General features: G+C 63.6%; 52 protein-coding genes and 1 tRNA gene (2 of these 53 running past the window's edge). 32 read left to right on the top strand and 21 right to left on the bottom strand.

The genetic code is table 11. The features are described 5' to 3' along the window. Window positions 1-13: the final stretch of a quinone oxidoreductase family protein gene (locus DBIPINDM_RS34510; RefSeq protein WP_258583402.1), read on the top strand. The gene continues 956 nt to the left of window position 1, outside the view; only the last 13 of its 969 coding nucleotides appear in the window; its start codon lies off the left edge, out of view; its stop codon occupies window positions 11-13. A 62-nt stretch (window positions 14-75) separates the two neighbouring features. On the opposite strand, the gene map is transcribed toward DBIPINDM_RS34510, so the two are convergent. Further along, a complete protein-coding gene (gene map, locus DBIPINDM_RS34515) occupies window positions 76-903 on the bottom strand; it encodes a type I methionyl aminopeptidase (protein ID WP_258589417.1) in 828 nt (275 codons plus the stop codon). Window positions 904-1,104: 201 nt separating this feature from the next. Here map and DBIPINDM_RS34520 point away from each other — a divergent pair, with 201 nt between their 5' ends. The 5 genes from DBIPINDM_RS34520 (at window position 1,105) to DBIPINDM_RS34540 (ending at window position 14,104) form a co-directional block, all read left to right on the top strand. Then, window positions 1,105-1,521: a hypothetical protein gene (locus DBIPINDM_RS34520; RefSeq protein ID WP_258583403.1), complete on the top strand. Its 417-nt coding sequence runs from the start codon at window positions 1,105-1,107 to the stop codon at window positions 1,519-1,521. 75 nt (window positions 1,522-1,596) lie between these two features. Further along, entirely contained in the window at window positions 1,597-1,872 is a 276-nt protein-coding gene (locus tag DBIPINDM_RS34525) for a hypothetical protein (RefSeq protein WP_258583404.1), read from the top strand. 181 nt (window positions 1,873-2,053) lie between these two features. Continuing rightward, complete coding sequence (locus DBIPINDM_RS34530; RefSeq protein WP_258583405.1) at window positions 2,054-2,350, top strand: DUF982 domain-containing protein; 297 nt, start codon at window positions 2,054-2,056, stop codon at window positions 2,348-2,350. Window positions 2,351-2,561: 211 nt separating this feature from the next. Next, window positions 2,562-2,825 carry a DUF6074 family protein gene (locus DBIPINDM_RS34535; protein WP_258589418.1) on the top strand — a complete coding sequence of 88 codons (264 nt, stop codon included), beginning with the start codon at window positions 2,562-2,564 and terminating at the stop codon, window positions 2,823-2,825. A 206-nt stretch (window positions 2,826-3,031) separates the two neighbouring features. Continuing rightward, window positions 3,032-14,104, top strand: coding sequence for an autotransporter outer membrane beta-barrel domain-containing protein (locus DBIPINDM_RS34540; protein WP_258583406.1), 11,073 nt, complete (start codon window positions 3,032-3,034; stop codon window positions 14,102-14,104). Between the two features lie 85 nt (window positions 14,105-14,189). Here the strand turns inward: DBIPINDM_RS34540 and DBIPINDM_RS34545 are convergent, their stop codons facing one another. From DBIPINDM_RS34545 to DBIPINDM_RS34560, 4 genes are all read right to left on the bottom strand, one after another. After that, complete coding sequence (locus DBIPINDM_RS34545; protein WP_258583407.1) at window positions 14,190-15,275, bottom strand: extracellular solute-binding protein; 1,086 nt, start codon at window positions 15,273-15,275, stop codon at window positions 14,190-14,192. A gap of 38 nt (window positions 15,276-15,313) precedes the next feature. Next, on the bottom strand, window positions 15,314-16,204 hold the full coding sequence (gene aguB / locus DBIPINDM_RS34550) for an N-carbamoylputrescine amidase (protein ID WP_258583408.1): 891 nt from the start codon (window positions 16,202-16,204) through the stop codon (window positions 15,314-15,316). Between the two features lie 8 nt (window positions 16,205-16,212). Further along, window positions 16,213-17,247, bottom strand: a complete 1,035-nt coding sequence (locus DBIPINDM_RS34555; protein ID WP_258583409.1) for an agmatine deiminase family protein — start codon at window positions 17,245-17,247, stop codon at window positions 16,213-16,215. 68 nt (window positions 17,248-17,315) lie between these two features. Continuing rightward, window positions 17,316-18,338 (bottom strand): agmatine deiminase family protein, encoded by a 1,023-nt coding sequence (locus tag DBIPINDM_RS34560; RefSeq protein WP_258583410.1) that lies wholly within the window; start codon window positions 18,336-18,338, stop codon window positions 17,316-17,318. A 95-nt stretch (window positions 18,339-18,433) separates the two neighbouring features. On the opposite strand from DBIPINDM_RS34560, the gene DBIPINDM_RS34565 reads away from it, so the two are divergent. Further along, complete coding sequence (locus DBIPINDM_RS34565; RefSeq protein ID WP_258583411.1) at window positions 18,434-19,336, top strand: LysR family transcriptional regulator; 903 nt, start codon at window positions 18,434-18,436, stop codon at window positions 19,334-19,336. 172 nt (window positions 19,337-19,508) lie between these two features. Next, window positions 19,509-19,802: a hypothetical protein gene (locus tag DBIPINDM_RS34570; protein ID WP_258583412.1), complete on the top strand. Its 294-nt coding sequence runs from the start codon at window positions 19,509-19,511 to the stop codon at window positions 19,800-19,802. 52 nt (window positions 19,803-19,854) lie between these two features. On the opposite strand, the gene DBIPINDM_RS34575 is transcribed toward DBIPINDM_RS34570, so the two are convergent. The 4 genes from DBIPINDM_RS34575 to phaC all read right to left on the bottom strand — a co-directional run bounded on the left by DBIPINDM_RS34575 (window position 19,855) and on the right by phaC (window position 24,069). Further along, window positions 19,855-20,106: a hypothetical protein gene (locus DBIPINDM_RS34575; protein ID WP_258583413.1), complete on the bottom strand. Its 252-nt coding sequence runs from the start codon at window positions 20,104-20,106 to the stop codon at window positions 19,855-19,857. Between the two features lie 150 nt (window positions 20,107-20,256). Beyond that, window positions 20,257-20,331, bottom strand: a tRNA-Glu gene (locus tag DBIPINDM_RS34580). A 432-nt stretch (window positions 20,332-20,763) separates the two neighbouring features. Then, a complete protein-coding gene (locus DBIPINDM_RS34585; RefSeq protein ID WP_258583414.1) occupies window positions 20,764-22,017 on the bottom strand; it encodes a YcbK family protein in 1,254 nt (417 codons plus the stop codon). Window positions 22,018-22,233: 216 nt separating this feature from the next. Further along, window positions 22,234-24,069 (bottom strand): class I poly(R)-hydroxyalkanoic acid synthase, encoded by a 1,836-nt coding sequence (gene phaC, locus DBIPINDM_RS34590; protein ID WP_258583415.1) that lies wholly within the window; start codon window positions 24,067-24,069, stop codon window positions 22,234-22,236. 98 nt (window positions 24,070-24,167) lie between these two features. On the opposite strand from phaC, the gene DBIPINDM_RS34595 reads away from it, so the two are divergent. From DBIPINDM_RS34595 to recJ, 8 genes are all read left to right on the top strand, one after another. After that, window positions 24,168-24,560, top strand: coding sequence for a hypothetical protein (locus DBIPINDM_RS34595; protein ID WP_258583416.1), 393 nt, complete (start codon window positions 24,168-24,170; stop codon window positions 24,558-24,560). Between the two features lie 45 nt (window positions 24,561-24,605). Further along, the gene (locus DBIPINDM_RS34600) at window positions 24,606-25,823 is read left to right on the top strand and encodes an LL-diaminopimelate aminotransferase (RefSeq protein WP_258583417.1); all 1,218 of its coding nucleotides are present in this window, start codon (window positions 24,606-24,608) and stop codon (window positions 25,821-25,823) included. Between the two features lie 37 nt (window positions 25,824-25,860). Further along, entirely contained in the window at window positions 25,861-27,174 is a 1,314-nt protein-coding gene (locus tag DBIPINDM_RS34605) for a homoserine dehydrogenase (protein WP_258583418.1), read from the top strand. 126 nt (window positions 27,175-27,300) lie between these two features. Beyond that, the gene (locus DBIPINDM_RS34610) at window positions 27,301-27,660 is read left to right on the top strand and encodes a hypothetical protein (RefSeq protein WP_258583419.1); all 360 of its coding nucleotides are present in this window, start codon (window positions 27,301-27,303) and stop codon (window positions 27,658-27,660) included. Window positions 27,661-27,724: 64 nt separating this feature from the next. Further along, window positions 27,725-27,892, top strand: a complete 168-nt coding sequence (locus DBIPINDM_RS34615; protein WP_095199965.1) for a Thivi_2564 family membrane protein — start codon at window positions 27,725-27,727, stop codon at window positions 27,890-27,892. A 204-nt stretch (window positions 27,893-28,096) separates the two neighbouring features. Beyond that, entirely contained in the window at window positions 28,097-29,080 is a 984-nt protein-coding gene (gene glpX, locus DBIPINDM_RS34620; RefSeq protein ID WP_258583420.1) for a class II fructose-bisphosphatase, read from the top strand. A gap of 73 nt (window positions 29,081-29,153) precedes the next feature. Further along, window positions 29,154-29,378: a DUF6434 domain-containing protein gene (locus DBIPINDM_RS34625; RefSeq protein WP_258583421.1), complete on the top strand. Its 225-nt coding sequence runs from the start codon at window positions 29,154-29,156 to the stop codon at window positions 29,376-29,378. A 190-nt stretch (window positions 29,379-29,568) separates the two neighbouring features. Further along, window positions 29,569-31,350 (top strand): single-stranded-DNA-specific exonuclease RecJ, encoded by a 1,782-nt coding sequence (gene recJ, locus DBIPINDM_RS34630; protein WP_258583422.1) that lies wholly within the window; start codon window positions 29,569-29,571, stop codon window positions 31,348-31,350. 10 nt (window positions 31,351-31,360) lie between these two features. Here the strand turns inward: recJ and DBIPINDM_RS34635 are convergent, their stop codons facing one another. Beyond that, window positions 31,361-31,927, bottom strand: a complete 567-nt coding sequence (locus DBIPINDM_RS34635) for a dihydrofolate reductase family protein (RefSeq protein ID WP_258583424.1) — start codon at window positions 31,925-31,927, stop codon at window positions 31,361-31,363. A 104-nt stretch (window positions 31,928-32,031) separates the two neighbouring features. Then, window positions 32,032-32,979, bottom strand: a complete 948-nt coding sequence (locus tag DBIPINDM_RS34640; protein ID WP_258583425.1) for a GlxA family transcriptional regulator — start codon at window positions 32,977-32,979, stop codon at window positions 32,032-32,034. Window positions 32,980-32,982: 3 nt separating this feature from the next. Here DBIPINDM_RS34640 and DBIPINDM_RS34645 point away from each other — a divergent pair, with 3 nt between their 5' ends. Further along, window positions 32,983-34,644, top strand: a complete 1,662-nt coding sequence (locus tag DBIPINDM_RS34645; RefSeq protein ID WP_258583427.1) for an MFS transporter — start codon at window positions 32,983-32,985, stop codon at window positions 34,642-34,644. Between the two features lie 83 nt (window positions 34,645-34,727). On the opposite strand, the gene DBIPINDM_RS34650 is transcribed toward DBIPINDM_RS34645, so the two are convergent. The 3 genes from DBIPINDM_RS34650 to folE form a co-directional block, all read right to left on the bottom strand. Beyond that, window positions 34,728-35,702, bottom strand: a complete 975-nt coding sequence (locus DBIPINDM_RS34650) for a patatin family protein (RefSeq protein ID WP_416361732.1) — start codon at window positions 35,700-35,702, stop codon at window positions 34,728-34,730. Between the two features lie 81 nt (window positions 35,703-35,783). Further along, window positions 35,784-36,245 carry a phosphoribosyl-AMP cyclohydrolase gene (gene hisI / locus DBIPINDM_RS34655; protein WP_258589419.1) on the bottom strand — a complete coding sequence of 154 codons (462 nt, stop codon included), beginning with the start codon at window positions 36,243-36,245 and terminating at the stop codon, window positions 35,784-35,786. Window positions 36,246-36,335: 90 nt separating this feature from the next. Beyond that, window positions 36,336-36,968, bottom strand: coding sequence for a GTP cyclohydrolase I FolE (gene folE / locus DBIPINDM_RS34660; RefSeq protein WP_258583429.1), 633 nt, complete (start codon window positions 36,966-36,968; stop codon window positions 36,336-36,338). A 240-nt stretch (window positions 36,969-37,208) separates the two neighbouring features. Here folE and DBIPINDM_RS34665 point away from each other — a divergent pair, with 240 nt between their 5' ends. After that, window positions 37,209-37,655, top strand: a complete 447-nt coding sequence (locus DBIPINDM_RS34665; protein WP_258583430.1) for an iron-sulfur cluster assembly scaffold protein — start codon at window positions 37,209-37,211, stop codon at window positions 37,653-37,655. Window positions 37,656-38,118: 463 nt separating this feature from the next. Here DBIPINDM_RS34665 and DBIPINDM_RS34670 read toward each other — a convergent pair whose 3' ends face one another. Next, window positions 38,119-39,036 carry a LysR substrate-binding domain-containing protein gene (locus DBIPINDM_RS34670; protein WP_258583431.1) on the bottom strand — a complete coding sequence of 306 codons (918 nt, stop codon included), beginning with the start codon at window positions 39,034-39,036 and terminating at the stop codon, window positions 38,119-38,121. Between the two features lie 91 nt (window positions 39,037-39,127). Here DBIPINDM_RS34670 and DBIPINDM_RS34675 point away from each other — a divergent pair, with 91 nt between their 5' ends. The 4 genes from DBIPINDM_RS34675 to blaOXA all read left to right on the top strand — a co-directional run bounded on the left by DBIPINDM_RS34675 (window position 39,128) and on the right by blaOXA (window position 40,976). Beyond that, window positions 39,128-39,286 (top strand): hypothetical protein, encoded by a 159-nt coding sequence (locus DBIPINDM_RS34675; protein ID WP_258583432.1) that lies wholly within the window; start codon window positions 39,128-39,130, stop codon window positions 39,284-39,286. Window positions 39,287-39,371: 85 nt separating this feature from the next. Continuing rightward, a complete protein-coding gene (gene yidD / locus DBIPINDM_RS34680; protein WP_258589420.1) occupies window positions 39,372-39,746 on the top strand; it encodes a membrane protein insertion efficiency factor YidD in 375 nt (124 codons plus the stop codon). Window positions 39,747-39,819: 73 nt separating this feature from the next. Further along, a complete protein-coding gene (locus DBIPINDM_RS34685; RefSeq protein WP_258583433.1) occupies window positions 39,820-40,026 on the top strand; it encodes a hypothetical protein in 207 nt (68 codons plus the stop codon). Window positions 40,027-40,148: 122 nt separating this feature from the next. Continuing rightward, window positions 40,149-40,976, top strand: a complete 828-nt coding sequence (gene blaOXA, locus DBIPINDM_RS34690; RefSeq protein WP_258583434.1) for a class D beta-lactamase — start codon at window positions 40,149-40,151, stop codon at window positions 40,974-40,976. A 6-nt stretch (window positions 40,977-40,982) separates the two neighbouring features. On the opposite strand, the gene DBIPINDM_RS34695 is transcribed toward blaOXA, so the two are convergent. Next, entirely contained in the window at window positions 40,983-41,819 is an 837-nt protein-coding gene (locus DBIPINDM_RS34695) for an SAM-dependent methyltransferase (RefSeq protein ID WP_258583435.1), read from the bottom strand. Between the two features lie 269 nt (window positions 41,820-42,088). Between DBIPINDM_RS34695 and thrS the strand changes: the two genes are divergently transcribed. Next, window positions 42,089-44,065: a threonine--tRNA ligase gene (thrS, locus tag DBIPINDM_RS34700; protein ID WP_258583436.1), complete on the top strand. Its 1,977-nt coding sequence runs from the start codon at window positions 42,089-42,091 to the stop codon at window positions 44,063-44,065. Between the two features lie 80 nt (window positions 44,066-44,145). Next, a complete protein-coding gene (locus DBIPINDM_RS34705; RefSeq protein WP_258583437.1) occupies window positions 44,146-45,084 on the top strand; it encodes a lysophospholipid acyltransferase family protein in 939 nt (312 codons plus the stop codon). 3 nt (window positions 45,085-45,087) lie between these two features. Here the strand turns inward: DBIPINDM_RS34705 and DBIPINDM_RS34710 are convergent, their stop codons facing one another. After that, window positions 45,088-46,050, bottom strand: a complete 963-nt coding sequence (locus DBIPINDM_RS34710; RefSeq protein ID WP_258583438.1) for a hypothetical protein — start codon at window positions 46,048-46,050, stop codon at window positions 45,088-45,090. A gap of 155 nt (window positions 46,051-46,205) precedes the next feature. Here DBIPINDM_RS34710 and DBIPINDM_RS34715 point away from each other — a divergent pair, with 155 nt between their 5' ends. Both DBIPINDM_RS34715 and DBIPINDM_RS34720 read left to right on the top strand, forming a co-directional pair. Further along, window positions 46,206-46,790, top strand: a complete 585-nt coding sequence (locus DBIPINDM_RS34715; RefSeq protein WP_258583439.1) for a nitroreductase — start codon at window positions 46,206-46,208, stop codon at window positions 46,788-46,790. After that, complete coding sequence (locus DBIPINDM_RS34720) at window positions 46,791-47,399, top strand: flavin reductase family protein (protein WP_258583440.1); 609 nt, start codon at window positions 46,791-46,793, stop codon at window positions 47,397-47,399. Between the two features lie 17 nt (window positions 47,400-47,416). Here DBIPINDM_RS34720 and DBIPINDM_RS34725 read toward each other — a convergent pair whose 3' ends face one another. Continuing rightward, entirely contained in the window at window positions 47,417-48,127 is a 711-nt protein-coding gene (locus tag DBIPINDM_RS34725; RefSeq protein WP_258583441.1) for a TetR/AcrR family transcriptional regulator, read from the bottom strand. 144 nt (window positions 48,128-48,271) lie between these two features. Between DBIPINDM_RS34725 and DBIPINDM_RS34730 the strand changes: the two genes are divergently transcribed. The 3 genes from DBIPINDM_RS34730 to DBIPINDM_RS34740 all read left to right on the top strand — a co-directional run bounded on the left by DBIPINDM_RS34730 (window position 48,272) and on the right by DBIPINDM_RS34740 (window position 50,754). Further along, window positions 48,272-48,946, top strand: a complete 675-nt coding sequence (locus DBIPINDM_RS34730) for a methyltransferase family protein (RefSeq protein ID WP_258583442.1) — start codon at window positions 48,272-48,274, stop codon at window positions 48,944-48,946. 91 nt (window positions 48,947-49,037) lie between these two features. Further along, window positions 49,038-49,715 carry a hypothetical protein gene (locus DBIPINDM_RS34735; protein WP_258583443.1) on the top strand — a complete coding sequence of 226 codons (678 nt, stop codon included), beginning with the start codon at window positions 49,038-49,040 and terminating at the stop codon, window positions 49,713-49,715. Then, window positions 49,687-50,754 carry a CASTOR/POLLUX-related putative ion channel gene (locus DBIPINDM_RS34740; protein ID WP_258583444.1) on the top strand — a complete coding sequence of 356 codons (1,068 nt, stop codon included), beginning with the start codon at window positions 49,687-49,689 and terminating at the stop codon, window positions 50,752-50,754. Before DBIPINDM_RS34735 ends, DBIPINDM_RS34740 begins: the two co-directional genes overlap by 29 nt. 2 nt (window positions 50,755-50,756) lie before the next feature. Here DBIPINDM_RS34740 and DBIPINDM_RS34745 read toward each other — a convergent pair whose 3' ends face one another. Further along, window positions 50,757-51,638 (bottom strand): HpcH/HpaI aldolase/citrate lyase family protein, encoded by an 882-nt coding sequence (locus tag DBIPINDM_RS34745; RefSeq protein WP_258583445.1) that lies wholly within the window; start codon window positions 51,636-51,638, stop codon window positions 50,757-50,759. Continuing rightward, on the bottom strand, window positions 51,638-52,090 hold the full coding sequence (locus DBIPINDM_RS34750) for a MaoC family dehydratase (RefSeq protein WP_027045910.1): 453 nt from the start codon (window positions 52,088-52,090) through the stop codon (window positions 51,638-51,640). The genes DBIPINDM_RS34745 and DBIPINDM_RS34750 overlap by 1 nt, the downstream gene beginning before the upstream one ends. Window positions 52,091-52,243: 153 nt before the next feature. Between DBIPINDM_RS34750 and DBIPINDM_RS34755 the strand changes: the two genes are divergently transcribed. From DBIPINDM_RS34755 to DBIPINDM_RS34765, 3 genes are all read left to right on the top strand, one after another. Next, window positions 52,244-53,368 (top strand): DUF2336 domain-containing protein, encoded by a 1,125-nt coding sequence (locus DBIPINDM_RS34755; RefSeq protein ID WP_258583446.1) that lies wholly within the window; start codon window positions 52,244-52,246, stop codon window positions 53,366-53,368. Between the two features lie 78 nt (window positions 53,369-53,446). Then, on the top strand, window positions 53,447-53,785 hold the full coding sequence (locus DBIPINDM_RS34760) for a nucleotidyltransferase family protein (protein WP_258583447.1): 339 nt from the start codon (window positions 53,447-53,449) through the stop codon (window positions 53,783-53,785). Then, a complete protein-coding gene (locus DBIPINDM_RS34765; RefSeq protein WP_258583448.1) occupies window positions 53,778-54,236 on the top strand; it encodes a HEPN domain-containing protein in 459 nt (152 codons plus the stop codon). The genes DBIPINDM_RS34760 and DBIPINDM_RS34765 overlap by 8 nt, the downstream gene beginning before the upstream one ends. A gap of 7 nt (window positions 54,237-54,243) precedes the next feature. Here DBIPINDM_RS34765 and DBIPINDM_RS34770 read toward each other — a convergent pair whose 3' ends face one another. Then, window positions 54,244-56,160: the 3' portion of an FUSC family protein gene (locus tag DBIPINDM_RS34770; protein ID WP_258583449.1), read on the bottom strand. 150 nt of this gene lie beyond the right edge of the window; the window shows 1,917 of its 2,067 coding nt (coding positions 151-2,067); its start codon lies beyond the right edge, outside the window — the gene reads right to left on this strand; the stop codon is at window positions 54,244-54,246.

The following is a 56,160-nucleotide window of genomic DNA, read 5'->3' on the forward strand; positions in this document are numbered from 1 at the left end:
TCTGATTCCATAAGGTTGGCATCCGCGCGCCAGCTGATGATCTTGCGGGTCCCGGTGGGCGCGCGGGCGTGCTGGCTAGGCCGGCAGGCCGGGACGGTCGAGGTTGTTGGGCGAGAGCGTGAAAATCTCGCAGCCCGTGTCGGTCACGCCGATCGTGTGCTCGTACTGCGCCGACAGCGAGCGGTCGCGCGTCACCGCCGTCCAGCCATCCGACAGCACCTTCACATGCGGCCGGCCGAGATTGATCATCGGCTCGATGGTGAAGATCATGCCGGGCCGCATCTCGACGCCTTCATTGGCGCTGCCATAGTGCAGGATGTTCGGGGCGTCGTGGAAGAGCTGGCCGACGCCGTGGCCGCAGAAGTCGCGCACCACCGAGCAACGCTCCGCCTCGGCATAGGTCTGGATGGCGGCACCGATGGCGCCGGTGCGCGCACCCGGCCTGACCGCGGCGATGCCGCGCATCAGGCATTCATGGGTGACCTCGAGCAGGCGTTCCGCCGCGCGCTTGATGGTACCGACCGGATACATGCGCGAGGAATCGCCGTGCCAGCCATCAAGGATGTAGGTGACGTCGATGTTGACGATGTCGCCATCCTTCAGCGGCTTGTTGTCGGGAATGCCGTGACAGACGACATGGTTGATCGAGGTGCAGGACGATTTCGTGTAGCCACGATAGTTGAGCGTCGCCGGCAGCGCGCCGTGATCCATGCCGAACTCGAAGACGAAACGGTCGATGGTGTCGGTGGTGACGCCGGGCGCGACCATCGGCACCAGCTCGTCCAGGCAACGCGCGGTGAGGTCGCATGCCTTGCGCATGCCGGCAAAACCGTCCTCGCCATAGAGGCGGATCTGGCCGGTGTTTCTGAGGGGGGCCGTGGCGGCGTCGAGATAGGTGACCATTTTGTCCGTGTAGAAGGGTGGGCGCTGGAGGAGTGCTGGCATGAAAATCTCACCAGATTTGGCACTTAGGGGCAAAAGGTTCAAGGAAGAACTGCCCGATGCAGCCAGAGCCGGCCGGATATTCGTCGCGTCGGGGCGATCTCTTGCCGGGTTTCGCACGGTTTGCTTTCCTTTCCAGCCATCGTGCGCTAGGGCGGGACGATGTTTTGGAGATCGCGTCCAGCCCTGAAGCGCGCCAGATCGCTTGAAGCGCCGTTGACGGCAGCCTGCTCATGTCTGATGGGCCTGGTGCTGCTGGCGATGCTGTGCCTCGGCCGGCCTGATGTGCCTGCCTTCGCGGACCCTGCCCAGGGCGGTGCCAGCGTTGGCCTCGAACGGTCTGGCGAAGTGGCGGCGCTGCTGCGCGTCACCAACAAGGCACAGGCACTGGAGATTCGCAGCGCCCGGCCGGTGCTGGCCAAGTTCGCCGGCTTCCTTCCGGCCTTGCCGGCTCCGCAAGCTGTTTTCCTTTGGCTCGCACCAACGTTGCCGGCGGCGGTTGTTGCCGGATCTGGCGCGGTCTCCGCCCCTGGCGCGAGCACCAACCAGCCGCGTGCGCCGCCGTTCACGCAGGCCTGAGCGGTCAAGGACCGCACCTTCCCCCTCATTCCTAGCCATTCGCGTCGCGACCCGTGCGGCGGCCATGAGTCGCGCATGGGTGGCGCGTCGCGTCATTTTCGGATGATTGCAATGCAACAACGTATCAAGACATTCAAAAGCCTGTCGCGCGCGGCCTCGGCTGCTTCCTTTCTGTCCGTCCAGACGTTCATCTGCATCGGAACCGTTTATTGGGCAATCGCCGAGACGCTCTATCTGTCGGGAAGCGGAGCGCTCGTCCTTGGCGCCCTGTTCGCCTTGCCGTCGGCCTATGTTCTGCTGATGGTGGTGCGCATGGCCTTCGATGCGGAGACCGACCCGGCCAATCAATAATCGCGCTGCCAACTTGGAAAGTGCTGCCGGACTAGCTGGTGCCGGCAGAACTTCCCTTGGCCCGTTTGCAGCAAAAATGGCCGTTCCGCAGTGACGACACATTTGCGTGCCACAAGCCGGTCAAAGCAACTTTTGACGACGAACGGCGTTGCTTGGGCGACGCCAGTTCGGGAGATGTCTGATGGACAGATTGCAATTCGAGGTGCCGGTGCGCATCGCACAAGGCCCCGGCTTGCCCGTCGAGGAGATTTACAGCGTCGAGCAGGCGCTGGACTTTCTCCAGGATTGGCCGGCGCGCCGGCAGGGACCGGTGTACCAAAAAGCTTTCAATGCCTGCTTTGGCGCTACGGTGGACGTGGTCAAGACCGAGGATGCCTGCCGGGCATTCATGGTGTTCTGCCGCGTCACCGGACTGATGGCCAGCGACATGATGGCGCCGCGCAAGCGTGGCGGCGAGGCAAGGGCGCTGCAGGCCTGAGGGCTGCTTTGCCTGTTCCGGTCGACCAACTCCGCCTTCTCAACCAACCTGGCTTGAATGTGCGTGATGATCCCGTGCCTGGATCGTCATCCGCATTTCCTCGCACGGCGACGCGTCGGCAGCGGCATTAAGCTTCCGTTTCCACCTTGGCGGCTACGCCATTGCTTGTTCAGCAATGGTTGATTCGTTGCGTCAGTTCATGGTTTGGAAGATGTCCCCAGAAAAAGTCCGTGCATTCCCGATCGACCGTCAGCTATTCCTAGTTAGAGAAGTTGCAGCCAAGCTCGACCATCTGCATGGCGAGCCTGCAGCCTCGTTCTGGAGGGCTAAAGCAGCCGAGTTGCTTGACCTGATTGTCGGGTCGGGCAGGGACAGAGCAACCGCCAGTGACGAAGTACGCAGGTTTTTCCTGGCCGTACAGAGAGAGCTTTCGGCTGGACTGGCGGCCGAGCCGAGTCCAATTCTTCCCGCCTGAAGCAAATATTTCTCTATTGCGTCACGCTGTTTGCTCCAATAGCGCGTAAACACTACGTTTTGCTGTGGATTTGTGTGCTTGAACGGCAACACTGCGCCCAATTTACATCACCTCTATTCTTAGGAGCGCCCATAGCCATTGCAATCTGCTAGGTTGCATTAGCAAGGGCAGATTCGCGCCGGGGGCGGTGCGGGTCAGGGGGGGTGATGATGACTCGTGTTGGTGGGGGCGCAGCCGAGTCTCGCTTTGTTTCAGACTGGTTGAAGCAGGGATTTCTTGGCCTTTCAGGGTTTGCGGCGATAGCGGCCATTCTGACGGCGTTGACGCTGTTCGTCGGCTCGACGGGTCCTGCCGAAGCGACTTGCACGGGGCCGAGCGGTGGTGTCGAGAATTGCGCGGGCGCCGGAACACAGTCTGACATCAGCTACAGCCCACCCGTTACGACGCTCAACGTCAACACACTGACGATCGACCCCAGCCGGATATCCCTGACCGGTACAGGCGCGGCGCCGCCGCCACCGGGCGCCGGGGTCCAGCACTACACCTGCAGCAGCAATGATCCAGCACGGTGCACGATCACTCCCGCAACGCCCGCCAGTAACGGGCATCCCGCCACTGCCGAGTCATGCGCTGGCCCGGATTGCGTCGCACCACCGGTCAAGGCCGACGGTGGGCCTTCGGGCACGTCAGGCCCGACACTTGTGGTCAACTACAATCAACCCGCGGCCAACACCAATACGCCCAACAGCGGCGCGGTGATCGCGACCGGCACCATTGGTGTTCTCGGCGCCTCGAATGGCAGCCGCGGCGGCAATGGCAGCAACGGCTACGTCTTCTCCGATGGCGGTGACGGCCATGACGGTGCCGATGGCGGCACTGTAACGGTCAATGTCGATGGCGCCGTCAAGACGAGCAACAATTGCGTCCTGCCCACAGCTTGTCCCAACGCGGGCATCGTCGCGAGCAGTGTCGGCGGCGACGGTGGCGATGGTGGCGACGCAAAGGGCATTTCGGGTGACGCCGGCAACGGCGGGCTGGGTGGCAGCGGCGGCAACGCCACCGTCAATTTCAACAGCGGAAGTGTCGAAACGCTGGGCAATTATTCGGCGGGCATTGCCGCCATCAGCCAGGGCGGCCATGGCGGTAATGGCGGCGGCGGCGGCGGCCTGGTCTTCAATCCGGGCGGCGGCAGCCCGGCGGGCGCTGGCGGCAACGCCAATGTCTTCACTGGCGTCGGTACGACAATCACCACCTATGGCATTTATTCGCACGGCATAGCCGCCCAGTCGATCGGCGGCGGCGGCGGCGGCAGCGCCGGTGGTTTCGGCCTGTTTTCGTCCTCCGGCGGCGGCGGCGGCAATGGCGGCAATGGCGGCATCGTCCAGGTCACCAACAATGCTGATATCACCACCTGGGGCAACAACTCACAGGGTATCCTGGCCCAGACGATCGGCGGCGGCGGTGGCGACGGCGGTTCGAACTTCGGTCTGTTCGCTTCGGGCGGCAGCGGCAGTCTCGGCGGCAATGGCGGCCCCGCCAATGTCGTGACGGTTGGCGTCACCAATTCCGGCGCGATCGTCACCCATGGCCAGGAATCCAACGGCATCTTGGCGCAGTCGATTGGCGGCGGCGGCGGCAATGGCGGCAATTCCGGCGGTCTCGTGTCGCTTGGCGGCGACGGCGCCTCGACCACCAATGGCGGCATCGTCGAGGTGACGAACACATCAGCCGGTTCGATCAGCACCGACGGCAAGCAGTCCGCCGGCATCTTCGCACAGTCGGTCGGCGGCGGCGGCGGCAATGGCGGCACCTCGGGCGGCCTGTTCTCGGCCGGCGGCAAGGGCGGCGCCGGCGGCAACGGCGCGCGGGTGACGGTGACCAATGCGGGTGACATCGAGACCGGAAAAAATGGCGCCGCTTCAGTCAATTCCGCCGGCATCTTCGCGCAATCGGTCGGCGGCGGCGGCGGCAATGGCGGCGGCGCGTTCTCCGGCGGCATCGGCTTCAGCGTGGCGATTGGCGGCGCCGGCGGCAGCGGCGGCACGTCCGGCGCGGTGGAGGTTCTGCGCGACGCCAGCGATACAGCCTATTCGATCATTACCCATGGCGACCAGTCGGATGCCGTTTTCGCGCAATCGATCGGCGGCGGTGGCGGCAATGGCGGATTTTCGGTTTCGGGTGCGGTCGGCGTGCTTGCGCTCGCCATGGGCGGGGCTGCCGGCAATGCCAGCGACGGCAACATCGTGACGGTGGAGACCGCCGGCTCGCTGACCACTTATGGCCAGGGATCGCGTGGCATCTTCGCGCAGTCGATCGGCGGCACAGGCGGCAATGGCGGCGCCGCGATCGCGGTGGCGGTCAACGCCACCGGAACATTCGCGGCGGCGATCGGCATTGGCGGCGACGGCGGCGCCGGCGGTGCATCGAAACTCGTGACCGTGTCGAGCCTCAGCGACATCTCGACGGCCGGCAACAATGCCGGCGGCATCGTTGCCCAATCGGTCGGCGGTGGTGGCGGCAATGGCGGCTATTCGATCGGCGGTGCCATCGGCGGCGCGGTCGGTATTGCCGTCAATATCGGCGGCAAGGGTGCCGGCGGTGGTTATGGTGCCGACGTCATTGTCGGCAGTTCCGGTTCGATCCACACAAAAGGCAACAATTCGACCGGCATCTTGGCGCAATCGGTCGGCGGCGGCGGCGGCAATGGCGGCTTCACCATCTCGGCAGCCCTTGGCGGCGGCGCGGCGAGCGTCGGTCTTGGCGGTGCCGGCGCTGAGGGCAGCAATGCCGGCAACGTCACCGTCAATGCAGACGGCGCCGGCCATGCGATCGCTACTGGCTATGCCGGCACATGGAACCTTGTCACCGAAGGCAAGAACGCGGTCGGCATCCAGGCCGAAAGCATTGGCGGCGGCGGCGGCAATGGCGGCTTCTCCGGCAGCCTCGCGGCAGGCGGCCTTGTCGGCGTCGGTGTCAGCCTCGGCGGCACTGGCGGGGGCGGCGGCGACGCGGGTACGGCGACCGTCAACAATGGCAAGAAGGTCGGCAACACTGTCACCCAGAACAATATCCTGACGATAGACGACAACTCGACCGGCATCCTGGCGCAGTCGATCGGCGGCGGTGGCGGCAATGGCGGCTTTGCCGTGACGCTCAGCGTCTCCGGTTCCTATGAAGGCGCCGGCGGCGCGGCCGCTGTCTCGGTCGGCGGCAGCGGTGCCACCGGTGGCGTCGGCAAGGACGTTTTCGTCACCAGCTACGGCAACATTGCCACTTACGGCAAACAGTCCGACGGCATCTTGGCGCAGTCGATCGGCGGCGGTGGCGGCAATGGCGGCTTCAGCGTCGCCGGCACGTTCACGACCGGAGCGCTCGGCGCTTCGGTCGCCGTCGGCGGCAGTGGCGGCAGCGGGCAGAGTGCAGGCGAGGTGACGGTGACCTCGACCGGTAACATCCAGACCCATGGCGACCAGTCGATCGGCATCATGGCGCAGTCGGTCGGCGGCGGTGGCGGCAATGGCGGCTTCGCCGGTGCCGGCGCGATCACGCTGCAGGGCGTCAGCGCCGCGGTCGGGCTTGGCGGCAATGGCGCCGGCGGCGGCAGTGCCAAAACGGTCCGCGTCACCTCGACCGGCGACATCACCACCTATGGGGACCAGGCGATCGGTATTCTGGCGCAATCGGTCGGCGGCGGCGGCGGCAATGGCGGTTCGACCGTTTCGCTGGCGCTTGCCAAGGATGCCGGTATCGGCGTGGCGCTTGGCGGCAAGGGCGGCGCGGCCGGCAACGGCCTTGATGTCACTGTCATCTCGACAGGCAACATCTCGACGGGCGCCGGCTTCACATCAGGCGGTGTTCGCGGCACGGGTGCGGCCGGCATCCTGGCGCAATCGGTCGGCGGCGGTGGCGGCAATGGCGGCTTCGCCGGCACGCTCGGCGGCGGCAAGTCGATCGCTGTCGGCGTGGCGTTTGGCGGCAGCGGCGCCGGCGGCGGCAGCGCCGACATCGTCAAAGTCACCTCGACCGGCAACATCTCGACCAATTTCGACAATTCGTCCGGTATCATCGCCCAGTCGATCGGCGGCGGCGGCGGCAATGGCGGCTTCAGCGTTGCCGTCACCGGTGCGCTCGGCGACCCTGATGCGGCGACGGCGTCGGTGGCGATCGGCGGCAAGGGCGGTGTCGGCGGCGTCGGCAAGGACGTGACCGTGACGAGCACCGGCACGATCACGACAACAGGCAAATTCTCCAATGGCATCCTGGCGCAGTCGATCGGCGGTGGCGGTGGCAATGGCGGCTTCGCGGTCGCCGGCTCGGCCACAACAGGCAATGCCGGCATCGGCGTTGGCGTTGGCGGCACCGGCGCCACCGGTTCGACATCAGGCAAGGTGATCATCAACAGCTACAGCCTTGTCGACGCGAATGGACAGCCGGTGCTGCAGGCGCCTGCCTCGAACACTGTGTCGATCTGGACCCAGGGCGACAATTCATCCGGCATTTTCGCGCAGTCGGTCGGCGGCGGCGGCGGTTCGGGCGGCTTCGCGGGCAGCCTCGGCGTCGGGCTCGGCGGCGGGCTGGGCGTCAGCATCGGCGGCGGCGCCGGATCCAGCTCGACCGCCGATACGGTCACCGTCACCAGCTACAACAACATCCTGACCGGAGGGAAAGACTCCTTCGGCATCATGGCGCAATCGGTTGGCGGCGGCGGCGGCAATGGCGGCTTTGCCATCGCGCTGGCCGGCAGCAAGGATATGGCGGCGAGTGTCGCGGTTGGCGGCTCCGGCTCGAGCGGCGGCGACGCCGCGGTCGTCACCGTCACCAGCACCGGTAACATCAAGACCACCGGCGATGGTTCGCATGCGATCTTCGCGCAGTCCGTCGGTGGCGGCGGTGGCAATGGCGGTGGCGCCGTGGCCGGCACTTTGACCGGCCAGGGTACGGGCAGTCTCGCCGTCGGTGTCGGCGGTTCGGGCGACAATGGCGGCGACGCCAAAGCGGTGACCGTCACCTCGACCGGCGACCTCAGGACCGAAGGCTTGAAAGCCGACGGCATCCTGGCGCAGTCGATCGGCGGCGGCGGCGGCAATGGCGGCTTCACCGGCGCGCTGGCGATCACCACGGGGGCCGGCGCGATTGGCGTCGGTGTCGGCGGTTCAGGCAAGGGCGGCGGCAATGCCGACACGGTCACCGTGACCTCAACCGGCAACATTGTCACCCTCAAGAACGGTTCGAACGGCATACTGGCGCAATCCGTCGGCGGCGGCGGTGGTAATGGCGGCGCCGCGGTCACCATCGCCGGCGCGGGCCAGAAAGCAGCCGCGGCGGTTTCCGTCGGCGGCGCCGGCGCCAAGGGCGGCACCTCCCAGCTGGTCACGGTCAACAACATCGGCACGATCGACACGACCGGCGACAAGGCGAACGGTATCCTCGCCCAGTCGATCGGCGGCGGCGGCGGCACCGGCGGCTTCGCCATTTCTGGAGAGATGGTCGTCGACGGCGCCGGTGGCGCGGCCGTCAGCATCGGCGGCAACGGCGGCACCGGCCAGGATGGCGGCCGCGTCATCGTCAACAGCAATGTCGGCACCACGCTCGCCAACAACAATGCGACCATCCACACCGTTGGCGGCGATTCCAATGGCATCTTCGCGCAATCGGTTGGCGGCGGCGGTGGTGATGGCGGCTTCTCCGGCGCGGTTTCGGTCACCGGCCAGAATGCCAAGGCCGCGATCGGCGTCTCCGTCGGTGGCTCGGGAGCCGGCTCAGGCGACGGCAAGACCGTCAACGTCACCTCGGTCGACAACATCCTGACCGAAGGCAATGGCGCGAACGGCATCCTGGCGCAGTCCGTCGGCGGCGGCGGCGGCAATGGCGGTTTCTCCTTTGCCGCGACAATCAAAGGCTCGCTCGGCAAGAACCAGAGCAAGAACGGCGCGGTCTCGGTATCGCTCGGCGGCGGCGCCGGTTCCGGTGGCGATGCTGAAAAGGTCACGGTCGATTCCACCGGCATCATCCAGACCGGCGGCGACAAGGCCTTCGGCGTGCTGGCGCAATCGGTCGGCGGTGGCGGCGGCACCGGCGGGCTTAGCGTGGCGGCGGCTCTCAACCTCGGTGAGGGCGGCAACCAGATCACCGCCGCGGTCGGCGGCGAAGGCGGTGGCGGCGGCATCGGCGGCGAAGTGCTGCTGACGCGCCACGGCTCGACCACCACCACCGGCGATCAGTCCATCGGCCTCTTTGCGCAGTCGGTCGGCGGCAGCGGCGGCAATGGCGGCATGGCGATCTCCGGCGTGATTGCAGGCACCGATGCCAAGACCCTGTCGGCCAGCGTTGGCGGCTTCGGCGGCGCCGGCACCAACAGCGGCAAGGTGACGATCGACAACACTGGCGCCATTTCGACCTATGGCGTCGAATCGCATGCCATCCAGGCACAGTCGATCGGCGGCGGCGGCGGCAATGGCGGCATGGCCGTCTCGGCCGTGATCGGCTCGCTCGGCACCGGAACCAATTTCAATGCCGGCGTCACGGTCGGTGGCTTCGGCGGAGACGCCGGCTTTGCCGGCGACGTCTTCGTGACCAATCATGGTCTGTTGCAGACCGGCTTGCTCGCGGCCGGCCAGACCACGACCAATGGCGATGGAGCCTACGGCATCTTCGCGCAGTCGGTCGGCGGCGGCGGCGGCTCCGGCGGCAACGCCATCACCGGCGTGCTCGGCCTCAACGGCAACAATGCCGGTACGCAGGTCAATGTCAGTGTCGCCGTCGGCGGCGCGGCCGGCAACGGCAATACGGGCGGCAACGTCACCATCAGGCAGTATGGCGGCATCGAAACCAACGGCATGGGCGCCTTCGGCATCTTGGCCCAGTCGATCGGCGGCGGCGGCGGTACCGGCGGCCGCGCCAATTCGATCTCGCTGCAGCTTGGTGCGAAATGCACGCTTCCGAAAGTCTGTGAACCGGCCGGTGGCAAGCCGAACTGGAACCTGCAGGCGACGGTCGGCGGCGCCGGCGGAACCGGCAATGACGCCATGACCGTCGATGTCGGCAATTATGATTTCATCACCACGCATGGCGACAAGTCGTCCGGCATCGTCGCGCAGTCGATCGGCGGCGGCGGCGGCATCGGTGGCGACGCCTATGTGGGAACGGGCGGCCTGCTCGCGATACCTTACGTGCCGGTCGATCCGACGCTGCTCCTGAAGCCGCTCGGCACCAGCAGCCTGACGCGTTCCGGCACGGTCGCCATTGGCGGCAACGGCGCCGGCGGCGGCAATGGCGGTACCGTCATCGTCACCAATGAAGGCGTGATCACGACCCACGGCACCAAGTCGGACGGCATCCATGCCCAGTCGATCGGCGGCGGTGGCGGCGATGGCGGCGACGGCGAGGCCGGCGCGCTCGGCACCGTCGGCATCGGCGGCCAGGGTAAGGCCGCCGGCAATGGCGGCGCGGTCACCGTCACCAACGGCAAGGCCGACCTCAGCCAGGCCGGCATGGCCATCATCCAGACATTCGGCACGTCGCCGACACCTCCGGCGCAAGGCGCGCCGAGCGCCGATCCGGAACAGGGCTACTCGGCCGGCATCTTCGCGCAGTCGGTCGGCGGCGGTGGCGGCACGGGCGGTGGCGCCGGCGGCCTGCTGTCGCTCGGCGGCTCGGGCAAGGCGGGCGGCACCGGCGGTCATGTCACGGTCAACAATTATGGCGGCATCCTCACGCATGCCGATGATTCGGTTGGCATTTTCGCGCAGTCGATCGGCGGCGGCGGTGGCGCCGGCGGCTCGCTCGGCATCAGCGCGATAGCGGTCGGCGGCTCGGGTGGCGCCAGCGGCTCCGGTGGCCAGGTGGATGTCATCAACGACGCGATGATCGAGACGCACGGCATCGATTCCTACGCGATCCAGGCGCAATCGGTGGGTGGCGGCGGTGGTTCGGGCGGTGGCAAGAATGGCGGCATCACCGGCTCGATCCCGGCGCTTATCTCGATCGGTGGCGCCGGCGGCTCGTCCGGTATCGGCGGCATCGTCAATGTCACCAACAACAACAGCCTGCATACCTATGGCGCCGGCGCGGACGGCATCAACGCCCAGTCGATCGGCGGCGGCGGCGGTTCCGGCGGTCGCGCGATCGGCTTCATCGCCGTCGGCGGCAAGGGTGGCGATGTCGGCAACGGTACCATCGCCGGCAGCAACGGCGGCGGCGGCGCGGTCAGCGTCAACAACAATGCCAATGGCACGATCACGGTCGAAGGCGTCGGCGCACACGGCATCTTCGCGCAGTCGGTCGGTGCCGGTGGCGGCTCGGGCGGTGGCGCCTTCGGCGTCAGCATCGTGCCGGTTGCGATCGGCGTCGGTGGTGGCGGCGGCAGTTCGGGCGATGGCGGTGTCGTCACCGTCAACAACCATGGCGACATCACGACAGTGTCCGCCTCATCGGTCGCGATCTTCGCTGAATCGATCGGTGGCGGCGGCGGCACGGGCGCCATGAGCGTGGCGGCGAGCCCGGTGCCGGGCGCCTTCACCTTCGGCATCGGCGGCGACGGCGGCGCCAACGGCAAGGGCGGTAACGTCAATGTCACCAATTTCAGCGACGGCATCATCCACACCCAGGGCTTTGGCTCGACCGGCATCATGGCACAGTCGGTGGGCGGCGGCGGCGGCGCCGGCGGGGCGTCCTATTCCGTGTCGGCCGGCCCGCCCGGACTCGCCATCGCGCTCGGCGGCAAGGGTGCTGCCGGCGGCGACGGTGGCGTCGTCACCGTCATCAACAATGGCGCCATGCAACTCGACGGCGACAATTCCGTCGCGATCTTCGCGCAATCGGTCGGCGGCGGCGGCGGCTCGGGCGGCACCGCGATTGCCGCGGCGATCGGCGTGCCGGTGTTCATCGGCGGCGACACCGGTGCCACCGGCAAGGGCGGCGACGTCACCGTCACCAATACGGGGCAGATCAGGCTGACCGGCAATGGCTCGGTCGGCATCTTTGCGCAGTCCGTCGGTGGTGGCGGCGGCGTCGTAACCGCAGGCACCGACGGCATCGTCCAGGCCGTCGCCGGCGGCAGTGGCAATGGCGGTGTCGTGACGATCAACAGCAACGTCGCCATGCTCATCACCGGCGATAACTCGGTCGGCGTGTTCGGCCAGAGCATCGGCGGCGGCGGCGGCGTCGGCGGCTTTTCCGGCAACTATCTCGGCCTCGACCAGGCACCGGCCGCAAGCAGCATGATGATGGCCATGGTCGCCGCCCCGCAAGGCTTCATGGGCAGCGCCGGCGGCGGTGGCACCGGCGGCGCCATCACCTTCACGCAGACGGCCGACCTCGCGGTCACCGGCAAGAATTCCTTCGCGCTGATGGAGCAGAGTGCCGGCGGCACTGGCAACATTGCCGACAATGGCGACATCAACGTCACCATCGCCAGTGGCGTGACGATCACCGGCGGCTCGGGTGCGGGTGCCGGCATCGGTTACAAGGACGGCAAGGACAATCTGCTGACCAACAACGGCATCGTCCGTTCGGTATCGCTGATCGACGGCTACGCCATGCGCGGCGGCATCGGCAATGAAACGTTCGACAACAAGTACCTGACGGTCGGATCGATGGACCTCGGCGCCGGTCTCAACATCTTCAACAACAAGACCAACGCGGTCTACCTGATGGGCGACACGGTCTATCTCGACCTGCCCGGCCAGTTCAAAAATGACGGTTACGCCGCTCCCGGCGGTCTCGACCGCGTGATGACGACCGAGGTCACCGGCAACTGGTCGCAGTCGCTTGGCGGCGTCTATCTGCTCGATCTCGATCTCGACCCTGAAGCGGACCGCATCAATGTGAGCGGGACCGCCGACGTCAATGGCCTGGTCAGCATCAACATCATGAACCCCGGCGCGGCAAAGCCGGGCAATCAGGATTACATCATCCTGGAGGCGCAGGGCGGCGTCACCGACAATGGATTGAAGCTGGATACGATCCCAAGTGCTGTGGCGCAGTATTCGCTGAAATATCCGAATCCTGAGGATATCGTCCTCAATGTCGACATCAATTTCGCCCGCACCGGCCTGACCGAGAACCAGACCGCGGTGGGCTCGGCGATCAACGCGATCCAGACCGACCAGACCTCGCCGAACTTCACCAAGATCGCCAACGCGATCTTCTATATCCCGACGCTCGACCAGCTTGGCGCCGTCTACGACACCATCTCGGGCGAGGGCATCAGCGGCTTCCAGCAGCCTGAGTTCGACGCCAACAGCACTTTCCTCGCCCAGATGAACCGGCAGGCGGATGCCTGGCGCATGGGCCTGGCGACGGATCCGATGAGCCAGTCGCTGAAAGCGCCGGCAACGGCCTATGCCGAACCGCCGGGCAAAGCCAATCCGTTCGATGCCTTGACCAAGGCGCCTAACGAGCAGCGCTGGAATTACTGGGCGACGGCGGGCGGCAATTCGGGCCTGGCTTCCGGCGATCCCGTGGTCGGCAGCGCGGCCCTTGGCTACAAGACCGGCAACTTTGCCGTCGGCCTGGACTCGCAGGGCGATCCCGATGTCCTGATGGGTTTCGCGCTGGGTGGCGTCGCCGGATCCTTCGCCGTGCCGGACCGCGAAACCTCCGGCAACATCATCGGCGGCCATGCCGGCGCCTATGGCGCGCGCAAATGGGGCCAGTTCTACATCAACGGCTCGCTGGCGATGGACCTCTACAGCAACACGACCGACCGCTTCACCTCGGTTCCGGGCGCGCCCAATCCGCTCAATCCGGTGCCGGCCATAACCAGGGAACACTGGACCGGCGATTTCATGAGCGCCGGCTTCGGCACCAGCCTCGAGGCCGGCTGGCGGCAGCCATTCGGCGCCGGCGCAATCACGCCGTTCGCCGGGCTGCAGTTCCAGGCATTGGCGATGCAGGCCTTCTCGGAAAAGTCGACCAGCGACGGAGCGCTCGGCCTCGACTTCGACAGCCGCACGGTCATCTCGGTGCCGGTCTCGCTCGGCCTGCAGCTCGACACGACGGTTGCTATCGGCGAGAGCAAGACGCTGCAAGCCTGGGGTCGTGCCGCCTGGCTGCACGAGTTCAATCCGGACCGCTCGGTCGAACCAACCTTCCAGGCAGCACCCCGCTATGCCTTCGTCGTCCAGGGCGCTGCAGCCGCTGAAGACGCGGTCGCCGTCAACGCTGGCGTCAAGCTGAACTGGAGCTCCAACACCTCGGTGTTCGCCACTTTTGATGGCAAGTTCGCTGACAAGGTGCAGACCTACGGCGGCAATGTCGGGTTCAGGGTGAACTGGTAGGGGATAGGCCAGCGCTGGCCTTCCCCCTTCGCTCGACTGATGCTTCCCTGGGCAAGCCAGAAGGCTCGATGGCTGTTCTCGTTCGCTATTCAAGACCCTTGGCATGGTCCCAGGCTTTCGACCACATCCTCAGGGCTTTCTGGTCGAGCGCTTTCGGCAAATGCAAGCGCTTCTGGGCTTCCTCCGAGGGATAGAGATTTGGGTCGCCGCGCAATGTCTCGTCGAGCAGTGCAAGTGCTGCCTTGTTGGCGGTCGAGAAACCGGTGTCCGTGGCCGCGGCGGCGGCGATTTCCGGACGCAGCACAAAGTCGATGAAGGCGTGCGCGGCTTCCGGGTGCGGGGCATCGCTCGGTATCGCCAATATGTCGGCCCACACCAGATTGCCTTCCTTCGACAGCCGATAGGTGATGGAGAACGGCCGCTTCGCTTCCTTGGCCCTGATGTCGGCGATGTGCATGTCGCCGGAAAAGCCGAGCGACAGGCAGGCATCGCCGTCGGCAAGATCGTTGATGTAGCTGGAGCTGTGGAACTTGCGCACGTAGGGGCGGACCTTCGAGACCACGTCCACCGCTTTCTGCAACTCGTCGGGATTGGTGGGGTCCGGGTCCAGGCCGAGATAGATCAGCGCCAGGCCCAGCACCTGCTCGGCGTCGTCGAGCATGGTGATGCCGCACGGTGCGAATTTGGCTGTTATCTCAGGATCGAAAAGCATGCGCAGCGAGTCGACCGGGGCATCGGGCATGATCGCGCGGATCTTCTCGACGTTGTAGCCGACGCCGGTCGTTCCCCACATCCACGGCACGCCATGCGCGCCGCCCTTGTCGACCTCGTCGAGACGAGCCTCGACAGCCGGATCGAGATTGCCGAGGTTGGAGAGGCGGCTCTTGTCGAGAGCTGCCCAGACGCCTGTCGGCAATTCGCGCTGCAGATGCGGCGCGAGATTGATGGTGACGAGGTCGTAGCCCGAGCCGCCGGTCAGCAGTTTGGTTTCGACCATGTCGTTGGAATCGAACATGTCGTAGGTGACCTTGATGCCGGTTTGTGCCTCGAATTTTTCGATGCTGCCGGGCCCAAAATAAGACTCCCAGGAATAGAGATGCAGGATTTTTTCCTCGGCCTGCGCCGAGGTCGCAAAAAGGCATGCCGCGGCGAGCGCGAGCCAATGTTTCATCATGTCCTCCTTTGGTGGCCCCGGACGGGGCTGTTCAGTCAGGCCGCATTTTTGGCAAGCAGGCGATCCGGCGTCGGCTCCAGCAGCACGCCGTAGAGATCGGGGCGCCGGTCGCGGAACACGCCCCAGCTGCGCCTCGCGGCGGCGATCTCGTCGAGGTCGAGTGCCGCCGTGATCACGGCGTCGCTGACGCGGTCGGCTTCGGCCAGCTTGGCGCCGGTATGGTCGGCAATGAAGGATGAGCCGTAGAAGACGATCTCGTTTGCTTCGCCGGTCTCGACGCCGACCCGGTTGGCGGCGATGACCGGGGTCAGATTGGCGCCGGCATGGCCCTGCATGACGCGCTGCCAATGGTCGCGGGAATCCCAGCCGCGATAGGATGGTTCCGAGCCGATGGCCGTCGGATAGATTAACATTTCGGCGCCCATCAGCACCATGGCGCGGGCGGCTTCCGGAAACCACTGATCCCAGCAGATACCGGCGCCGATCTTGCCGGCGGCGGTTTCAAAGACGCGGAAGCCGGTGTCGCCGGCGGCGAAATAGAGTTTTTCCGAGTAGCCTGGGCTGTTCGGGATATGGCTCTTGCGGTAGTGGCCGAGCACCGTGCCATCGGCGTCGATCATGACCAGCGTGTTGTACAACGCCGAGCCGTCGCGTTCGAACAGCGAAACCGGCAGGACGACGCCTGTCTCGCGCGCCAGCGCCGCCATTCGCGCGATGGTCTTGTGTCCTTCAAGGGGGAGGGCGCGGATAGTATGGCGCCTGTCCTCATCCATGCAGAAGTAGACGCCTTCAAACAGTTCCTGCAGCACGACGAGTCCGGCACCACGCCATGCGGCTTCGCGGACGTGATTTTCGAGCTTGTCGAGGTTGTTTTCGACCTCATCGGTGCAGGAGATCTGGACAGCGGCGGCGATCAGTTGGCGCATGGCTCACCTCACCTTGGTTGCTGTTGTGTGACGCAGTGGATGCCGCCGCCATTCTCGTAGATGCGGTCCATGTCGAGCTCGACGATGCGGCGGTCCGGGTGCAGCCGGCCAAGCGTTTCCTTGGCCAGGGCATCGGCTTTCCTGTCGCCGAACTGCGGCGTGTAGAGCGCGCCGTTGCCGACATAGTAGTTGGCGTAGCTGGTCAGGAAGTCGTCGCTTGTCGAGCGCACGTCGGCGGCGGCGGGGATGGACACCACCTTGAAGCCACGCCCACCTGCATCCCTGGACCTGGCGAGGATTGCAAGCGCTTCGGCATGGGCGCGGCCCCATTCGGAGGTGTCGCCGGGAAAGCTGCTGGCGATCAGCAGGCCCGGTTTGACGAAGCGGAGCGAGCCATCGATATGGCCGTCGGTGATGTCGAGCCCGCGCACGCCGGGGACCCAGATTACCGTCTCGACGCCGAGTATCGACTTCAGATGCCGCTCGATATCGGCGCGGGAGAGACCTGGATTGCGGTTGTCGTTGACCCAGCAGCTTTCGGCCAGCAGCAAGGTTCCGTCGCCGTCATATTCGATGCCGCCGCCCTCGCCACGGATCGCGGCGACATGACGGGGCACATTGAGGTGTTGCACGACCTTGGCGGCGATCCCGGCATCGCTGGCATGCGCCTGCTTGTCGCCCCAACCATTGAAGCCAAAGTCCACGGCGGCAACAGTGCCATCGTCCGCGCGTACGAATACCGGGCCGGAATCGCGCATCCACATGTCGTCGGTCGCAATATCGACGAGTTCGACTTTTGGACCGCACAGCCTTGCCGCCAGTTCATGTTCGGCTGCAGGGGCAGCCATCGTCACCGGCTCGTTCTCGGCGATCGCCGCGGCCAACCTGCCCAGCGTTTCCTGCACGCTCTCGTAATAAGCGCCTGGTCCGCCATAGACCGCAGGCGTGCTCGGCCAGGCCATCCAGGTTCCGGCATGCGGCTCAGCCTCCGAAGGCACGGTGACCTTCCAGCTTTCGGATGCCGCGATCGAGATCTCAGGCATGAGTGCCCACCCAGTTGCCGCCATGATGACGTGACGTCGCGTCCATGATGTCCTCATTGCCGGCCTCGCTACAGCGGCTGTTCCTGGGTGATGCAGTGGATGGCGCCGCCTGCCGGCACGACGGCGCCGACATCGACGGTGACGATGCGGCGGTCGGGGAAGGCCCGGGCAACCGCAGCCTTGGCTTCCTCACCCGACGGGCGCCCGAAACCCGGCATGACGACGCCGCCATTGGCGAGCGCGAAATTGATGTAGGAGCGGGCAAACACCGCGCTCGTTGCCTCGACGTCGTACGCCTCGGGGATAGGGATGACTTCGAAATTGCGGCCGCGCGCATCGGTCTGGCTGGCAAGCGCTGCAAGATTGTCGGCAAGGATGCGGCCGTGCAGGTCGGACGGATCGGGATTGAATTCGAACATCACCACCCCGGGCCTAACGAAGCAGCACATGCCGTCGACATGGCCGTCAGTCTCCAGATCCAGCGGATCGCCGGGAAGCCATACGACCTTTTCGAGGCCGAGCATGCGCAACAATTCCTTCTCCACCCAGGCCTTCGAGATGCCGGGATTGCGGTTGGAATGGAGCAGGCTGGTTTCGGTCGCGATCAGCGTGCCTTGCCCGTCGGTCGTCAGCGAGCCGCCTTCGCAATGCAGGAAGGAACGCAGGATGGATGCGTCCTCGCGAGCCAGCAACCGCTCGGCCAGCGCGTTGTCCTGGTCATAGGGTTCATGCTTGCGGCCCCAGGCATTGAAGCGCCAGGACACGCCGGCAAGGCCACCATCGGCCAGTTTCAGGAAGGTCGGGCCGGAATCGCGGATCCAGCAATCATCGATCGGAATTTCGACCAGCTCGATCCGGTTTCCAAGCTGGGCTCGGGCGCCGCCGGCATGGTCGGGATGGGCCACCATGGTGACAGGCTCGAACTGGGCGATGGCGTGGGCGACATCGGTGTAGGCCTTCTGCATGGCGGGCAGGGTGGCGCCATACATGTCCTGCCGATGCGGCCAGGCCATCCATGTCCTGGCATGCGGCTCGAACTCCGCCGGACGGCGGAACTTCACCTGCTGCATCGGCCATTCGATGGCGTTCATCAAACTCTCCATTCATGTATCGAACTCATTGTTAATCGGCATCAGCCGCCGTACAACTGAGAAGGATTCCTGACTTCAGTGAATGGAATTCATGAATGGTGAAGTTCCGGCATATTCCGCCGACGCAGTTCCTGAAAGGGTTCGAGGCAGCCTCGCGCCTGGAAAGCTTCAGCCGCGCCGCTGAGGAGCTGGGCCTCTCCCAGTCGGCGATCAGCCACCAGATGCGCCTGCTCGAAGGCCATATCGGCCAGCCGCTGTTCATGCGCTTCGGCCGCGAAGTGCGGCTGACCGATGCCGGACGCGATTATCAGCGCACGGTGCGCCGCTGCCTCGATCTTCTGGAGGAGGGCTACCGGCGTCTGGAACCTTATCGAAAGCCCGGCAGCGTCGTGATCTATGCGCCGCGCGATTTCAGCCGGCGCTGGCTGCTGCATCGCCTGCCGGCCTTGCGGGCGGCGGTGCCGGCCTGCGAACCATGGCTGGACACCAGCGGCGCGCCTGTCGATTTCGAGACCATGGAACTTGACCTCGCGATCGTCTACGCGGACGCGCCTCCCGAAGGCTGTGAAAGCCTGCTGATTGCCAGGGACTTTCTGTCACCTGTCACGACGAAGGATCTGGCCAGCACGCTGCGCGCGCCCACCGACCTGCTTGGCGCGTCGCTCATTCACGACGAGCGCCCGACCGGCTGGGCGGACTGGTTGCGCAGCATCGGCGTCGAGCCGAACGGGACCTGGCACGGAACGAATTTCAGCGACAGCGATCTGGCGCTTGCGGCCGCCGAGCAAGGCCAGGGCGTGGCGCTGGGCAGCCTGACTTTGGCAGGCGAGGCGATCGCTTCAGGAGCCCTCGTACAGCCATACGAGCACATGCTTGACGCGGGGCGTGGATGGTATGCGATTTCCACCCGGGATCGGCTGTGGGATGTCGATGTGCTGGGGACTTGGGCGTGGTTGCGCGAACAGGCGCTGATGGCTTCTCCCCAGCATCGTTCATGACCAAATGCGGCCCTAGAACGAAGCTGATCCGCTCGTCACCGCGGTGGAGGCTCAGGCCGTGCCAAAATCGAGGCGGTGGTGGCCCGCTCGCTGCATCGTGACAGCACCACGTTGCGGAACTGCATCACAAGATGCGAATTTGGCTGGTACCAGGTTTTGCGAGGATGCCACGATGCCCACACGCAGGACTATGCTTTGCACGGCAGCGATGGTGATTGCCGCTACAAATTTCGCCAACGCCCGGCCTGATACGCGCAAGATGACGTGTGCACAGACTCAGGCACTGATCCAGAGCCAACATGCCGCTGTGCTGAGCACCGGACCGAGCACCTATGATCGCTATGTCCGCCAGTTCGGCAATGAGTGCGATCCTCCTTACGTGCCGATGGTTGACCATGTCCCGGCCAGTGACGGTCAGTGCATGGTGTACCGGTGCGAAGAGCCGGCGCCGATGGTTCCGGATTGATCCGTTCCGTTTTTCCGGCTCTCACGGAATCTCAGACACTGGCTGATGCCATTTACTTGACCTTTTGGATCTCCGGGCCCGGTGTCTGGTCGGTCGCCGGCGCCGGTTTGCAATCCTGGCCCTTGCAGTCGAGGACGGGGTCTTCGGCCGGAGGCAGGCAATTTTGCCCCTCGCAATGAATTGGCGGCTGCAGTGGCGTTCCTTCGCCATTTGGCGGAACAGGCTTATCTTCAGCGTGTACGGCCGATAGTCCTACCAGGCCGACGATGGCTATTCCCAAAAGCGATGTTCGCAGCAAGTTCATTCCCGCCTCCACGGCTGAGAGCATGCAGAACTTACACTTTCGAGCTGGAGCGACATACTGCCACCCGCCAACGATGTTAACGGCGCGTTTCCACCAAGCTCGACGCGGATACGTCGTGCACATTGTCGATGGCATGTCTTTGGGAAGATCTGGTACGCCCAAGGGGAATCGAACCCCTGTTACCGCCGTGAAAGGGCGGTGTCCTAACCGCTAGACGATGGGCGCGCTCAGACGAAGCGGCTTATACTGACGTTGTGCGCAACCGGCAACCCGTCAGTTGCCGCCTTAGACAACTTTTTTCCGGTCTTTGGAAACACGGGTGTTTCGTCACGGCTGCACGGCTGATCATTAGCCGAGACACCCCATCGGTTCGTCATTCTAGGGCGGAGCAAGGAGCGAAGCGACGCGGCGCAGACCCTAGAATCCATGCCGCGACTTTTGAAACGCCGCAGCGGTGCAGAATTCGGTTCCGCAGCGCTCTTTGGCCAGGGCGCGGCATGGATCCTCGGGTCTTCGCGACGGAGCTTCGCTCCTGCTCCGCCCGTGGATGACGAAGTGAGGGACGCTTCGGCCAATCTCGAATGTTCGGGAGGCTGGGACAATGCTGGCGGAACGATCTTGGCCGCTAACACGCCCAGTCTAGGCGCGTGAATGCCGTTAGCCGTCGCCACCACCGCCGCTGCGCCGGCGGCAGCGCCAGTTCCAGTCGCGCTCGGGGCCGACGTCGACGTGGACCGATTCGGTGTGGCAATAGGTGCCGACGCCGCCGCGGCCGGGCATGGTCCTGATGTAGCTCGCCAGCTCCCATTTGGAGACGCCGGGCACCTGGATGTCGGCGGCGGCACAGTACATGTGCAGCGAATTCTTGGCGCCGTTGGCGCGGCGGTTGCGGGCCGGGTCGCGATAGCCCGAGGTGACCACCATCTTGCGGCCGTAATGGCCTTCGATCGTCTTCAGCACGCGCACCAGCGACGGTTTCAGGCAGGCGACGTCGACGGTCTCGTTCTGCTTGAGCAGCCCGTTGGGCGCGAGCCGGGCCATGCCGGCGGCGGACACAACCTGATAGGAGCCGCCGATTGGACCCTCGTCCTCATTGAGGTCGACGTCGCTTTCGTCGTCGAGGCCGGATTTGCGCTTGATCTCGAACAGGGCGGTCTGGCGCACGCCGGGCAAGGCATCGCCGCCCGTGATGTGACCGGCTTCGCCGCCGGTCGAAGCCAACTGTATCGGCTTTGCCGTGGAGTCGGCCGAGGCCAAAGTGATGATCGGCTTTGCCGCCGCTGCCGGCTTGGCTTGTGCGGCCGGCTGTTCGCCTGTCCGCGTGTTGACCAGCGGCGCCGGCGTCGCCGAAGCGGGCGTGGCGCCAAACATCGAGGCCAGGAAGCCTTTTTTCTTCGGCGCGTCGGCTTGCGGCGCCTCGCCTGATGTCACATAGACCGGATTGTTCATCGCTGGTGCCGCGGCCGGCTTTGGCGTTGTCACAGCGGCATCGGCGGCGGCGATCTTCTGGGCGACCGCGTCGGTCTGCTGCGCCGTCTGGACCGGCTGCTGCAAGGCCTGCGGCGTTTGTCCCGCGATCGTTTCAGCGCCGGCCGGCGTTGTCAGTGGAAAGGCGGCTGCGGGCTTGGCCACCGGTACATAGGCGACCTTTTCGGGCAGCGCCGTGTCGCCTTCGCTCATCACGGTCGTCTGCGTGGTCGTGGTCTGCGATGTCGAATCGGCGGTGGCGATCGGCTTGCCGGTGGCGGCCGCATTCATGTCCGAGGAAGAGGTGTTGTAACCGGGCATGCCGACCGACATTGTCGGGTCGCCGGCCGATGTGCAGGAAGCCAGGAGCAGGGCGCAGAGCGCTGCCACGATGGCGCGGCGTTCTCCCTTTGCGAGGCTCCATCCTGCTGATTTCAAAGTCAAATTCCCCCTCGATGTCCGGTCGGTATGCCCTTGACGCAGCCCTAGGATGTCTGCGCCGAGGTGACCTTTGTCTCCGATCCGGAAACGAGACCTGTGTCAAATCCGCAAGCCTGGAAGTATTTTTGCAGTGATTGCCGAATTACGGCTGCTTGATGGTTGACGACACCATTTCGCCCGCTTTTACCGGGCCGTCAACTCACCAGACATTACAGTCCGTTACACACGCACCTTCACATAGCTGCCGGGAGCATCGCCCAAGGTTTTCATATGCTTGCCGGGTTTGCGGGCAGGCACGCGGGTGTTGTCCTTGGCCTCGATCCAGCTTTGCCAGTGCGGCCACCAGGATCCGGGATGGTCGGTCGCGCTGGCTATCCACTGGTTGAAATCGCCTGTTGGCGTGCCGCCGGTCCAGTACTGGTATTTGTTGGATGCGGGCGGATTGACGACGCCCGCGATGTGGCCGGAGCCCGCCATGACATAGTCGACCTTGCCGCCGAAATATTTCGAGCCAAGGAACACGGACAGCGCCGGCGCGATGTGATCTTCCTTCGAGGCGAGGTTGTAGATGGGGATGGTGATGTCGCCCAGCGAGATGGTGTGGCCGGCGAGTTCCATCGTGCCCTGCGAAAGCGTGTTATCGAGGTAGCAGTTGCGCAGGTAGAAAGAGTGGTTGGCCGCAGCCATGCGGGTCGAATCGGCGTTCCAGTAGAGCAGGTCGAAGGGCAGAGGATCCTTGCCGCGCATGTAGTTGTTGACGACATAGGGCCAAATCAAGTCGCCCGAGCGCAGCATGTTGAAGGCGGTCGCCATCTTGGTGCCGTCGAGATAGCCCTTTTCGTTCATCGACCTTTCCACCGCCGCGACCTGTTCCTCGTCGACGAACACTTTCAGGTCGCCGGCATGGGTGAAGTCGACCTGCGTGGTGAAAAAGGTCGCCGATTTGATGCGGTCGTCGCCTTCCCCAGCCATCAAAGCCAAGGCCGCCGCCAGCAGCGTGCCGCCGACACAGTAGCCGATCGCGTTGACGTCGTGTTCGCCGGTGGCCTTCTCGATCGTGTCGAGGCCATATTGCAGGCCCTCCCTGATATAGGCTTCCCAGCTCTTGGCGCCGTGGCGCTCGTCCGGATTGATCCACGAGATGACGAAGACGGTGTGGCCTTGCTCGATCGCCCAGCGGATGAAGGATTTCTGCGGGTTGAGGTCGAGTATGTAGAATTTGTTGATCCAGGGCGGGCAGATCAGCAGCGGGCGCTTCAGCACCGTCTCGGTGGAGGGATCATACTGGATGATCTCGGCGACATCGCTGCGGCCGACCACCTTGCCGGGCGTGGTGGCGATGTTCCGGCCGATCTCGAAGGGCGAATAGTCGGCCTGGCGCAGTTTCAGGTCGCCCTTGCCGGCAGCGATGTCCTCGGCCAGCATCTTCATGCCGCGCACCAGGTTCTCGCCATTGGAGGCGACGGTTTCGCGGAACAGTTCCGGGTTGGTCAGGATGAAATTCGACGGCGAGATGGCGTTGGACACCTGCTTGACGTAGAAGCTCGCCTTGTGACGGGTATGCTCGTCTAGACCTTCGGCGTGCTCGACCAGTTCGGACGCCCAGCGCGAGGTGACGAGATAGGCCTGCTTGAGGAAATCGAAGAAGGCATTGCGGCCCCATTCCGGATCCTGGAAGCGCTTGTCGCCGCGCTCCGGCTTGACCGCATCGTCGGGGCCTTCAGCGTTGGGGCTGACGCGCTGGATGGCGTTCGCCCACACGGTCATATAGCCGGCGAACAGCCGCGTCTGCGCTTCGAGCGCGCGCTGCGGGTCGGCAAGCCAGTATTCGCTGAGCTTGGAGAAGGTCTTGACCATGTCGACGACCGGCTCGGCGACGTGGTCGCGCACTTCGCCGCGTTCGCGCGGTTCGGCCCAGGCGGACGCCGCCTTGCCGGCCTGCTCGACCATGCGCGCCATATTCAAGGCGAAGCGCTCCGGATCCTTCACCAGATATTGCTCGACGGTCGAAGGCTCGTCATCTTCCGTTTTGCCCGAATCGGGTGTTTTGGACATGGTTCGCGGGGTTCCTCCCGAAGCGTTTTCTTGACATATTAACATGGGACATCCGACAGGGTCCAATCTCGCTCTACCTCGGCTGCCAAGGAAACAATATGACGATTAATATTGGCGAGACTGTTTTTTTTGGCGCCGCACGCTTTTGCCGCATCGGCGCGGCGATCGTCCTGTTGGGAATCGCCGGGTGTTCGAGCACGAACAGCAGCGGTCCGGTGCCCATGGCCGACAATGCAGGCCCGAAGGACACCGGCACCTTTCCGAACCTGAACATCCCGCCCAAAGTGGCAAACAAACAATTCACGCCAGCCGAGACGAACGCCAAGCTCGCCGAACTCAAGGCCGACGAGAACGCGCAGGGCGCCAAAAGCGGTGGTGGCGCTGCCAGCAATCAGGCGGCACTGACGGACCTGGCCAAGAAGCATGGCCCGCAGACGCTGAAGCAGATCGAAGGCAAATGCGACCCCGCCCTCGACCCTACCTGCAAATGAGTATATAGCGCGCGCCCAACACCCCTTTTGCTGTCTGGAACTGCCATGGAAGAGTTTCACAAGGTTCGCCGGCTTCCGCCTTACGTGTTCGAGCAGGTCAACCGGCTCAAGGCCAGCGCCCGTTCGCGCGGCGCTGACATCATCGACCTCGGCATGGGCAATCCGGATCTGCCGACGCCCAAGGCCATCGTCGACAAATTGTGTGAAGTGGTGCGCGATCCGCGCACGCATCGCTATTCCTCTTCGCGCGGCATTCCGGGGCTGCGCCGCGCCCAGGCCGCCTATTACCAGCGCCGCTTCGGCGTGAAGCTCAACCCCGACACGCAAGTGGTGGCCACGCTCGGCTCGAAGGAAGGCTTCGCCAACATGGCGCAGGCGATCACCGCGCCCGGCGACGTGATCCTTTGCCCGAACCCGACCTATCCGATCCATGCCTTCGGCTTCATCATGTCGGGCGGCGTCATCCGCTCGCTGCAGGTCGAGCCCGATGATGGTTTCATCCCGGCGCTCGAACGCGGTGTTCGCCACTCGATCCCGAAACCGCTGGCGCTGATCCTCAACTATCCGTCGAACCCGACGGCGCTGGTCGCTTCGCTCGATTTCTACAAGGACGTGGTGGCGTTCGCGAAGAAGAACGACATCATCATCCTGTCCGACCTTGCCTATTCCGAGATCTATTTCGACGGCAACCCGCCGCCCTCGGTGCTGCAGGTTCCGGGCGCCATCGATGTCTGCGTCGAGTTCACCTCGATGTCGAAGACCTTCTCCATGCCCGGCTGGCGCATGGGCTTTGCCGTCGGCAATGAGCGGCTGATCTCGGCGCTGACCCGGGTGAAATCCTATCTTGACTACGGCGCCTTCACGCCGATCCAGGTGGCGGCGGCCCATGCGCTCAATGGCGACGGCGCCGATATCGCCGAGGTGCGTGACATCTATCACAAGCGCCGCGACGTGATGGTCGATGCCTTCGGCCGCGCCGGCTGGAACATTCCGGCCCCTGCGGCCTCGATGTTCGCCTGGGCGCCGATCCCCGAGCCGTTCAAGCATCTCGGCTCGCTCGAATTCTCCAAGCTGCTCATCGAGCACGCCGACGTGGCGGTGGCGCCCGGTGTCGGCTTCGGCGAACATGGCGATGATTTCGTGCGCGTGGCGCTGGTGGAGAATGAGCACCGGATCCGCCAGGCGGCGCGCAACATCAAGCGCTTCCTGTCGACCAGTGCCAAGCAGCCCAACAACGTGGTGCCGCTGTCCGCCCACCGGTAAGCAAAAATTCAATCTGATTTGAGGGACGTCGCCTTCCATGGCTGAAGCACTGCGTGTTGGAATTGCCGGTCTTGGCACGGTCGGTGCGTCGGTGGCGCGCGTGCTGCGCGACAAGGCGGCTGAGCTGACCCGGCAATGCGGGCGCGACATTGTCGTGTCGGCGGTTTCAGCGCGCGACCCGAAACGCGACCGTGGCGTCGATGTCAGTTCGGCAAAATGGTTCGACGATCCGGTCAAGATGGCGCAGACCGCCGATATCGACGTGTTCATCGAACTGATCGGCGGCGACGAAGGGCCGGCGCGCTTGTCGGTTAAGGCGGCGCTTGAGGCCGGCCGCCATGTCGTCACCGCCAACAAGGCGCTGCTTGCCAAGCATGGCGTGGCGTTGGCCGAGATCGCCGAGAAGAAGGGTGTGCTGCTCAACTACGAAGCGGCGGTGGCGGGTGGCATCCCCGTCATCAAGACGATGCGCGAGGCGATGGCCGGCAACTCGGTCACCCGCGTGTTCGGTATTCTGAACGGCACCTGCAACTACATCCTGACCCGCATGGAGGCAGAGGGCATCTCGTTCGATGCCTGCCTGAAGGATGCGCAACGGCTGGGTTACGCCGAGGCCGATCCGACCTTCGACATCGAAGGCCACGATACCGCGCACAAGCTGTCGATCCTGACCAGCCTTGCCTTCGGCACCAAGATCGCCGCCAACGACATCTATATGGAAGGCATCTCCAACATCACCCAGGCAGACATCCGCGCGGCCGGCGATCTCGGTTACCGGATCAAGCTGCTGGGCGTTGCCCAACGCACCGAAAGCGGCATCGAGCAGCGTGTGCATCCGACCATGGTGCCGACGGCCTCTGTCATCGCGCAGGTGCACGGCGTCACCAATGCGGTGGCGATCGAGACCGACATCCTCGGCGAACTGCTGCTCTCCGGCCCCGGCGCCGGTGGCAATGCCACCGCCTCGGCCGTCATTGGCGATGTCGCCGACATCGCCAAGAGCCGGCCCGGCTTCCAGCATGGCCCGGTCTTCGGCCGGCCGGCGAAGGAGTTGAGGCCTTACAAGAAGGCGCAGATGCGCAGCCATGCCGGCGGCTATTTCATCCGGCTGACCGTGCATGATCGCATTGGCGTCTTCGCCGCGATCGCCAAGCGCATGGCCGACAACGATATCTCGCTGGAATCGATCGTCCAGCACGCAATCAGCGGCGAGGCGGCGGTGCAGAAGACAGTGATCCTCGTCACCCACGAGACCACCGAGGCCGCCGTGCGAAAGGCTGTTGACGGTATCACCAAGGACGGTCACCTGACCGACAAGCCGCAGGTCATCCGCATCGAGCGGGCAGGGTAGCTCTGTCCCTGGGGCAAGAATCCCCACCGGTCTTGCGGTCGACCGGATGGCGACCAGCCGCGAATAAGCCGGAACGAAATCGTTGCGGCGCCGTTCTCTTGGTCAGCAACCAAAGGGAGCCGCTTCATGGCCGATACCAACAAATCCGACACCCCGCACATCGACGACATCCAGAAGACGCTGGAAAAACAGATCGCCGAACTGCGCAAGGAGATCACCAAGATCAACAAGAGCATTTCGGCGCGGGGCGCGGAAATGCTCGACGACGCCAGCGAGCAGGCTTCGGATTTCTACGAGACGGCCGCGGCGCGGGCATCGCGCACAGCACAGCAGCTGCGCAGCCAGGCCCAGGCGGTTTCCGAGGTCGCGCGCGAAAATCCGGGCACGACGACCGCCGTGGTCGGCGTGATCGGCCTGCTCGGCTTTCTGGCCGGGATTGCCGTTGGCCAGTCGTTGAACAACGAGACGTCGCGCCGCTGGTATTGAGCGCGCCGGCCTTGAGCCGGCGTTGCCGGCTCCCGTTTCAGGAAATCATTTCCAGGAGGGCATCATGGCTTCATCCATGCTAATCGGCATTCTGATCACATTTCTCGTCATCATTCTCGTTCTCTATCTGGTGCAGCGCCTGCCGCTCGACGCCAGGATGCGGCAGATCGTGCAGGTTATCGTCATCATCATCGGCATCATTTCGCTGCTCAAATACCTCGCGGTTTTCTAGATCGCGAGACCCACAATTTGGGCGTCTTCAAAGTGGCCCGGTCGTTTCCGACCGGGCCACAATCTTGTTGAGAATACGGTTCAATCGATTGATATTGCTGGCCTTTCGATAAAACATCCGGCAGGTCTTGCCGTTGTCATGCTCGTTTGACAAAACAGGCGCGCCTCCGGCGGGAGGCGCTATGCGAACGAGGATTTCCCGAAAATGAATGTGGCCCAGAACATTGTCGCCGGCCTTGACCGGATACTCACCATGGAATTGGTGCGCGTCACCGAACGGGCCGCCGTGGCAGCCGCCAGGCTGCGCGGGCGCGGCGACGAGAAGGCGGCCGACCAGGTCGCCGTCGACGCCATGCGCCAGGAGCTCAACCGCCTTGCCATCAAGGGCACGGTGGTGATCGGCGAGGGCGAGCGCGACGAGGCGCCGATGCTCTATATCGGCGAGGAGGTCGGCACCGGCAAAGGTCCGGCAGTCGATATCGCGCTCGATCCGCTCGAAGGCACCACGATCTGCGCCAAGAACCTGCCCAACGCGCTTGCCGTCATCGCCATCGCCGAGAAGGGCAGCCTGCTGTTCGCACCCGACGTCTATATGGACAAGATCGCCATTGGTCCGGGCTATGCCGAAGGCGTCATCGACATCGATGCCTCGCCGGCCGAAAACATAGCGAGCCTGGCCCGGGCCAAAGGTGTCGCCGTGTCCGACATCACCACCTGCATCCTCGACCGGCCGCGCCACGCCAAGCTGATCGATGCCGTGCGCGCCACCGGCGCCGCCATCCGGCTGATCGGTGACGGCGACGTCGCCGGCGTCATCCACACCACCGACCCGGAAGAAACCGGCATCGATATCTATCTCGGCACCGGCGGTGCGCCCGAGGGCGTGCTGGCCGCGGCCGCACTGCGCTGCACTGGCGGCCAGATGCAGGGCCGGCTTCTGCTTGACACACCCGAGAAGATGGCCCGCGCGGCGAAGATGGGCATTTCCGATCCAAAGCGAATCTACCATGCGGAAGACATGGCACGCGGCGACGTGCTGTTCGCGGCCACCGGCGTCACCGACGGCAACATGCTGGCCGGCGTCAAGTTCGGCCGCACCACCATCACCACGCACACGATCGTGTTGCGCTCGTCGTCACGGACTGTGCGCGAGATCAAGGCCCGGCACCAGGATCTGGATAAGTTCTAGACCTGCTTGCGAAGCCGCATCGCAGTCGTTAGCCATTGGCTGCATCTGAACCCTGGCCGCGCAAGGATTGACGATGAAAGCGTTCGACTGGCACGCGGATCCGATTTCGCGTGCCACGCCCATCACGAAATCCTATCGCAACACCCAGAATGTGCGCCGCTTTTTCACCCGCGAATGCGGCGATGCGTTCAGGTTCGATCGACCTTTCATGGCCTGGCTCAAGGACGGTCGGGAAAAGACGATGGGGGATGCAGCCGACGAATGGATCCGGCGCCAGGCTGAAAAGCGGAAAGCGTAGTTTTTCTTGAATTTTCCCGCGATGCCACCCGCCGCGAACCGCTTGGCTTTGCCCGCCTTTGGCCCTGAAGCGCGTTGCGTTCACGCGACGCGCTTTAGGCTGTTGTTTGTGCATGTCGTTGTCCCAAAACCGCTGCACACTTTTGGGCGACATGCATTATCCTGCGGCCAACCATGAATTGGCAAAGCGCATGACGGGCGAAAGGCGCCTCTTCCTCGATGTCAGGCAGTCGGCGACCGGTCTCTCCTGGGAGCATCGGCTGACCGAACGGCAGGACATGGTCGCGCTTGCCATCGCGCAAGGCCACGGCGTGCCAGACATCGTCGCGCGCGTGCTTGCCGGACGCGGCGTTACCGCCGATGAGACCGAGCGCTTCCTCGATCCGACGATCCGCGACCTGTTGCCGAATCCGGCCTCGCTGACCGACATGGACAAAGCCGCCACCCGCATCGCCGCGGCGGTGATGGCGAGGGAAAAGGTTGCGATCTTCGGCGATTACGATGTCGACGGCGCCGCGTCGTCGGCCTTGCTGAAGCGGTTTCTGGCGCATTTCTCCATACCGTCGGAAATCTATATCCCGGATCGTATTTTCGAGGGCTATGGCCCCAATCCCGATGCCATGCGCGAACTCGTCTCGCGCGGCGCGACGCTGATCGTCACCGTCGATTGCGGCACCAACAGTGCCGTGTCCGTCGATGCGGCCAATGAAGCCGGCGCCGATGTCGTGGTGCTCGATCACCATCAGGTCGGCGGCGCGTTGCCGGCGGCAATTGCCGTCGTCAATCCAAACCGTGACGACGATCTTTCCGGGCAGGGGCATCTGTGTGCCGCCGGTGTTGTCTTCCTCACCCTGGTGCAGACCGCAAAAGTCCTGCGTGGCCTGAGCGATGTCGCGCCGCCCGACCTGCTTTCGCTGCTTGATCTCGTCGCGCTCGCCACCGTTTGCGACGTGGTGCCGCTCACCGGCGTCAACCGCGCCTTCGTCGTCAAAGGGCTGCAAGTGGCGCGCCAGCAAAAGAATGAGGGGCTGGCCGCATTGGCGCGGGTGTCGCGCATCGGCGAGCCGATCAGCACCTTCCATCTCGCCTATCTGATCGGACCGCGCATCAATGCCGGCGGCCGCATCGGCGATGCGGCGCTTGGCAGCCGGCTGCTTGCGACGGACGACCCGGTCGAGGCGCGGACCATCGCCGAGACGCTTGACCGGCTGAACCAGGAACGGCAACAGATGGAGCAGGAGATGCTGGCCGCGGCGCGTGCCGAGGCGGATGCCGAGCTTGCCGGTGGTAACGGCCCGGCGATCGTCGTCACCGCCAGCAACAATTGGCATCCCGGCATTGTCGGCCTGCTCGCCTCGAGGCTGAAGGATCATGCGCGTCGGCCGGCTTTCGCCATCGCCTTCAATTCCGTGGGCATCGGTACCGGTTCGGGCCGTTCGGTTTCGGGTTTCGATCTCGGCCGGCTGGTGCGCGAGGCCGCCGATGCCGGGCTGATCGTCAAGGGCGGCGGTCATGGCATGGCGGCCGGCATTACCGTGGAGCGCGCGAGGCTCGGCGAACTCAGGGCGTTTTTCGAGGAGCGGGCGGCCGCCGACGTGTTTCGGCTGCAGGACGAGGAAAGCCTGGCGATTGACGGCGCGCTTGCGGCCGAAGGCGCGACGCTCAGCCTGCTCGATGCGCTCGAAAAGGCCGGCCCCTTCGGCGCCGGCCACGTTGCACCGGTTTTCGTGCTGCCGCGCCATCGGCTGGCCGACGCCCGGCCGGTCGGCACCAACCACATCCGCTGCGAATTGCAGTCGGACAGCGGGGGCCGTATCCAGGCGATCGCCTTTCGTGCCGTCGACACCGCTCTTGGCGAATTCCTGTTCAAGAACCGCGGCAAGACCGTGCATGTCGCCGGCTCGCTGTCGGGCAATTACTGGAACGGCAACCGCACGGTGCAATTTCGCATTGTCGATGCGGCGAGGGCGTAGCCGCCTGAAGCTACGCAGCCTGGCCGGCCGGCACATAACGCAGCAGTGTCACGTCTTGGGGAAGGCTCTCCGCGCCAAGCGGCCTCAACGCCAACGACAGGCCGGACTGGAAGTATGGCTTGCCGCCACCCAGCACCACAGGATGCATATAGAGCCGGTATTCGTCGATGAGCCCGGCTCGTGCCAGACAGGCGGCAAGATCAGCGCCGCCGAGGATGACGAGGCCATCCGTCTCCGTCCTGAGAGATTTCACCGTGGCCAAGGCGTCGCTCTCGACCAGCCGGGCATTGTGCCCGACCTGGCGCAGCGTGGTCGAGAAGACGATCTTCGGCGTATCTCGCCAGGCATGGGCAAAGTCCCGCTCTACCTCGGTGGCGCCGGTCTCGCGGTCAGGGCTGTCCCAGAAGCGCATCGTCTCATACATCCGCCGTCCTGCAAGAACGACCGATGCCTGCCTCATCATGTCGTTGAAGTGCTGGTGCAGCTCCGTCTCGGGCACCGGCAAGCCAATGTCCCCGTCCGGCCCGGCGATGTAGCCATCCAAAGACGTCAGCATGGAATAGACGATTTTGGCCATCGGTGTGCCTCCGCTCAATCTGATGTAAACGAGCATAACCAATTGCATTTTGCAATCAGTTTATCGCAAAGGCATGGTCAGCATGGCTCCGTTGTTGGGACGGCCTATGATCGAATTTGCTTTCGAAACTCGCCCGGCGCCATTCCGGTCGTTTTGGAAAAAGTGCGACTGAACGAAGCGACATCCTGGTAGCCTACGCGATAGCAGATTTCCGCAATGCTGAGCTTCGTTGCCTCAAGCAGCGACCTCGCCATTTCAAGCCGTTTTTCCTGGATCCATTTTCCCGGCGTCGTCTTCAACTCACTGGCAAATCTGCGGGACAGCGTTCGCGCAGACAGGCCAAGCCCCGCCGCCAGAACGTTCAAATCGATTTCCCGTATCTTGTTTTCGGCGAGTTCACGCAGTTTGCTCTCCAGCGGATTGGGCTCCTTCGGAGGTTCTTCGAGAGGAAATTCGTAAGGGCTCTGAAATTTGCGCGAGGGTGGAAGAACGAGGAGCTTTCGAACGATCCGTTCCTCCTTCGCGAAGCCCAAATCGACCAGCAAGGCTTTGGCGAGTTCCAGCCCGGAAAATCCGCCGCCGCAGGTGTAGAGGCGACCATCGCGGACAAGCATGCGGGAAGAATCCCATTCAACTTGCGGAAATCGGCTGATGACGTGGGACTTCAGCCACCAGGATATCGTCGCACGTTTGCCGTCCAACAGGCCCGTGTCGGCGAGCAGATAGCATGCGCCGCAGTGTGCCGCGATGATTGCTTCCTGTTGTCGCGCAAGTGCGATCAGCGGCTTCGAGTGTTCGCTCTCCTGCTCAAGCGAGCGCAGAAGCTCGGGAATCTCGACACCCGGCATCGCGATGAGAATCAACACGTCCATTTTCCGGGACGGTTGCGGCTTCGTGGGAAAGGAAATTCCGGTCGTCGACGTCGCCGGTGATGCCCTGGAAACGAACTCGCATGAAAGAACCTGTGAGCCGCAGACGTCATTCACGAGCTGGAACATTTCGGCCAGCGTCGAGACAACCGCCGAATAGAAATCGGCCGGCAGCCAGATCACGACATGGATGCATTCGCGGCACTCCCCGGTATCGTTTTTCGCCGGATGGCAAGTTTAGCACAATCTTTGTCAAAAATGCCAATTCCGAAAAGAACACGGCGTCTCCAGCATAGGCCATATGCGCACCTCGCTGACCAAGAGCGGGCTGCGGAACCCATGGCTGGAAGATTGAAAATGCAGAAATCGCTGAATCAAATCGATGCGGGCGCATTGAGCACACCGGGCTCAAATGTCGTCGCACAACCGCCACGCTGGTCCGGGCTCAGGCTCGCGCTGCTGGCATTCGCGCAGTTCATAATCGCGATCGACTACAACATCGTCTATGTCGCCCTGCCGGATATCGGCCGGGATGTCGGCTTTACCACCCAGTCGCTGCAATGGGTGGTAAGCGCTTACGCCGTGGCCTTTGGCGGTTTTCTCTTGCTTGGCGGCCGAGCCGCTGACCGGCTTGGCCCGCGGCGCATGTTCATCCTGGCGCTCGTGCTCTATGGCGTTTCGTCCTTTGCAGGTGGATTTGCGCCCGACGCGCTCACGCTGGTGGTCGCTCGGGCAGTTCAGGGCCTGGGCGGGGCGCTTCTCTTTCCCGCAACACTGGCGCTGATCAACACGAGCTTCGCGGAAGGTGCCGAACGCAACCGGGCGCTCGCGGTCTGGGGTGCGACGGGAAGCGGCGGTCTGGCGGCCGGTGCGATCATCGGGGGCGTCCTGACCAATGGCTGGGGGTGGCAAGCGGTCTTCTTCTTCACCGTTCCGCTGGCTTTGGGCGCTGCCCTGATCGCCGCGCCGGCGCTGCTGGCGCCCGATCCGGTGGGCAAAGGCCAGAGGCGGGGTTTCGATCTTCTGGGCGCGCTGGTTGTGACGGCAGCCGCGACGTTGCTGGTGTTCGGCTTGGCCAGCGGGCCTGAAGCGGGTTGGACTACGGCTCGCAGCGCCGGATCGCTTGTGGTTGGCGTGCTGCTGCTCTGTGCTTTCATTCTCATCGAGAAACGCGTGCGCGATCCGCTCGCGCCGTTGCGGCTGTTTGCCAATCGCAGCCTCGTCACGGCCATGAGTGTCAGTTTCTTTCATCACATGGCGCTGAGTTCCGGTTACTACCTTCTCACGACCTATTTTCAGAATCTGCTCGGTTACAATGCACTCGCGGCCGGCCTGGCATTCGTTCCGCTCGGTGTGCTGGCGATGATCGGTGGCGGGAAGGGCGCGGCACTGCTGCTCAACAATTGGGGGACACGCGCCACGATGTTCGCCGGCATGCTCATCTATGGGGTCGGGCTGGTGGCGATCGCTCTCGCCCTGTCGCCAGGCGGTTCGTATTGGGCCGTGCTGCCCGGCATCCTCATCTATGGTTTTGGTGGTGGCATCGCCTTTACCACGCTGTTTGTAGCCGCCGCTTCCGGAGTTGCCGCCAACGAACAGGGCGTGGCGTCGGCGCTGGGCTCGACCTCCCTGCAGATCGGCGCGGCATTGGGTCTGGCCGCCAGTCTTGTCGTCGCCAATGTCGGTTTGGGTGGCGAGGCAGCCAGCGCAACGGATGTCGTCAATGGATTGCGTATGGCGGGATTGTTCGCCGCCGCCGCGGTCTTCCTTGGCGCGGTCCTGGCTCTGATGCTGAAGCAGAATCCGGGGATACCCCAGGATGCCGCCACCACTGCCGAAGCTGCGTGATCAGTCCTCGGTCATGGGTGGTTTGAAGCGCGTCGCGTGGAGTCGACGCGCTTCAGGTGTTTGCATGCATTTGGCGAAATGTGTCAGGCGAGAACGGTCTGCAGCCGGCTCAGTTCGCCGATCTGGGCCATCGTCGCCTGGTAGCCGAGCTGGATTGCCTCGTCGGCACGATGGAATTCGGTAAGGCCGATATGGCTAAGCTTGGGCTGCAGCGACATGTCGGGCGGATCGCCGGCAAGCCTGGCGCGCGAAATGCGGTCCTGGATGATGTTGAAGGCCTCGACCATGACGCCGGTGATGCCGAGGCGTGTCTGATGCGAATGGTGCTCGGCGTCGACACGGCCGGCGCGCGGCGCGTCCTTTTCGACAACCAATTCGCCGGCGCTGTGCTTTATAACGGCGGCGCGGCCGAACAGATCGTAGTGGAGGTTGACCGCCACGACGAGCGGCTGCTCGTAGGCGCGGCAGACCGAAACCGGTACCGGATTGACCAGCGCGCCGTCGACCAGCACGCGGCCGTTGCAATTCACCGGCTCGAACACGCCAGGCAGTGCGTAGGATGCGCGCATGGCCGTGATCATCGAGCCGCTCGACAGCCAGATCTCGTGACCGGTGCGGATTTCCGATGCGACGCAGACGAATGGCTTGGGCAGGTCCTCGAATCGGACGCCGGCCACATGCTCGCGCAGACGCGCATCCAGTTTCATGCCGCCGAACAGGCCGCTGCCGCGCAGATTGAGATCGAGTAGGCCGAAGATGCGCCGCTTGGTGAGGCTGCGGGCAAACTCTTCCAGCTCATCCAGTTTGCCGGCGAGATAACAGCCGCCGACCAGCGCGCCGATCGAGGTGCCGGCGATCATCGAAACTTCGATGCCGGCTTCATCGAGCGCGCGCAGCACGCCGATATGGGCCCAACCTCGGGCGCAACCGCCGCCCAGGGCGAGCGAAATTCCTGTCTTCCTGGGAGATTTCGTTTCGGACGCGCCGCCGGAAGAGGTCAGGCCGTTGGCCTCCCTGACATCTGGTCTGCTACGCAATGACGCCCACTCGAGCATCATGATCTCCCTTGTCCCAAGGCTAATATACGGACGGGCCGTATCGAAATGGTGAATCTGTGTGGTTGGTGTGAGGCAGAAGGTTCAAGACGATGGCTTCCGATACGTGATTTCCGCATCGAACAGCGGCTTGCTGCCGTCGTCGGCAAGCGTCCTCTTGCCGTCGATCAGCCCCACCGTCCGATAAAAGCATGAACGCCGGCCCGTGTGACAGGTTGCGTCGTGGCCCAACACTTTCACACGCAGCCACAATGCGTCCTGGTCGCAGTCGGTCCGCATCTCGACGACGTGCTGGAAATTGCCGGAGGTTTCCCCCTTTTTCCAAAGCGCGTTGCGCGAGCGCGACCAGTAGTGGGCGATGCCTGTCTCCAGAGTCAGCGCCAGTGCTTGCGCATTCATATGCGCGACCATCAACAGCATGCCGTCTTCGGTATCGGTGACGACGACGGTGAGAAGGCCGGCGGCGTCGAAGCGCGGTGAGAATACCGCGCCTTCCTCCAGGGCCTTCTTGTCTGATGGAGCTTTCGGAAATTCCAGTGCCGACATCGCCGGTGTATCTTCCTGTTTGACCATGATCTTATCCGAAAACCGGTCCCTGTTTTTCGGGATCATGGCCTAGCGATATCGGCCTAGACGTTACGCCCCGCCGCGCACCATGGTGACAAAACGAACCTGCTCCTCGGGCATATCCTTGAAGACGCCAGTGAAGGTGGAGGTGAGCGTGGTGGATCCTTGCTTGCGGATGCCGCGCATGGCCATGCACATGTGCTCGGCCTCGATCATGACGGCGACGCCGCGAGGGTTGAGCACATCCTGGATGACGCCGGCGATCTGTGCGGTCAGCGCTTCCTGCGTCTGCAGGCGATGGGCAAAGATATCGACGACGCGGGCGATCTTGGACAGGCCGACGACCTTGCCATCCGGCAGATAGCCGACATGCGCCTTGCCGATGATCGGCACCATGTGGTGCTCGCAATGCGAATGGAACTGAATATCCTTGACGATGACGAGATCGTCGTAGCCGGCGACCTCCTCGAAGGTGCGGCCGAGTTCCTCCGCCGGGCACATGTCGTAGCCACCGAACATTTCGCGGTAGGCCTTGGCCACGCGCTTGGGCGTATCGATCAGCCCCTCGCGGTCCGGATTGTCGCCGGTCCAGCGCAGCAATGTGCGCACGGCAGCCTCGACTTCAGCTTCGCTCGGCCGGTCGGTGACCGGCTTTTCCATGTAGGCGGCTTGGGGCATGAGTTTCTTGATGACGGCATCCATAAAAGGCGTCTCCCGTAGTTCCTCTCCAGGGAGGAACGAGTTGAACGGACCACGACCTTTCGGTGTCGGAAACTCGCCCCGTTTCCAGCCCCGTAAGCGGCGTGAACTTCCCGGCCAGGACAGTGACGCTCATCGCCTTGTCGTTACCGGACTGCCCGCATTATATAAGACCGCAGCGAGCGAAAGGAAGACGCAGCAGCGGCAATCGCTGTTCGCTTGGCGGCGACGGATTGGAAAATAATGATCAACGACGTCTATAACGCGAAAATTCTCGGTTTTGCCGGAAACATCGCCCGCATCGGCCGGCTCGATCATCCCGACGCGACCGCCAAGGCCCATTCCAAGCTGTGCGGTTCGACCGTTACCGTCGACCTCAAGATGGAAGATGGCGTGGTCACCGACTTCGCCCATGACGTGAAGGCCTGCGCGCTCGGCCAGGCGTCGTCCTCGATCATGGCGCAGCATGTCGTCGGCGCGAGTGCCGAGGAATTGCGTGCGGTGCGCGACACCATGCTGAAGATGCTGAAGGAGAACGGCGCACCACCAGACGGGCGCTTCGCCGACCTCAGATATTTGGAGCCGGTGCGCGACTACAAGGCGCGCCACGCCTCGACCATGCTGACCTTCGATGCCGTGGTCGACGCCATCAGCCAGATCGAGAAGAAGCGCGCCGAAGAAGCGGCCTGACCTTGCGCCGGGCTTTGCGAGGGCCATCACGGAGGAAGCGCTTGCGTTGGTTGATTATAGCCTTGGGCCTTGCGGCTTCGGTGGTGACGAGCAGCTACGCGGCCGCATCAGAAAGCGCTTCAAGGCAGAAAGCTGCTGCGTACCTTTCTGACAAGCTGGCTGGCTGCTGGACTATCCCAGTCGCCGACGAATTTGTGGTTACACGCGTCCAAATCAGCTTTAACCGAGATGGTTCGCTAGCGGCGGCGCCCAGAGTACTCAACCCCGCGAAAGCGCCGCAGGACAAGAGATTTAATGATAGCGCGGTTCGGTCAATTGTCCGGTGCGCACCTTTCACTGGATTAGCGGCTTATTCTGATAGCTACGAAGCCTGGCGCGAAATTGCCGTCACATTCGACCCGCGCGAAATATCATCCGGCGCGCAGCCGAAATAGAACCCGCTTAGAAATCACGTAAATTCGGCTTAGGCCTGCCGTGTCAGCGCCTGCCGGCTTTCGGCAAATTCGCTTCTCAGCCAGTCTGCGAAAGCCGCAGCCGGTTCCGAAAGATAGCGCAAATCCCTCGCCACCAGCCAGTAGGCGCCGGACGCAACGTCGATGTCGAATGGCTTGATCAGCGCGCCGGCTGCAACTTCCCCGCCGATCTGCAAGAGATCGCCCAGCGCCACGCCATGTCCGAGCAGGGCGGCTTGCTTTGAAAGCGAGGCGTCTGCGAGCATCGGGCCGCGCGCCGGCACGGCATCGGCGGGCACGCCGGCCGCTTCGAACCAGCGCGCCCATCCCTGGCGATTTTCCTCATGCAAAAGTGTGTAGCGGGCAAGGTCGATCGGCTTCTCAAGGGCAGGGCCCGAGGCAAGCAGTGCCGGCGACAGAACCGGTGAATCGACCGTCGAGGCAAGCCGCTCGGCCTGGCTGCGAGGCCAGGAGATGGCATGGGCGCTGAAGCGTAGGGCAAGCTCAGGCTGATCGCTGCGGAATTCGATCAGCCTGGGGTCGACTTCGAGCGATACATCGATGTCAGGCCGCAATTGGCGAAACCGGTTGAGCCGGGGGACCAGCCACACGGAAGCAAGTGACGGCTCGACGCTGACACGAACCACGGATTGCGCGGGGACAGCGACCAATTCCGAAAGCAGTCTGTCGATGTCATCGAAACTCCTGACCAATTGCGCGAGCAGCCGACGGCCCGCATCCGTCAGTTCGACGCGGCGATGGTGACGTTCGAACAAGGGCTGGCGCAGGAAGGTTTCGAGCTCGCGGATCTGCCGGCTGATCGCCGCCTGCGAGACGAAAAGCTCCTCGGCGGCCCGGCTGAAGCTCAGATGCCGGCCCGCCGCCTCAAAACTCCTCAATGCCGTCAATGGTAGGCGTCCGCGCTTCATTTCGCATAATCCAGGGTTATCCGAAATGGAAATTATACTCGTTTGAAGGCCAAGGCCAGCGGCGGTCTAATCGCATCAAAGGAGACCGACCATGATCCAGATCCTGAGCATCTTTGGCGATGTCATGCGGATCGCAACGTTTCAATGGCGCGACGAAAGGCACCATGTAAAGCGCAGCGAGGAGCCGGCCAGCCCCGGCCGCTGGGTACCTCCGATTGACAGGCAGCCATTTCGCCGCTCCCGCCCATGACAGCACGGCGGATAAGGGGCGGGGATTGCGTTCTCCTGACGAAGCTCACATCTATCGCGGGACAGAACGCGATACGGAGACCGCGGTGCACGACCCGCATGGGCATGCCCATACTGCCAGACCGCCGGGGCGCGGCCGCAACTGGCCCGGCCCGTGGCGCAAGACGCCGGGCCGTCTCCTCGGCACGTCGTTCGTGCGCCTTTACCAGCTGACTTTGTCCGGCTTTGTCGGCAATTCCTGCCGGCATTTGCCGACCTGTTCCGAATATGCGCATGAGGCGATCGCCCGCCATGGCCTGTGGGCCGGCGGCTGGATGGGATTGTTCCGCGTGCTGCGCTGCGGGCCCTTCGGCACGCATGGCATCGACCTGGTGCCGGAAGTGCTGGCGGATTGCTACGTCTGGTTCATGCCCTGGCGGTACTGGCGGATCGGCAAAAAAGGCGGCAAAGTCGACAGCTGAGGATAGTCCGGAAACGGGTGGCGACGCTTGTGGGCCGAGGCGACACTAAGACCTCCAGGATTGGAGGTTTGCCATGATGTCGCTGTTTATTGCGATCCACATCCACGCTGCAAAACGGGGCGATGGATTGCTGCCCGAATTTCTCGGAACAACGCCGCAGCCGCGCGACGTGCCGAAAGCTATGAATGGAAGCCCGACCAGCTCCAGTCGGGTTACCAAAGGCGCTTCAGAACCTGATCCTCAACCGCGCAAGGCCGTTCGAAGGCCGGTCATCCTCTAGGCTGTGTTTACGATCCGGTAGGGTTAACGCAAGCCTGCACAAAGACTGCGCATTTGAGACAAAATCGAGACAAGAGACCTCGCTAAGCCCGCTCGCGAACACCTCTTCTGGAGCGAGCATCAATGCGTAACATCGACCGTCTTCCCTTTATCCTGGCTGGAGTCCTGTTCCTGCTCGCCTGGTTGCTGGGGTTCCCGATGCGCGCGCAATCGGCGCCGCTTGGGGATGTGCAGTGCACGTTGATCGCCGATGCAGCGAGCGGCAAGACGCTCTATCAGGACGGCACCTGCGACCAGCGGTTCAGCCCTGCCTCGACGTTCAAAGTGCCGCTTTCGCTGATCGGCTATGATGCCGGGATCCTGAGCGACGAGCACACGCCGACCTGGGACTACAAAGCCGAATTCAACGCGGTGAAACGGGATCAGAAGACCGTCGATCCGGTGATCTGGGAACGCGATTCAATTCTCTGGTTCTCCCGGGAGATCACGCGCCGGCTCGGGGCTGAGACCTTTGCCGGCTATGTCTCGAAACTCGACTACGGCAACAACGACGTTTCCGGCAATCCCGGCAAGAATGACGGCCTGACCCATTCCTGGGTGAATTCCTCGCTCAAGATCACGCCGGTCGAGCAGGTCGATTTCCTGCGCAAACTGCTGGCGCGCAAGCTCCCGGTTTCAGCCAAGGCCTACGACATGACGTCAGCCATCATCCCGACATTCCAGGCTGGAGGCTGGACGGTGCAAGGCAAGACCGGCAGCACCAGGCTGGCCAATGATGCCGACAAGATCAGGGACAAGCGTTCGCTCGGCTGGTTCGTCGGCTGGGCGAAGAAGGATGGTCAGCAGATCGTCTTTGCGCGTCTCATCGTCGACACCAAGCGCACCGATGTGCCGAAGGGCTGGAGCACACGCTCCGGGTTTCTGAAGGATCTGCCGCTGCTGATGAAATAAATTTGGTCAGGCGGTTCGGCGGGCACGGATGATGTGGCCGCCGGAATTGCTCGTCGTTCCCCTCGGTGCTCCGGAAAAGCGGGCGGCGATATCGCCGCTCTCGAGATCTTCGATCTCGTCGAACCCGAGCTCAGTCAGGGATTTCGCCAGGTCGGTAGGAACAAAGAAGCTGATCCATGGCTCTCCGACAGAAGCGACGCGCGCCGCATGGAAGGCCAGCGCAGCCTGTCCCGCCGCATCGCGGTTCTCAGCCGGTTCGCTGTAATCGAACACCACCTCCGAGCCGGGGACGCCGGCAATCCAGGACAGCGTTTTGAAGATCGCTTCTTTCGTCAGGTAGGGCACGACACCCAACCAGATGAAGAAACTCGGCTCGGTCGACTGCAAACCGGCCGCAGCCAGTTCCGCGGGCAGGCTTTGCCGCTCGAAATCGACTGGCACGAATGTGGTGGCGGGTGGCTCGGCAAACCCGCTCTCGGCCATGCATTTGCGTTTCCAGGCTTGCGTGGCCGGGTGGTCGACTTCGAACACGCTGAGATCCGGATACGGATTGCGCAGCGAAAACGTATCGAGGCCGGCGCCAAGCACGACGAGCTGACGGATGCCGCGACGCACCGCCGCCGCCAGCCAGTCCTCGGCGAAGCGGGCGCGCGCGGTGACGAACAGGCGCATGCGCCGGCGGCGCTCGTTCTCCTGTTCGAGCTCCTGGGCCGTGGGCGCAGCTTCACCCAGAATCGCGATCGCGTAGGGATCGCGAAACAGCCCCGCCTGCGGTGAAAACTGATGCAGGGCCCTCATGCGTGCGACGCCAAGGGCGGTACGGCTGGGTGTTGCGTCTTCCATATCGACAATTCCAGAAGATTGCGGGGATGTTCGCAAGCCGGGCGACGGGCCTGCGACATCTCTGGCGACATTTCCTGACGGCCAGGCCAATCAGCGCTCTTTACCTGGCCCGGCAGTGCCTCTAAAAACCGCCCGCTGCCGTTTGTCCATGTGATTGGCGCATCCGGCTTTTACCTATGCATGTCGTAACCCCAAAACCGCCATACACTTTTGGGTGACATGCATTTCAACCACCCGCGCTCGTTTGCGGGACTGGATAGGAGATCCATATGCTGAATTCCGTTTCCCTGACATTTCCCGATGGCTCCGTCCGCGACTACGACGCGGCGATGACCGGTGCAGGCCTTGCCGAATCGATCTCGAAGTCGCTGGCCAAGAAGGCCGTCGCCTACGCCATCGACGGCACCGTGCGCGACCTCTCCGACCCGCTCGGCAAGTCCGGCAAGGTCGAGATCATCACCCGTGACGATGTGCGCGCTATTGAACTTATCCGTCACGACACCGCGCACGTGCTGGCGGAAGCCGTGCAGGAATTATGGCCGGGAACGCAGGTGACCATCGGGCCGGTGATCGAGAACGGATTCTATTACGACTTCGCCCGCAACGAGCCGTTCACCCCAGACGACTTTCCAGTGATCGAGAAGAAGATGCGCGAGATCATCGCGCGCAACAAGCCGTTCACTAGGGAAGTCTGGTCGCGCGACAGGGCGAAGAAAGTGTTCGCCGACAAGGGCGAGCGCTACAAGCTTGAGCTGATCGACGCCATTCCCGAGGACCAGGATCTCAAGATCTATGCGCAGGGCGATTGGTTCGACCTCTGCCGTGGTCCGCACATGGCCTCGACCGGCCAGATCGGCAACGCCTTCAAACTGATGAAGGTGGCCGGTGCCTATTGGCGTGGCGATTCGAACAACCCGATGTTGACGCGCATCTACGGCACGGCCTGGGCCGACCAGGCGCAGCTCGACGCCTACCAGACGATGCTGGAGGAGGCCGAGAAGCGCGACCACCGCAAGCTCGGCCGCGAGATGGACCTGTTCCATTTCCAGGAAGAAGGGCCGGGCGTCGTCTTCTGGCACGCCAAGGGCTGGAAGATGTTCCAGAACCTGGTCAATTACATGCGCCGCCGCCTCGACGAGCAAGGCTACCAGGAGGTCAACGCGCCGCAGGTGCTCGACAAGAGCCTGTGGGAAACGTCAGGCCACTGGGGCTGGTATCGCGACGCCATGTTCAAGGTGACGGTCGCCGGCGACGACACCGACGACGACCGTGTCTTTGCGCTGAAGCCGATGAACTGCCCAGGCCACGTGCAGATTTTCAAGCATGGGTTGAAGTCATATCGCGATCTGCCCGTAAAACTTGCAGAATTCGGCAATGTGCATCGCTATGAACCGTCGGGCGCATTGCACGGGCTGATGCGCGTGCGCGGCTTCACGCAGGATGATGCGCATATCTTCTGCACCGAAGAGCAACTCGCGGCGGAATGCCTGCGCATCAACGATTTGATCCTGTCGACCTATGCCGATTTCGGTTTTGAAGAGGTCAGCGTGAAGCTGTCGACACGGCCGGACAAGCGGGTCGGCACCGATGAGGCCTGGGATCATGCCGAGGCGATCATGGGCAATGTGCTGGAGACGATCAGGACAAGGTCGGGCAATCGGATCAAGACCTCGATCAATCCGGGCGAGGGCGCCTTCTACGGGCCGAAGTTCGAATATGTGTTGAAGGATGCCATCGGCCGCGAATGGCAGTGCGGCACGACGCAGGTCGACTTCAACCTGCCGGAACGCTTTGGCGCCTTCTACATCGGCTCGGATTCGGAGAAGAAGCAGCCCGTCATGGTGCACCGCGCCATCTGCGGTTCGATGGAGCGTTTCCTCGGCATCCTGATCGAGAACTATTCCGGCCATTTCCCGCTGTGGTTCGCACCGCTGCAGGTGGTGGTGGCGACGATCACCTCCGAGGCGGACGGCTATGCAACCGAAGTGGTGGCAAAGCTGAAGGCCGCCGGGCTATTGGCGGAAGCCGATCTGCGCAACGAGAAGATCAACTACAAGGTCCGTGAGCACAGCCTGGCCAAGGTGCCGGTCATCCTCGTCTGCGGCAAACGCGAGGCGGAGGAACAGACGGTCAACATGCGCCGGCTCGGCTCGCGCGACCAGGAATCGCTTGGCCTTGCCGAGGCGATCGCGCAACTGACCGAAGAAGCGGTGACGCCGGACCGCAGGCGCAAACGCGCGGCCTGACCCGTGTCCCCAGGAATGGCGGTGGAGCGATCCACCGCCATTTTCATATCCCTGTCACGCCAACCTTGTAACGAGCCCTCATGCTCAAGCTGAAGCCACGCGAAAAACCGTTCCCCGAGCTTTCCTATGCCAATCCGCGCCAGCCGGCGCTGACACGCTGGGTCATCCATTCCATCGAGGGCCTGTCGGGGCGCGACCGGTATGCCGCGCTCTATGATTTCTGGCGCCGCCAGGTGGTGCCATCAGGCGAGCGCGTGTTCAGCCGCATGCTCGACCTGATCGACCTGCGGATACGGACCCCCGACCAATGGCCGCCCGCGCCGTTACCGGACACACCGCTGGTGATTGTGGCCAACCATCCGTTCGGCATCGGCGACGGCATTGCCGTGCTCTCACTGGTGGAGCAGCTGGGGCGGCCGTTCCGGGTGATGATCCACAAGGATCTGCTCAAGATCCGCGAGATGGAGCCCTATTCGCTGCCAATCGACTTTTCCGAGACCAAGGAAGCGTTGAAGAACAACATGGCCGTGCGCCACGAGGCGGTGCGGCTGCTGAAGGAGTGCGTCACCATCGTGGTGTTTCCCGCCGGTGGTGTCGCCACTGCGCCGAAAGGCTTTGGCCGCGCACGCGACCTGCCATGGAAGATGTTTCCGGCACGCCTGGTCCAGGATGCCAAGGCGTCCGTCATTCCGATGCATTTTTCCGGACAGAACGGCAGGCTGTTCCATCTGGTCAGCGGGCCGATGAACATGGCCGAGCGCGATGGCCGCGTGGCCAAATTCGTCGGCAAGGCGTCGCTGACACTGCGCCTTTCGATGCTCATCCACGAATTCGCACGGCTGTCCGGCAAGGCGATCGACGTGCGCGTCGGCGATGTGCTGAGCTGGAGTGAACTGGAGCCGCTGCGCGATCGCAAGGCACTGCTCGACCGTCTTTATCGCGGTGTGTTTGATTTGGCGCCGCCGGCACCGCGCCGTCGGATTCCCTTCCTGCCGGCACGAGCGAAGCTGGCAGCCTGAAGGCTAATCCGCGCCTTCTTCCGGATCCATCGCCGCCGCTTCGATCGCCAGAACCTCGATTTCCTGGTTCTGGCCGGCTACGACTGTGAAATCCTTCTGGTAGATGCGGTCGCGGTTCTTGGCGATGATGGTGTAGTCGCCTTCGGCAAGCACCATCGAGGCAAAGGCGCCGACGGTCTCCTTGATCGGGTCGCCGGATTCGTTGAGCAGCGACCACGACGTGTCGGCGATCGCCTCGCCGCCGGCTTCACGCACCAGTTTCATCGTGATCTCGGCGGCGTGATGCTCGACGGTGGCTTCGGTCAGCTTGCCGGCCTCGACGCGGATGTCGGAGCGGATGACCGCATTGACCGCGCCGTAGGTCGAGACGACGTGGTAGATACCGGCGTTCAACCGCACGACGCTGTTGGGCTCGACATCGGGAATGATCAGCGCGCGGTCGCCATTGGCCTCGGCGGTGCCCTCATAAATCGAGAAGCGCAGCTTTTTCGGCGGAATGCGCAGGCCGCCGGACAGAACCGCGTCGAGCTTCAAACCGCCGGCATCGAGCACAAGGCTTTCCCGCTTGGCTTCCTTGCCGACGGTGATGCGCTTGGTGGCGCCGGCGCGGCCGTAGGAGGCATGAACCAGATAGCTGCCGGGTTCGAGTTGGAAGACGGCGCTGCCGCCATGCGCGGAGGCGACCATCGGCAATTTGCCGTTGACGGCTTCGGGCTTGAAGACACGCCAGACGAGGCCGCGGGTGATGTCGGCGCCCTTGTCGGTCAATTGGGCCGACAAAGTGAGGGCGCCACCGCCGCCAAGCGCCAGCGGAGTTTCGCTCTTCGGCGTCGCATAGCTCGAAATTCCGGGAAGTTTCAGGTCGCTGACGCCGTCCTTTTGCTGCGCAGCAGCCATGGAGACCGGCAGCAGGAACAGCGCGGCGCAGAGCCAGACCAGGAAAAGACGCAGTCGCCCCTCAAACATGCCTTGCGTTGAAGCCCATGGCGGTGGCAATTTCAAGGCTTAAGAGTCCAATCGATGACTCTTCAGCCCGGCGCTTGCGCGCCTTTGCCCGAGCCGCCCGAATTCCCGATGGTGCGCTTCAGCTCAAAACAGAGTGTTTCAGGAGACTTGCGTCCATGGCGTCGCCGATCATCGACTTCCTGCTGACCCGAAATTCAGCACCGATTCCCGACCTCAGGGAGCCGGCACCGAGCGACGCCGATATCGCAACGATGATCGCCGCCGCCACGCGCGTGCCCGATCACGGCCGGCTCGAACCCTGGCGCTTCATCGTCTATCGCGGCGATGCCCGCATCGAGATCGGCAGAAAGCTGGCGGCGCTTGCCGAACAGCGGGAAGGGCCGCTGCCCGAGGGCCGCCGCAACCAGGAACTGGCGCGCTTTTCGCGCGCGCCGCTGGTGATCGGCGTGGTGTCGGTGCCGAAAGAGAATCCCAAGATCCCGCAATGGGAGATGTTCCTGTCCGGCGGCATGGCGGCGATGAACCTGATGATTGCAGCCAACGCGCTGGGCTATGGCACCAACATGATCAGCAACTGGTATTCCGATGTGCCGGAGGGCAGGGCGATCCTCGGACTGGCGCCGCAGGAGCGCGTCATCGGCTTCATCCACATCGGCTCTTATGCCGGCACGGCGCCGGAGCGGCCACGACCCGATCCGGCAAAGCTCTACGCCGATTACTCAGGGCCCTGGGCGGGTTGAATGTTCTATGAGCCGTCCAAGGGGCACGGGCTGCCGCATGACCCATCGAAGGCGATCGTGGCGCCGCGCCCGATCGGCTGGATATCGACGCTGAACAGGGCCGGCGAGATCAACTTAGCGCCATACTCCTTCTTCAACGCCGTTTCGACGCGGCCGTTCATCGTCTGGTTCTCCTCGGAGGGTGAGAAGGACAGCGCCTCCTTCGCCCAGGAGACCGGTGAGTTCGTTGCCAATCTGGTCGGCCGCGATCTTGCGGAGAAGATGAATTACACCTCCGTCAACGCGCCGCGCGGCGTCAACGAGTTCGTCTATGCCGATCTCGCCATGGCACCTTCGCGTCTCGTCAGGCCGCCGCGCGTGGCGGCGGCGCCTGCCGCGCTGGAATGCCGGGTGACGGAAGTGTTTCGCCCAAAGGCGCTGGACGGAACGCCGACGAGTGCGGTCGTCGTCGCCGGCGAAGTGGTCGGCGTCCACATTGACGATGCCTTTTTGAAAGACGGCCTGTTCGATATCACCAAGGCCGGCAATGTCGCCCGTCTCGGCTATATGGACTATGCCAGCGTCAGCGAGGTCTTTTCGATGCGCCGGCCACGCTGGGGCAAGGAGTAGGCTCCAGACCTGGCAAATCACCGCGCCTTGTCGGCTTTCCGCCGGGCCGTCATGACGGCCCTGATATAGCCGGGTTCCCCGATCCGAATGCTTCCATCGGGGAGCCCGAGTATGCGGTCGAGAGCGATCTCGTAGAGCCTGACGCGTTTCTCCAAAACTTCGATCGCGACTTCCATATCGGCGTCGCTGCCGCCGGTAATCGCCTTGGCAACGACGTCATGCGTGGCCAAGCCGAACTGCATGACGATGTCGGCGACACCCTCCGGATCGAAGGTCCTGAAGGTGCCGTCTTCGACACCTTGCCGGATGATCCTGACCAGCAGGGGTGAAAACGACGCGCTGGCCGCCAGGTTGATGCGGTGGAAAAGCACCAGATTCTCCGGCCGAAACATTGTCTCGAAAAGAGCCCAGGCCTCCGCCGCGGTCTCGATCTTGGTCTGTCGCGACTGGCTGAGCAGGCCATTCAGGCGGCCAAGCGGGTCGAGGGCGGGATCGTCGAGTATACCCTTGACGCCAGCCAGAGCCTGCCTGGCGAAGCGGTCGGCCAAGGCTTCGAGAAGAGCCTCCTTGGAGGCGAAGTAGTGATAGAAGGCGCCTTTCGAGATGCCGGCGGAGGCAATCACGTCGTTGAGGCTCGCTCTGTCATAGCCCTGTGTCAGGAACAGGGCCTGGGCATGGTCCAGAAGTTCTTCTCGCCTGAGCTCTGGATGCTTGATGACACGGGGCATGACCAAACCTTCTGCACGCGATGGCCGTTCCCGTCCAGCACGGGATATCAGATAGTCTGCTTGAATTACAGACCACTGGTCGGTATGATAGACCATTGGTCTACTTGAGCCAATGCCGTGGGGGCATACCGTGGAAGGTCGATCATGATCGCGAAATTGGTTCTTCAGACATTCATCTGGTTCGGCGTCATGGGCGCCTTGCTCTTCCTGTCGGCCGGCACGTTTTCTTGGCCAGGGGCCTGGATCTATCTGGTGGGGATGGTGGGGCTCAGTCTCACCCTCGGCGTGGCGCTGGCGCGGCGCGACCCCGGCCTGATGAATGAGCGGCTGAGCCCTCCGATCCAGAAGAATCAGACCGCAGCCGACAAGGTCCTGCTGTCCATACTTCTCATCGCCATCTTCGGCTGGCAGGTCTTCATGGGGCTAGACTTCCGTTTCGGCTGGTCGGCTGTTCCTGTCTGGGCGCAGGTGGTCGGCGCGCTGGTTCTGCTGGTCGGAATCTGGATCTGCTATCTGACCATGCTAGAGAACAGTTTCGCGGCACCCGTGGTGAAGATCCAGGATGAGCGCGGACAGCGCGTGATCACCACTGGCCCCTACAGCTACGTCCGCCACCCGATGTATGCCGGCGCCATCCTCTTCTTCGCCGGCACGGCACTTCTGCTCGGCTCCTGGTGGGGACTGGTATCGGTGCTCGTGTTCGTCGTTCTCCTGGCCATCCGCACCTTCATCGAAGAGAAAACGCTTCGCACCGGCCTGCGCGGCTATGACGACTATGCGACCGAGGTTCGCTACCGACTGATTCCGCTGATCTGGTAGCGCTTGATTTAAACACACGCTAAGAGAGCGGCTTCGGCGTTGCGTTGGGGTTGGCGCATCGCCCTTGGGATAGTGCGGGGGCACCGGCGACATGAAGAAACGAGACTCGCTGGGAACCCGGCTGCGCTATGGGTTCGACAAGAGCATGGCCGCCGGCCCGATCGCGCTGATCGGCTGGCTCGCCGTCGTTTCCCTGCTGATCATCATCGCCGCCGCGGCTTTCCTTGCGGTGACCCGCATTGCGCCGGAGGGCGGCGAGCCGCTGAACTTTTTCGAAGCGTTCTGGGAATCGCTGATGCGCACGCTCGATTCCGGCACGATGGGCGGCGACACCGGCTGGGCCTTCCGCCTCGTCATGCTGGTCGTCACGCTTGCCGGCATCTTCGTCGTGTCGGCTCTCATCGGCGTGCTCAGCGCCGGCGTCGACGGCAAGCTCGATGAATTGCGCAAGGGCCGGTCGCGCGTGCTGGAGACCGATCACACCATCATACTCAACTGGTCGCCGTCGATCTTCGATGTCATCTCCGAACTCGTGATTGCCAATGCCAGCCGCCGCCGTCCGCGCATCGTCGTCATGGCCAATATGGACAAGGTCGCGATGGAGGACGAAATCGCGGCCAAGGTTGGCAAACTGGGCAACACGCGCATCATCTGCCGCAGCGGCGATCCGACCGATCTGTACGACCTGGCGATCGTCAATCCGCAGAGCTCGCGGTCGGTCGTCGTGCTGTCGCATCGTCGTGCATTCGAGCCGGCAATCGGGCCTTAGCGGCGTCTATTCGGAACTCCTCGATTTCGACGGTTGCGAAATCTACACGACCGAGCAGCCTGATCTTACCGGCAAGACCTTCGGCGAGGCGGTGATGGCGTATGAACACTGCGCGCTGATCGGGCTTTGCGACAAAAAGGGGCGCGTCAATCTCAACCCGCCGTCGGACCTTGTGATCGGCAAGGACATGCGCGCCATCATCATCGCCGAGGACGATGCCGCGATCAAGTTGGGAAGCACCGGGATCAAGATCGATATGACCGTGATCCGCGGGCCCCGATCCGTCGAGGCGAAGCCGGAGCGCACGCTGATCCTCGGCTGGAACCGGCGCGGTCCGATCATCACCTATGAACTGTCGCGCTATGTCGCGCCTGGTTCGATCCTGACCATCGCCGCCGATACGCCAGGCCTAGAGCAGGAAGTTGCCGGACTGCCGGTTGCCGGTGACAATCTGTCGGTTTCCTGCCGCATCACCGACACCTCGAGCAGCACGGCATTGGCAAGCCTGGACGTGCCTTCCTATGATCACGTGCTGGTCCTGGGCTACAGCGAAACCATGGCAGCGCAGCCGGCCGATACGCGCACGCTGGTGACGCTGCTGCATCTGCGCAAGATCGCCGATGATGCCGGCCTGCACATCTCGATCGTCAGCGAGATGATCGACGTGCGCAACCGCGAACTGGCGGCGGTGACCAAGGCCGATGATTTCGTCGTCAGCAACCGGCTGGTCAGCCTGATGCTGGCGCAGGCGTCGGAGAACCAGTATCTCGCCGCGATCTTCGATGATTTGCTCGACGAGAAGGGCTCCGAAATCTACATGCGTCCGGTCGCCGACTATGTCGCCATCGACCAGCCTTTGACCTTCTGGACGATCGCGGAATCGGCGCGGCTGCGCGGCGAGATCGCCATCGGTTACCGGCGCATTCGTGCCGGAGACACTGATCAGCGGGCTCTGGGCGGCGTCACCGTCAATCCGCTGAAATCGGAAGCGCTGGCCTATCTGCCGGAGGACCGCATCATCGTGCTGGCGCGGGACTGAGACTAGACGGAAACGCCTGCCGCCTTGGCGCGTGCGAGCAGCCGTTCGGCCAGCCGCAGATGCGGGCGGTCGAACATCTTGCCGTCGATGCCGACGACGCCGGGATTGCCCGCCGCCGCGAATGCGTCGACGATTGCCTGGGAGTGCTTCACCGCCTCGGCCGAGGGTGTGAAGGCGGCGTTGATGACGGGCACCTGATCGGGGTGGATCGCCATCTTACCAGTGAAGCCGTCGCGCTCGGCCTCCGTGCATTCCGCGGCGAAACCGGCCATGTCGCGAAAGTTCGGGAACACGGTGTCTATCGCTGCGACCTCCGCGGCACCGGCCGCAAGGATGGTCATCAGGCGAGCGTGGCGGAACACGTCGGTGTAGCGGCCGTGCTCGTCGCGGGCCGCGCGCGCGCCGATCGCCGCCGACAGGTCTTCCGCGCCCCACGTGAGGCCCGCAAGCCGCTTGCTTGCGCCGGCATAGGTGGCGGCGGCGAGCACACCCGCCGGGGTTTCGGTGATGATCGGCAGGATTTTGATCGAGCCGTCGGCCAAGCCGTTTTCGGCCTCGCGCACCCTGAGCTTTGCCGAGAGCTGCTGGACATCCTGGCCGCTGTTGGACTTGGGCAGCATGATGCCATCCGGCTTCGCCGGAACGAGCGCGGCAAGATCGTCGTCCGTCAGCCCGGTCGACAGATCGTTGACCCTGACATAGATCGCCGAGCTGGTTTGCGTCCTGTGCTCAATAACAAAGCGAGCCGCAATCGCCCGCGCGGCCGCCTTGTTCTGCGGCGCTACGGAATCCTCGAGATCGACGATCACCACGTCGGCGCCGGCGCCAAATCCCTTCTCCAGCTTGCGCTCGGAATCGCCGGGAACGAAGAGCAGCGAACGCATCAGGCGGCCTTTTTCAGCATCATCGCTTGTCTGGTGCATTTGGCGACGAGATCGCCATTCTGGTTGTAGGCGCGGTGCTCGAATTCGACGATGCCGCGATCCGGCTTCGATTTCGATTCCCGCACCGAGATGACTGTGGTCTCGACGCGGATGGTGTCGCCGTGGAAGACCGGATGCGGAAATACGGTCTCCTTCATGCCGAGATTGGCGACCGTCGTGCCGACAGTGATGTCGTTGACCGAAATGCCGATCATCAGGCCGAGCGTGAACAGCGAGTTGACCAGCGGCTTGCCCCATTCGCTCTTGGCGGCGAAATCGAAGTCGATATGCAACGGTTGGGGGTTCAGCGTCATCACCGAAAACAGCATGTTGTCGCTCTCGGTGACGGTCTTGCGCAGCGTGTGCTGGAAGACATGGCCGACGACAAATTCCTCGAGATATAGGCCGGCCATTTCTAGTCTCCTGCGCTGATTGACGGTTGATAGGCGCTGCATCCGGCGCTCGCAAGCCAGTTAATGAACATGGTGAACCGTTCGTAAACCATTTCTGCCTACCGTCTTCAGCGGGGCCGGAAACCTTCCGGCAAGGGGCGTAAGCAGACGGGCATGGTTGTTGTTTCGCATTTCCTGAAGTGGATCTACACGGCAAGAGTGTCCGAGCGCGCCGCCGCGGCCAATGCGCTGGCCCGGGCCTATGTCAATTCCGAATTGCCGTTCGAGGATCGCTGCGCCGCCGAGGCGGCGCTGACGCTGCTGCTCGACGATGCCTCGTCGAAGGTGCGGCTGGCGATGGCCGAAGCGCTCTCGATGAGCCACCACGCGCCGCTGCAGATCATCAGCGCGCTGGTGTCCGACCAGCCGGAAGTCGCCGGTGTCGTGCTGGCGCGCTCGCCACTGCTCACCGATGCCGACCTGATCAATCGCGTGGCGTCGAGCCAGAAGGCAACGCAGAAGCTGATCGCCGACCGTCCTGTTGTCTCGATGGCGCTGTCGGCGGCCATCGCCGAGATCGGCGAGGCCGAAGCCTGCGCGGTCTTGCTGGCCAACAGCGGCGCCGACATTGCTTCGCTCAGTTTCCGGCGCATGGCTGAGCGCCATGGGCATCTGCCGCTGGTGCGCGAGGCGCTGATATCGGATATCAGGCTGCCTGCCGACTGTCGGCACATGCTGCTCATCAAGCTCGGCGAGACATTGAAGGCATCGCCGCTGGTCACGGCGTTGATGGGCGCCGCGCGTGCCGAGCGCGTCATGCGCGACGCTTGCGTCAAGGCCTCGGTGACGCTGATCGAAGGCACGCGCCAGGAAGAACATGCGGCGTTGATCGAGCATCTCAGGCTGCGCGGCGATCTCACCGCGAGCTTCCTCATCCGCACCATCGCGCATGGCAAGGTGGATTTCTTTGGCTCCACACTGGTCGCACTCAGCCAGCAGTCCGAGCCGCGGGTAAGGACGCTGCTGGCTGGTGGGCACGATGTGGCCTTGCAGGCGCTGTTCCGCAGCGCCGGCCTGGCTGCCGCCACGCATGCGATTATCCTGCGCGCGCTGAAAATCTGGCGCGAGGTCGCCAATGGCAAGCGCGTCGCCGGCGTGCAGGAAGTCAGCTGGCTGATGCTCACGGAATTGGGCGGCCAATCCGCGGAAGGCGATCTCGCAGCCCTGGTCAAGTCGATCCATCTCGACGCGCTGCGCGAGAATGCACGCGGCCATGCACTGGCGATCGCGGCGGCCTAACTCGATACCTTTCGGACGGCCGGACGGTCTCGATCCCATTGCGTTGTCGGCGCAGAAAATCGGTACTATGTTTCAGGTATGCGCCATCCAGCCCCAACCCGCCTCACGGTGCCGGCCGAGATTCGGCCGCTGATTGATGAAATCAGGGTTCGTCTGAACCCGGATTCCATCTGGTTGTTCGGCAGCCGAGCCCGGGGCGACAATCGACCTGACAGTGACTGGGATATTCTCGTTGCTTTGCCGGATGATGCCAGGCCGGAACTGCTTGACCCACTCATCGGTTGGGCGATTCAGCACGAACTCGGCATTCCAGCGACAATCCTGTCCACGACATCGAGCGCTTTGGCTGCGAGTTGGGATTCGCGAAACACGATCGCTTATGACGTCGCTCGGGACGGGCGTCGATTGGATGTCTGATCAGTGGACCATCGCGAGCGCGCTTCGGTTGGCTAACGGGTGTATCCGGGATGCATATACTCTGGCTGCGTCAGGATCCCGCAACGCAGCCTATCTCAGCCAGCAGGCGATTGAGCAGATCATCCGGGCACTGGCGACTTCGGAGGCTATTCACATCGAACGTAATGATGCTCACCAGCTCGACAAGATTGTGAGGCGATTTCCAGACGATAACGTTGAGAAAACGGCGTTGAAGTCACTCGTTTGGCTGGAGGCCTATGCGACCACTTTCAGATATACTTTGCCTTCAGGTCAGATACCTCGTGCACCCGAAAAGGCAAAACTTCAGAAAGCTATAGAGGACATTTCGAACCTTGTCCTGCGGGTTGCAGGGCACTTTAAAGTCGACCTTGGCAATGAATCAAAGCCAGCCCAGACCGTGACGCCTATGCGCAGGTCGAATCCGCAATGACATCCGTCTAAGACCTGTTTTTAGTGAAAAAGTCCGGAAAATCCTCCATCGCCGCGGCAATGATGCGCAGTGATGCCGCGATCTGCAGCATGTCGCCGGGGGCGTTTCGCTGGGCGATGCCCGCCGCATACTGCCGGGCGACGGCGATGGTCGCTGTCTGCGGATCCCCGGGGGCGCGGAACAACAATTCGCGCGCCAGCCCTCTCAGGAAGTTGGCGATCGAAAGGGCGGCTTCGGATGGGATAGCGTGGTTTTGGCTAGCACCGCGCAGCCGCAGAATCTCCAACCCGACCGTGACGGCGGCGACGCCGCCGCCCAGAACCGCGTCGCCCTTCCTGCCGGAATTCTGCACCAGCGGCATCAGCTGGTTGATCCGGTCATAGGCAAGACTTTCGAAGGCCGAACGCCTCGGCACGCGTTCGTGCAGGCAAAGCCGTGCCAGATCCTCGCGCATGGCCCGCACGATCCGGTTTGCCGCGAGCCACGGATCGGCGGGCAGCACGACAATGAAGACGCCGATTGCCAGCAGAATACCGACCAGTACCGATGCCGAGCCGGCGAAGAACGGGCCAGGATCGTATGTCATCGCCTGATGCGGGCTGAGGAAGGCGAGGAAGTTGATGGCGAAGGCCGTGGCTACGCCGACATAGCGCGGATTGGCCATGCCTAGCGCCGTTGGCACCAGGATCGGCACGACAAACAGGACGAACCAGCCGAAGCCGGGCAGGGCAGGCAATGCGATCTGGCCGACGAGGAAGGCAAAGGGCAAAGCCAGCAGCGTTCCCTTGAAGAAGCCCCACGACACCTGCACGGGGTCCGGCCGCGCGGCAAACAGGCTGGAGACGACGGCAACGAGAATGACCGTGCCGGCCGCTTCCGACCATTTCGTCGTCAACCAGAAGGCCGCGACCAGCAACGTGGCAAGGGCAGCGCGCACGGCATTGCGCGATGCGCCGGGGTAATCGCGGTGCACCACCAGCGTAGGCTGCCTGCTGCCGCGGCCCGTACGGGTGACCGGTACACGCAAGGCATCGAGCCCGCGCAGCACCTGTTTAAGCGCCTCCGCGAAATCGGCTGCGATGGTGAGGCGGGTGATGGTGCCGACCCTGTCGTCACCCTGGTCGGTCGCGGCATCGGGTGTCTGCCGGGCCTTGGTCGAGATCGCGTCGAGCTGTTCCACCCAGGGTGCCGTATCGTCCAGTGCGCCGGGCTTTGCTGCCAATTCGCTGACAAGGGCCTGCAATTCCGAACGCACCGGGACAAGTGCGGCGTTTTTCGGAGCAGCGTGCGAATGCAGCGCGCGTGCCGCCGACAGAGCCGAGAGCAATTGTCCGATGGTGCGCCGCACCGGGTGGGCACGCGGTGCGAAGCTTGGCGCTTCCAGCCTGGCATAAGCGCGCATTTCGCCGAGTGTCTGGGTGTCGGCGACGAGTTTGCGATGCAGTGCGGAGAGTGTCGCTGTATCACCTTCCGAGAAGGCTCCTGCGGCGTAGGTGGCAAGGTCGAGAATGCAGCGTTTCAGCCGTGAGATGATGGCATCACTGGCCAGTTTCGGCAGGATCAGCCGGCTGGTCAGGCCGGCGCAGACGATACCGAGCACGATCTCGGCGCAGCGCGCGACCGCGAGGTCGACGACCAGATGCGGCTGTCCAAAGGCGGGCAGGCCGATGATCATGGCGGTGTAGCCGGCAAGCGCCGCACCATAAGCCTCTGGATTGCGCAGCAGCGAGGAGACGAAGGTGCAGATGCCGATCCAGACGGCGAGCACCGTCACCAGTACCCATGGGTTGGTGCCGAAGACCGTAGTGATGCCGATCGCCGCGACACCGCCGGCAAGAGTGCCAAGCAACCGGTAAAAACCCTTGGCCAGCACCATGCCCGCGACCGGCTGAGCAACGATAAACACGGTCATCATTGCCCATTG

Origin of the sequence: Mesorhizobium sp. AR02 (genome assembly GCF_024746835.1) — a bacterium.
In the GTDB taxonomy this organism is placed as follows: Bacteria; Pseudomonadota; Alphaproteobacteria; order Rhizobiales; family Rhizobiaceae; genus Mesorhizobium.

Bases quoted from the DNA above. Each gene is read 5' to 3' on its own strand.
- map (WP_258589417.1), bottom strand. From the start codon at position 903: ATGGTCACCTATCTCGACGCCGCCACGGCCCCCCTCAGAAACACCGGC.
- DBIPINDM_RS34520 (WP_258583403.1), top strand. From the start codon at position 1,105: ATGTTTTGGAGATCGCGTCCAGCCCTGAAGCGCGCCAGATCGCTTGAA.
- DBIPINDM_RS34525 (WP_258583404.1), top strand. From the start codon at position 1,597: ATGGGTGGCGCGTCGCGTCATTTTCGGATGATTGCAATGCAACAACGT.
- DBIPINDM_RS34530 (WP_258583405.1), top strand. From the start codon at position 2,054: ATGGACAGATTGCAATTCGAGGTGCCGGTGCGCATCGCACAAGGCCCC.
- DBIPINDM_RS34535 (WP_258589418.1), top strand. From the start codon at position 2,562: ATGTCCCCAGAAAAAGTCCGTGCATTCCCGATCGACCGTCAGCTATTC.
- DBIPINDM_RS34540 (WP_258583406.1), top strand. From the start codon at position 3,032: ATGATGACTCGTGTTGGTGGGGGCGCAGCCGAGTCTCGCTTTGTTTCA.
- DBIPINDM_RS34545 (WP_258583407.1), bottom strand. From the start codon at position 15,275: ATGAAACATTGGCTCGCGCTCGCCGCGGCATGCCTTTTTGCGACCTCG.
- aguB (WP_258583408.1), bottom strand. From the start codon at position 16,204: ATGCGCCAACTGATCGCCGCCGCTGTCCAGATCTCCTGCACCGATGAG.
- DBIPINDM_RS34555 (WP_258583409.1), bottom strand. From the start codon at position 17,247: ATGCCTGAGATCTCGATCGCGGCATCCGAAAGCTGGAAGGTCACCGTG.
- DBIPINDM_RS34560 (WP_258583410.1), bottom strand. From the start codon at position 18,338: ATGAACGCCATCGAATGGCCGATGCAGCAGGTGAAGTTCCGCCGTCCG.
- DBIPINDM_RS34565 (WP_258583411.1), top strand. From the start codon at position 18,434: ATGGTGAAGTTCCGGCATATTCCGCCGACGCAGTTCCTGAAAGGGTTC.
- DBIPINDM_RS34570 (WP_258583412.1), top strand. From the start codon at position 19,509: ATGCCCACACGCAGGACTATGCTTTGCACGGCAGCGATGGTGATTGCC.
- DBIPINDM_RS34575 (WP_258583413.1), bottom strand. From the start codon at position 20,106: ATGAACTTGCTGCGAACATCGCTTTTGGGAATAGCCATCGTCGGCCTG.
- phaC (WP_258583415.1), bottom strand. From the start codon at position 24,069: ATGTCCAAAACACCCGATTCGGGCAAAACGGAAGATGACGAGCCTTCG.
- DBIPINDM_RS34595 (WP_258583416.1), top strand. From the start codon at position 24,168: ATGACGATTAATATTGGCGAGACTGTTTTTTTTGGCGCCGCACGCTTT.
- DBIPINDM_RS34600 (WP_258583417.1), top strand. From the start codon at position 24,606: ATGGAAGAGTTTCACAAGGTTCGCCGGCTTCCGCCTTACGTGTTCGAG.
- DBIPINDM_RS34605 (WP_258583418.1), top strand. From the start codon at position 25,861: ATGGCTGAAGCACTGCGTGTTGGAATTGCCGGTCTTGGCACGGTCGGT.
- DBIPINDM_RS34610 (WP_258583419.1), top strand. From the start codon at position 27,301: ATGGCCGATACCAACAAATCCGACACCCCGCACATCGACGACATCCAG.
- DBIPINDM_RS34615 (WP_095199965.1), top strand. From the start codon at position 27,725: ATGGCTTCATCCATGCTAATCGGCATTCTGATCACATTTCTCGTCATC.
- glpX (WP_258583420.1), top strand. From the start codon at position 28,097: ATGAATGTGGCCCAGAACATTGTCGCCGGCCTTGACCGGATACTCACC.
- DBIPINDM_RS34625 (WP_258583421.1), top strand. From the start codon at position 29,154: ATGAAAGCGTTCGACTGGCACGCGGATCCGATTTCGCGTGCCACGCCC.
- recJ (WP_258583422.1), top strand. From the start codon at position 29,569: ATGACGGGCGAAAGGCGCCTCTTCCTCGATGTCAGGCAGTCGGCGACC.
- DBIPINDM_RS34635 (WP_258583424.1), bottom strand. From the start codon at position 31,927: ATGGCCAAAATCGTCTATTCCATGCTGACGTCTTTGGATGGCTACATC.
- DBIPINDM_RS34645 (WP_258583427.1), top strand. From the start codon at position 32,983: ATGGATGCATTCGCGGCACTCCCCGGTATCGTTTTTCGCCGGATGGCA.
- DBIPINDM_RS34650 (WP_416361732.1), bottom strand. From the start codon at position 35,702: ATGATGCTCGAGTGGGCGTCATTGCGTAGCAGACCAGATGTCAGGGAG.
- hisI (WP_258589419.1), bottom strand. From the start codon at position 36,245: ATGTCGGCACTGGAATTTCCGAAAGCTCCATCAGACAAGAAGGCCCTG.
- folE (WP_258583429.1), bottom strand. From the start codon at position 36,968: ATGGATGCCGTCATCAAGAAACTCATGCCCCAAGCCGCCTACATGGAA.
- DBIPINDM_RS34665 (WP_258583430.1), top strand. From the start codon at position 37,209: ATGATCAACGACGTCTATAACGCGAAAATTCTCGGTTTTGCCGGAAAC.
- DBIPINDM_RS34670 (WP_258583431.1), bottom strand. From the start codon at position 39,036: ATGAAGCGCGGACGCCTACCATTGACGGCATTGAGGAGTTTTGAGGCG.
- DBIPINDM_RS34675 (WP_258583432.1), top strand. From the start codon at position 39,128: ATGATCCAGATCCTGAGCATCTTTGGCGATGTCATGCGGATCGCAACG.
- DBIPINDM_RS34685 (WP_258583433.1), top strand. From the start codon at position 39,820: ATGATGTCGCTGTTTATTGCGATCCACATCCACGCTGCAAAACGGGGC.
- blaOXA (WP_258583434.1), top strand. From the start codon at position 40,149: ATGCGTAACATCGACCGTCTTCCCTTTATCCTGGCTGGAGTCCTGTTC.
- DBIPINDM_RS34695 (WP_258583435.1), bottom strand. From the start codon at position 41,819: ATGGAAGACGCAACACCCAGCCGTACCGCCCTTGGCGTCGCACGCATG.
- thrS (WP_258583436.1), top strand. From the start codon at position 42,089: ATGCTGAATTCCGTTTCCCTGACATTTCCCGATGGCTCCGTCCGCGAC.
- DBIPINDM_RS34705 (WP_258583437.1), top strand. From the start codon at position 44,146: ATGCTCAAGCTGAAGCCACGCGAAAAACCGTTCCCCGAGCTTTCCTAT.
- DBIPINDM_RS34710 (WP_258583438.1), bottom strand. From the start codon at position 46,050: ATGTTTGAGGGGCGACTGCGTCTTTTCCTGGTCTGGCTCTGCGCCGCG.
- DBIPINDM_RS34715 (WP_258583439.1), top strand. From the start codon at position 46,206: ATGGCGTCGCCGATCATCGACTTCCTGCTGACCCGAAATTCAGCACCG.
- DBIPINDM_RS34720 (WP_258583440.1), top strand. From the start codon at position 46,791: ATGTTCTATGAGCCGTCCAAGGGGCACGGGCTGCCGCATGACCCATCG.
- DBIPINDM_RS34725 (WP_258583441.1), bottom strand. From the start codon at position 48,127: ATGCCCCGTGTCATCAAGCATCCAGAGCTCAGGCGAGAAGAACTTCTG.
- DBIPINDM_RS34730 (WP_258583442.1), top strand. From the start codon at position 48,272: ATGATCGCGAAATTGGTTCTTCAGACATTCATCTGGTTCGGCGTCATG.
- DBIPINDM_RS34735 (WP_258583443.1), top strand. From the start codon at position 49,038: ATGAAGAAACGAGACTCGCTGGGAACCCGGCTGCGCTATGGGTTCGAC.
- DBIPINDM_RS34745 (WP_258583445.1), bottom strand. From the start codon at position 51,638: ATGCGTTCGCTGCTCTTCGTTCCCGGCGATTCCGAGCGCAAGCTGGAG.
- DBIPINDM_RS34750 (WP_027045910.1), bottom strand. From the start codon at position 52,090: ATGGCCGGCCTATATCTCGAGGAATTTGTCGTCGGCCATGTCTTCCAG.
- DBIPINDM_RS34755 (WP_258583446.1), top strand. From the start codon at position 52,244: ATGGTTGTTGTTTCGCATTTCCTGAAGTGGATCTACACGGCAAGAGTG.
- DBIPINDM_RS34760 (WP_258583447.1), top strand. From the start codon at position 53,447: ATGCGCCATCCAGCCCCAACCCGCCTCACGGTGCCGGCCGAGATTCGG.
- DBIPINDM_RS34765 (WP_258583448.1), top strand. From the start codon at position 53,778: ATGTCTGATCAGTGGACCATCGCGAGCGCGCTTCGGTTGGCTAACGGG.